The sequence below is a fragment of the Chitinophaga sp. genome, from assembly GCF_036569185.1.
In the GTDB taxonomy this organism is placed as follows: Bacteria; Bacteroidota; Bacteroidia; order Chitinophagales; family Chitinophagaceae; genus Chitinophaga.
The window spans coordinates 1-42,419 of sequence record NZ_DATCRD010000425.1; the positions used below are offsets into that span (position 1 = coordinate 1).

Sequence of the window (42,419 nt, forward strand, 5' to 3'; positions counted from 1 at the left end):
CCGCCAGCAGCGATTGTAAGGATTCCTGCCCGTTGGTATAAAACTTCGCGATGCCTTTCATTTCCAGGGCATCAGTAACAATCAGCCCTTTAAAACCCATTTCTTCCTTCAGTAGTTTTGTGACTGCATTGTAGGAAATGGAAGTAGGCGTATTGGGCTTTTTGTCGATAGAAGGAATGTAAAGATGGCCTATCATCACCGACTGTACCCCGGCAGCAATGGCCTGGCGGAATGGATACAGCTCCAGGGAATCCAGCTGGGCCCTGGTTTTATTGATGGTGGGCAGATCCAGGTGCGAATCCACATTGGTATCGCCATGACCCGGGAAATGTTTGGCGCAGGCCATAATGCCGGCATCCTGCATTCCCCTTATAGTAGCTACGCCCATACGGGCCACCTGGTATTTGTTTTCCCCGAAAGAGCGGTCGTTGATCACAGGATTAGCCGGATTGTTGTTCACATCCATGTCTGGCGCAAAATCAATATGGATACCGAGCCGGCGGCACTGCTCTCCCATGATCTTCCCGGCATCGTATGCGAGGGAGGTATCCTGCATAGCGCCAATCATCATGTTCCGCGGCAGTGATATAACACTGTCGAGCCGCATACCAAGCCCCCATTCGCCATCAATGGCTACGAGGAGCGGCACTTTCGAAATTGACTGGTAATAATTGGTAAGATTGGCCTGCCGTACCGGCCCTCCCTGGAAAAAGATCACTCCTCCTACTTTGTTGTCCTGTATATCTTTAATGACGGCGTTAATATGATCTTGTCCTAAATTGGAATGCGCCCGGATCATAATAAGCTGGGCAATACGTTCATCGGGAGTTAGCGACTGGAACACACTGTCGGCCCACTGTGAAGCCTTGTCCTGCGCCGGCGCCGCTTTTTGTGCAGCCACCTTTTTATGCTTCTTTTTTTCCTTGAACACCAGGGGCGCGGAAATGGCGCTGCCCGTCATCATTAAGCCTGTAAGTCCTGCAACCAATAATTGTTTCCTCATGTCATAAACTTACAAATATTCATGCGGAAATCCAGACTGACGGGCCTGAATATCAAAGAATTACTAATATTGATCATATGATTTTGTCATATCCAAACTATTTCGTTAAATTAGAATACCCTGTTGAAGATATTTTACAGATTCCGGCAAAAAATTGAATGCTGTTTACTATTTTGTCAGAATATTTACATTTAGTTTAATCAATCGTAATTTTAATTACCAATACATTCATCTGTTTCTTATATTTGCAACCTTGCGAGTAAAGTAGATTTTTATAAAACATGGTCAATCTCATTTTATTTGGCCCTCCCGGTAGCGGCAAGGGTACACAAAGTGCTAACATTATCCAGAAGTACGGGCTTATTCATCTTTCCACGGGCGATTTGCTTCGCAGCGAGATCGGAGATAAAACACCCCTGGGGCTGGAAGCCAAGAAATTTATGGATCAGGGCCTGCTGGTGCCGGATGAAGTAGTGATTGGCATGATCAGTTCCAAACTGGACGCCAATCCTGATGCGCGTGGCTTTATTTTCGACGGTTTTCCCCGTACTACTGCACAGGCGGAAGCACTGGACAAACTGCTGGCATTGAAGAAAACATCTATCTCTACTGTGCTTTCACTGGAGGTACCGGAAGACGCACTGATTAAACGCCTGTTGAACCGGGGCTTAACCTCCGGCCGCAGCGATGATGCCTCTGAAGAAGTAGTAAAAGCCCGTATTGTTGAATATCACAATAAAACCGCTCCTGTGGCCGATCACTACGCCAAATTCGGCAAATTTAAAAAAGTGAAAGGCGATGGTACAGAGGAAGAAGTGTTTGAACTGCTCTCCAAAGAACTGGATGAACTGGTAGGAGAAAAGGTACAATAAGCGGAACCCGCTGTCATAAAGACTTTTACATCTTTTTATACAACGCAAAGATTGTAAGTAAAGAGCTCCCGGCACAGGATTGTGCTAATTAGCTCAAACTTCACGATCTTTGCGTTCTGTTTTTCCGGGGTAAGGCCCCCGGAATGTTAAAAAATAAGACTAAGTGGAAAAAGCGAACTTCGTAGATTATATCCGTGTATTTTGTAAGTCCGGGAAAGGCGGCGCAGGCAGTATGCACTTTATGCGTACTAAATTTAATGCGCAGGCCGGCCCTGATGGTGGCGATGGCGGCAGAGGCGGACATGTTATTTTAAGAGGCAATTCACAGCTGTGGACCCTCCTTCACCTCCGCTGGCATAAAAACCTGCTGGCGGAAGACGGGGAAAACGGCAGTGGTGATAACTGCACCGGCCGTTTTGGTAAAGATATTATCATAGAAGTACCACTTGGCACACAAGCCAAAGACGAAGAAACCGGCGAAGTAGAAGCCGAAATCCTCCACGACGGACAGGAAATTATCTGGATTCCCGGCGGACAGGGCGGGAAAGGTAATGCCTATTTCAAATCTGCCACTAACCAAACCCCTGAATACGCGCAACCCGGTATGCCCGGCAAGGAAGGCTGGAAAATTGTGGAATTAAAAGTTTTGGCAGATGTAGGACTTGTTGGTTTCCCCAATGCCGGCAAATCTACCCTGCTGTCTACCATTACCGCGGCGAAGCCTAAGGTGGCCGACTACGCCTTTACTACGCTCACCCCCCAACTCGGAATGGTGGAATACCGCGACAATAAATCGTTTTGCATCGCCGACCTCCCGGGTATCATCGAAGGCGCCCACGAGGGGAAAGGTTTAGGTCACCGTTTTTTACGACATATTGAAAGAAACGCCGTATTATTATTCCTTATTCCGGCCGACAGTGCAGATCACCGCAAAGATTTTGAAGTACTGGTGAACGAGCTGGAACAATATAATCCCGAATTACTGGACAAACAGTTCCTGCTGGCCATCAGTAAAAGCGATATGCTGGACGATGAGTTGAAAGCTGCTATAGCAGCAGAACTGCCGGAAGATGTGCCGCATGTATTTATTTCTTCTGTTACAAACCAGGGGCTCAGTGAGTTAAAAGATATTTTGTGGGAAGCCCTTAACAGGAAAGTAGATACCACCGGTGCTGTAGACGCCGACTAACCGCTTTCCGTGTTCACGGGTATCCGTCCCCGGCGCCAATTCGTTAGAGTATCCCGTATGCCATGAAAATATTTTTACTCCCTGCAATTGCTTTGCTGTTGCTACCCGCCTGCCATCGGCCCGAAAGGCCCGTGAAGGAAAGGCCCGTACAGATAGATACCATGCAGCTTATTGCAATGCCGGCGCCTGCAGTTAAAGTAGCCTCCAATGAAGTATATGTAGCGTGCCGCGACTCTACTACGTATATCCATTTCGGTGATTGCTATTTTTCGCTCGACTGGATCATACCCGATGCCCAACTCAATGATTTTGAACTATGCCCGGATACCCTGTATTTCCGGCTGGCGCATCTCCATACCATTGAAGGGCAGATGCTGGCCATTACTACCAGCGAAATAAACAGGATCAGAATATCACAATGCTATGAAACCAGCGCTATTGTTGAACACGAGCCACTGCGCCATTGGAAACATTACCGCTCCCCCTGGAAAATAATTCCCCCTGAAGCGAGCAACTTCTTCATTTGTAAAAAATACTCCGCTGCTGAAAGATCCCGGTTCCCCGCCACTACCTTACAGGCATTACAACAGCATGTAAAACAACACGGCTCCCCTGCTGCCTATGCACGGGTTGCACAACTGAAAAGCTTCCCCGCACCTCCGGTATACATCGGGATCAGCCGCTACTATATACGGCTGAATGGAGAATACAAAAAAACAACCGATAAGATCAATAAACTGCTCGTTATTGATGTAAACTTCAACGGGTAGGCAATCCAATACGAACGCAGAAAACCGGCAATGCAAAAGCATCGCCGGTTTAAACTCATTGGCTGTATTTTTCACCGTAGCGGTTTTCTTGTTTCAATTCCCCGAAGGCTGAAACAACATGGCAGTGCACAAACAATTCCTGTAATTTTTGCCTGCCAGGATAGGATAGTTTACGCAACTTTTACACCCCTCCCAAAAAAGAGGGTCATGTGTGATCTCATTATAGGTAACCGGCTCAAAGCCCAGGCGGGTATTGAGCTTCATCACAGGTAACCCCGTGGTGATACTGAATATTTTTGCCTGCGGATAAAGCAGCCGGCTCAGCTCAAAGATCTTTTGCTTGATGGCCTGCGCTACCTTCATTCCACGGAAGGCTGGCGCTACAATCAAACCGCTGTTAGATACAAAACTGGCATTTTCCCAGGATTGTATGTAGGAAAATCCTGCCCATATTCCTTCTGCCGTGAAGGCTATAACGGCTTTCCCTTCCAGTATTTTTTCCTTTATAGTATCGGGATTTCTTTTGGCAATCCCCGTGCCCCTCGCCTTTGCGGATGCTTCCATCTCTGCTACAATAGGCAGGGCAAAGTCAACGTCCATGGCTGTTGCCAACCGGACGACTATCTCCTCATCTGTTTCCATTACCAGTAAGTTGATGTTGTATATAAAGTGGATAAATTGAATCCGGGATCAATGAATACACCCGGATCCTGCTTACGGCATCTGCAAGGGGAACCCTGCAGAGCACCGGTAAAAAAATACGGGTAATCGCTTCTTTCACAACCATATTACCCTTTTCATATAACCGGCCGGCCAGTTGTAAACATTTACCTGCTACCGGGAAATTCTGCTCCCGCAGCTGTTTGTCGGTGTATTCTGTTAAACAACCAATGGTGTCGTAAATATGATATATGGCCGGAAACTGGTGTAATGCTTTTCTTAGTGCTGGTATCGTATCTTCAATACAGGCTGGCACTTCATACTGATTAATCATAAGTTATAATTTTACGCTGTTGTGTACTATCTCTGCCAGCACGGCGATGATAATAACGCCGATAGCGATATAATACATGGCTTTGTGATCAGGTGCAGGCGGTTTTGGATAAGCACGCATGGTAATATCATTTTGCAGGTATATGCCAAATGCTATTCCAGATTCTGTAGAGGAATGTTAAAACTTAGCGGGGATAAGGGTTTGCAAAGAAAATGTTAACGGCAGTAAAATTAAAATGAGATTAAAACCTTCCGTTTCTGAAGGGTATTTGCAGAAACGGAATAATGATATCAGGCCACCTGTGTAGCTGCTCCGGCTTCTGGTACCACAGGAGATGCTGTTTTCTTTTTCTTCTTCCTCGTCCTGTTCAGCCACATAATAGTACCGGTAGTGGGAAATGTGGCGCCCAGCAAAGCGAGTATCAAAGCAAATATTTTGGAAGGCGTACCAAAAATAGCCCCGGTATGCAATGGCTTTATAGTGCCACGGATCTGCTGGCCCAGGTTCCTTTGTGCAAAAGTTTGCGAGGCCAGCACCCTGCCATTAAACTGGTCCAGGTAATAAGTAGTAGTAGCTGCCTCATGTAAGGCGCCGGCTGGCAGCAGGCTTACCATGAAAGCCGCCGAGCTGTCTTTCGGAGCGGTAAACGAATAAAACAACGCATCCGGTACCGCATATTTTACCACTGCCAGTGCCGTTTCGTAAGAAATACTTTTACCGGTAACATCCACTGCCGGGGCCGACAACGGCGCGGCTGCCGGTTTCGGGGAAGTGCCCAGGGAAGCATACAACGCCTTGCTGAACCATTCAAACGACCAGGTTAAACCGGTAAAAACAGACACAAAAAGAAAGATGGAAGTATAAAACCCCAGCACAATGTGCAGGTCATTATTTACCCGTTTCCAGTTGCCATCCCACTTTACTTTGATCCGCTGCCGGAAAATGCTGCGTGTTTTCGGCCACCAGAGAATAATGCCGGTAAGCAGGATGAAGAAAAATATAAGCGTGCTGATACCGGTAATAAGCTTCCCCGTTGCTCCCGCCAATAACCAGCGGTGCAGGGAAAATATCTTATAATAAAATGTTTGCTGGTAGCTGTAAAGCGCTATTACTTCCCCGGTATAAGGGTTCACAAACGCTGTACGCCCTTTTTCTTTTTTGGGGCCGGCGCCTTCTTTTTCAGTGCCGCCTTTTCTGCGTTTTCCGGATGCCTGCTCCTTTTTCCCTTCTTCCAGCTGTACCTGTATGGTGCGTGCAGGATCGGCAAATACCTGTATCCGGGAAATACCTGCGCCGGGAACAGCCTGCTTCGCCAATGCCGCCACTTTGTCCAGCGGCAAACGCGTCCCTACCGGTTCCACAAAATAACGCCGGTGGTTAAGACCTTCCGTCAGCTCCTTCTCAAATACCAGTAAAGCACCTGTTAAACAGCTGATAGTAATTACCAGGCCGGCTGTAAGGCCCAGGTATAAGTGAATACGCCGGAAGAAAACTTTCATGTTGGAATTGATCGTACCTGCAAAGAAAATCCATGTACAGGGCACTATCACATCGGAAACGGAATATTATTTACACACTACAGAATTCATTCAGTTTTCACATAAAATACAATTGCCATATATACCAATGGTATATATGGCAATTGCCTGTGTTAAAATATATTACAACAATCCGCCCAGCATTCCGCCGGCAGCGTTCTTCATTTCTGCTTCAAAAGCATTTTCCCCTTCTTTCAGTGCACGGTTCAGCGCTGTAAGCAGCAGGTCTTCCAGCTCTTCTTTATGCTCCGGTGCAAAAAGACGCTCTGCAATATCAATACTTTTCACCTGGCGGTTGCCATCCACGGTTACTTTTACAGCGCCATCGCCGGCCTCGCCGGATAAAGTTACTGTAGCCAGACGCTCTTTGCCTTCCTGCATTTTCTGCTTGATCTGTGTTAGCTTTCCAAATAAATCACCAAACATGTTTCGTGTGTTTTTAAGAACCGCAAATATAGCGGATTTTTAATGGAGCCAATCCCTGGTACTAAATCCTCACTATTCCGTATCTTACCGCCACGTAACAGTATCATCAATAATGGAAACAAAAGTTTGTATCATAGGCGCCGGGCCCGGCGGAGCCACAGCAGCACTGCAACTCGCCCAGCTAGGCATTGAATGTATCGTAGTAGATAAAGCCGTTTTCCCCAGGGATAAAGTTTGTGGAGACGGACTAAGCGGGAAAGTGCTTACCCTCCTGGAACGTATCGACAAAGGCATCGGGCTCCGCCTCCAGCAGGCCATGTTCAAGGCCGACAGCTGGGGCGTTACCTTCGTGGCTCCCAACCGTATCGGGATGGATATCCCCTACCGCATGGGCTACCAGGAAGATATGAGCAACCCGCGCGGGTTCGTTTGCAAACGCATCGACTTCGACAATTTCCTTGTAGATGAAATGAAACGCCGCCCCGAAATCCGTTTATTCGAGGGCGTAAGTATTGATAAATACGACCTGCAACCCGATGGATACCACCTCTCCAGCAAAGACGGCTCCTTCAAGGTGAAGGCCGATGTGGTCATAGTAGCCAACGGCGCCCACTCCGGCTTTACCCGGGATGTGGCCGGGATCAAAATGGAACCCAAACATTATGTGGCCGGCATCCGCGCCTACTATAAAGGCATCACGGGCCTGCATAAAGACAACTTCATTGAACTGCACTTCCTGAAAAATATGCTCCCGGGCTATATCTGGATTTTCCCTCTCCCCAATGGAGAAGCCAATGTAGGCGTAGGAATGCTCAGCAACTCGGCCCGCAACAAAAAGGTGAACCTGAAACAGCTGATGCTGGATACCCTCGCCACCGATCCCGTGATGAAAGAACGCTTCAAAAACGCAGAGCTTATTGGTACCATCGATGGTTATGGCTTACCCCTCGGCAGCAAAAAAAGAAAACTGCACGGAGAGCGCTATATGCTGGTTGGCGACGCCGGCTTCCTGATAGATCCCTTCACCGGTGAAGGGATCGGCAACGCCCTTTACTCCGGCAGGATTGCCGCCCAACAGGCCGCCGCAGCCATCGAAGCCAACGATTATTCGGATACTTTCTTTAACGCATACGATGAAAACGTATACCGCATTCTCGGACCGGAACTGCAGGTGAGCACTAAACTGCAGAAACTCATCAAATACCCCTGGCTGTTCAATATGCTGATGAAAATGGGCTCCCGCAATAAACAGCTGAAAGACCTTATGTCATGCATGTTCCATGAGGTAGACCTCCGGAAAAAACTGGGCAAGCCCATGTTCTACGTAAAATTGTTATTAAACAGATAAAAGCACCGCTCCACCGTGAAATTTCCAGGCCAGTTATTCATCATCCTCTTTTTCTCATTCAATATGAGCGCACAGGTACCTTCTTCCAGCCAGGGACATACACCCGCAGCCTCCCGGTTAACACCAGACATTGCCAATAAACTGGCAGAGCTGCCACTGAAATGCCTGGACCTGGAATTCCCATATAAAACAGGGATCGTATTCTCCGATAGTTCATTGCTCACTGCCCCGAAAAATTATCACCCCGCCTTCTATGGCTGTTTCGACTGGCATAGCAGCGTGCACGGGCACTGGATGCTGGTACGGCTGCTGAAATCATACCCGGACCTGGCAAAAGCTTCGGTGATAAGAACCAAACTGGCCGCACATCTATCTGCCGAAAATATAAAAGTAGAACAACAACTGTTCAGCAACGCAGAAAACAAGAGCTTTGAAAGGATCTATGGCTGGAGCTGGCTCCTGCAGCTGCAAAACGAATTGCTCACCTGGAACGATCCGCTGGGAAAAACCATGAGCCAAAACGTGCAGCCACTGGCCTCCCAGTTCTCCGCCGCGTACATCCAGTTCCTCGATAAAATCATGTATCCTATCCGGGTGGGAGAACATACCAATCTCGCCTTCGGATTATGCCTGGCCTGGGACTATGCAGTAACTGCCAAAGATGAGCCCCTGAAAAAAGCCATACACGATGCCGCTATGCGCTTCTATGCCGCAGATAAAAATGCACCGGTACAATGGGAGCCCGGTGGTTACGACTTCCTCTCTCCCTCCCTGGAAGAGGCAGACCTTATGCGCAGGATAATGCCGGAAACAGACTACCGTAAATGGCTATACGCATTTTTACCCGGCCTCTTTGAAAACAAGATAAGTATCCTGCAGGTGGCGCAGGTAAAAGACAGGACCGACGGGAAACTGGTTCATCTCGACGGGCTAAACCTGAGCCGTACCTGGTGCCTCGAAGCCATTGCCGAACATGGTGGCAAAAACCGACAGGCGATCCGCCAACTGGCCCATGCGCACATGGAAGCCGGGCTGAAACAGGTTTTCAGCGGCAGCTACGCCGGCGAGCACTGGCTGGCCTCTTTCGCAGTTTATATGTTAACTATCGGAAAACAACCGTAAATTCATCTGCAAAATTTTTACTGCCCTATACCCAGTTAACGGGTATCAACCAACATAGCTATGCACGTTACCAGTTCCCGTGCACGGAAGTTAGTATTATCCCTGTTGCTGATACTAATCCACACCATTGCACCCGCCCAAAAAGTAAATACCAGCCCCGCACCTGCGTGGCTCGTCCCCTTTACACCCGACCTCACCCAAAAACCCAATGCCAAAAACATCAGCGATGGCTACTACCTCCTGCTGCTGGAAGAACAAAGGCAGATGGAACTGAAAAGCACTTACCAGCACTTCATCCGGCAAATTGTGTCGGAAGCCGGTATTCAGAACGGGTCTGAAATTTCAGTCGATTATGACCCCCAATACGAAAAACTCATCTTCCATAAAATAGTGATCCACCGCGATGGACAGGAAATCAACCGGCTTCCCGGCGCCGCCTTCAAACTGCTACAGAAAGAACAGGACCTTTCGCGCTTCATATACAGCGGCACCTACACCGCTTACCTGATCCTGGAAGATGTAAGGAAAGGCGACCAGATCGAATATGCCTATTCCATCAACGGCGATAACCCCATCTTCAACGGGAAAGTGGATAGCCGCCTGTATTTCGTGGCTTATGAACCTATTGTGAACTACTACAAAAACCTTATCGTAAGCCCGGAAAGACAGCTCCGGTTCAAACAGTATAATAACGCCGCCGCTCCTGTTCAGAAATCATGGAACGGCCTTACCGTATATGAGTGGAATAAAGTAGACGTAAGGGAAACAGATAACACCAGCTTTGTGCCCTCATGGTATAACCCCTTTACCTATGTACAGGTAAGCGAATATCCCTCCTGGAAAGAAGTGGCGCAATGGGGCATGAAAGTGAACCAGGCATCTCCACCCGGCCCACTGCTGGCCCGTAAGATCGCCGCCTTTAAAAAGCTGGCCAATGGCGATCAGGCCAGTTACCTGCTCCAGGCGTTACGGTTTGTACAGGACGATATCCGTTATATGGGCATCGAAATGGGAGAATATTCCCATCGCCCCAATAACCCGGATAAGGTACTGGCACAGCGTTTCGGGGATTGTAAAGACAAGGCCCTGCTGCTTTGCACCATGCTTCGTGCCAACAATATCATGGCCAGCATGGCCTATGTAAATACCGATATGAAAGGAACTGTAAGCGACATGCTCCCCTCTCCCAACGCCTTCAACCACGCCATTGTACATGCGGTGCTCAATAATAAAGTGTACTGGCTGGATGGCACCATGTCGTACCAGCGTGGCAGCCTGGCAGATATATGCGAACCGGATTACCGGCAGGCACTGGTAGTAACCGATACCACCACGCAGCTCACACCTATTACACCGGTTACCCGTGGCAAAATCATCGTCCGCGAAACCTTTACCCTGCCCGATGATGAAAACAAAGACGGCAAACTGGAAGTGGTAACCACCTACCACCGGGATGATGCAGATGCCCAGCGTGCTGAGCTGGCTGTCACCAGCATGAAGGATAAAGAAAAATCATACCTTGCCTACTACAAGAAACTATACGGAGACGTAGCTATCAACGATGCTATCACTACCCGCGATAGTACCGCCATCAACACAGTTTATGTAAACGAAAGCTACTTCATACACGATCTCTGGAAAAAAGACAGCAGCACAGGCAAACTGGTATTCACCACCAACGCACAACCTTTCTACGATATCCTTTCCTATATATCAGACGATAAACGTAAAATACCGGTTAGCATCCGCTATCCCTACGACCAGGACTACCAGATTATCCTGCACACGCCTGTTAAATGGTCGCTGAACCAAACACCACTGCACCTGCAAAACGAGTATTACTCATTCGACTACACGGCCGAAACCAAAGGACAGCAGGTCGTCTTATCCTATCATTTCAAAACCTTCAGCGATCATATCCCCGTAAAGTTTATTCCGCAGTATGTAAGGGATCTGAAGAAGATGAATGAAATAACTTCTATGGATCTCAGCTGGAATCCCGCTTTTGCTGTAACACGGCATCCGGAAGGGAAGGGAAACTGGCTTGCCATTATACTGGCATTACTGTTCGCCGCGGGATTTGCCTGCCTGGGGTTTGTTTTTTATAAATACTCCGTTACGCCCAATGAAGAGGTGCCCGAACCACTGCCCATCGGCGGCGGGCTGGTATTACTGGCCATCGGGTTACTGTTTACGCCCATGGGTGAAATTGCCGGTATCTGCAAAATGGCGGTATTCGATTATACTTACTGGATCAGCATTTCCGACCGGCAGGACCTGGGAAATATTACATTGGTACAACTCTTCCTCATCATGGAAATGATGGTCAACGTATTTTTCCTGGCATACAGCATCCTGCTGGCTGTATTGTTTTTCCACCGGCGGGATACCTTCCCTTTCGCGCTGGCCACTTTTTATTTTATGGCTACCGTTTTTATTTATGCAGATAATTCACTGAATTATTATTACTTCAAGGCAGAAAAGCCCCACGATATCTTCAGCGTAAACTCCGTCCTGTGGCCGCTGCTGCGCATGGCCATCTGGGTGCCTTACCTGCTTATTTCACAAAGGGGAAAATCTACCTTTACTGTGCCATACCGGCCACCGCAGGGTTAAATATTATTTACGTACTTCCTCACTGTAAGGAGGTTTACAATATACACCAGGGCCAATACCAGCGCAATGCCCGCAAATACCGGAATGCCCGGCCAGGTGCTTACCTGCATCTGGTGCCGGGCCAGCTCACCAGCGGCCCAGTATTGCAATCCGGCTACCAGCAGCAACGATAAAATGCCGATCACAATATACAGGGGCACAAACTGCTTCAGCAGGTACCGCTGCAGTTGCTTTGGCGCCGTGCCCAGTATTACCAGTAATTGAATTTCCCGCTTGCAGGAAGCAATTACCAGCTGTATAAACATGCTGAAAACCAGCAGGGCAAAGAACAGCAGGATCAATCCGAAAAACCCCACCACCGATACAATGGTTTGTACAATCAGCCTGGTTTTGCTGAACTTCAGTTTATCCTGGTTGGTAGTATAGCCATTATCTTCCAGGAACTTCACCAACGCCGGGTTAGAGGGATCCGGCGTTTTAATGATCACGCGGGAAGTACCGGTGGCGGTAGTCATTCCATACTTTTCATTGGCCCAGGCCATAAAAGAAGCCGGCACCAGGAAAGAAGAGATGCGGTCCGAAAAGCCCACAATATGCCCCATATACTGATCTGATAACTGATTGTTGGAGATGTTTACCTGCAGGGGTAATGCCTTCACTGTTTCCTGTGAGATCTGTGGAAGGTCCTGGCTCAGGGAAAACCCGAAGTTGTAAAGGTTCAGGAAATCGTTCGGTAAAATAATAGGAATGGTACGGTCGCCCTCTGCCCATTTCCAGTCCTGCCCTTTCACATCCAGGAAGCTATCCGGTACTGCTTCAAAAAACATGTCAGTGGCAAAGTGGAGGTCGCCGGGCGCCTGCACTACTACTTTATACTGGCTGGAGGTTACTAACCCGAACGACTGAACGAATGGTTGTTTTTTTATAGTGGCAATTTCTTCAGGGGTAAAAATACTTTTAGACGACTGCCCCATCATGGCATTGGTGATGGTTTTATTGATCACGAGGAAATCGGCGGTTTCATTCTGATTTTTACTGCTGTACAGCAGTTGGCTGAAATTGGAGTGCGCCTGGATAGCAATGAGTATCAGCAGCATGGCAATGCCTAAACCCACTGCTGCCATCAGGAACCGGGTTTTTCCCACCCCGGTTTGAATAATTTTCTTCAGTAATTCAAAAAATGGACGCATGAAATAACATTAAAGATGATAATGCACATCGTAAGGGAAGTGCTGGTCATTATCCAGGTCTGTTAAAATAAACCCGGCATTGCGGGCTTTACATTCATCGGCAATCAGTGCGGCTGCGCGTTGTGTGTTATCTTCATCCAGGTGGCTGAAGGGCTCATCCATCAGGAGCCAGCTGAAGGGCTGCATCAGCGCCCGGATGATGGCAATGCGCTGCCTTTCGCCATACGACAGGGTTTTGCCGCTTTGTTCCAGCACATGCGACACATTGAGCCGGGCTGCCATTTCATCTATCTTTTCAGCAGGATAATAAGGCTTAGGCTCCATTACCCGCTTCAGGGATATATTTTCCCGGGCGCTCAGCTGTTCAAAAAGCCGGAGATCCTGGAATACAATGCTGATATCCCGCTGCCGCATAGCGGCTATTTCGTTTTTATTATATGCCTGCCAGGGTTGTCCGTTCACCTGCACTTTCCCCGTATAGTCGTAACGGATATGATACAGGTAATGGATCAGGGTGGTTTTGCCCGTTCCGGACGGCGCTTTGATCTTCACAAAATTGCCTGGCTGGAAAGTTACCTCCTGGTTCCAGATGTCCGACGACCTTTGCCGGAGTTTATCCTGCAAGGGTATGGGCATAAGCTGACTGAGCTGAATCTGCATAATGGCATTTGCTGTTAACAGTAGCGAATATAAATGATATATTTTACGCAAAAGAAAAGGGCGCAACGGATATAATACCGGCGCCCTTTTCCTGGTAAGGTTATAATTTACTGCGGTGCAACGGCAGTATCTACCGGCGCTGCAAACACGCTGTCTTCATACGCTTTCTCCTTGGCTTTCTTCGCCTGCATCACCTTTACGGTTTCTGTGCCCAGGTTGATCAGCTGTACCAGGCTGTTCTGATCTTTATTTTTGAAGGTCAGTATGGCTTCTCCATGCTGCACATCGCCGCCATCGGCTTTACTTACAAAGGTTACATCCTTCAGCAGGTCTTTTGCTTTTTTCACTACTACTTTTTCATCTTCATCCACTTTATCTTCAGGGATCACGCTGGTCACTTTTTCCAGGTCTACATAACCGCCAATCATGCTTCCTTTCACTTTGCTTTCAATGCCATCAGGTAATTTGATGTGCCCTTTGCCTCCCAGGTATTCCTGCAACAAAGCGCTATCGGAGCCAAGGGTCACATACTTTTCAGTGATAGACATTGCCGGCATGGTAGCAGCCGCCATTGGATTTGCCACGGTATAATGGTCGCCTTCCCTGGTGAATACTTCTTTCAGCATAGGAGATGTCATTACTTTATTGAATGCATCCTTATTACCTACTTTCAGGCTGAAGATCCATTTGGCATCCGGTTTTTCCGTGAATTCACCGGGGAAATAAGGAGATTCTTTTTTGGTGATGGCGAAATCGGAGGCCACATAAGTTAACTGGCCTTCAAATGCGTTCAGCACATCATCCATCGACAAGCCGGATTTTCCCATCAGCAGGTTTACCATACCGTCCATACCGGTGGCTTTTACGATATCGCCGATCATACGGAAATCAAAAGCATAAGAAACAAAACCGGTGACATTCTGGGAAGGATACTTCTTCAGCATATCCATATCGATTTCTTTCTTACCATATTTTTTATAGATGGCCGCCAGCTCTTTACCCATGTAGGAATGACCGTTGAAAACGATTTTACCGTTTTCGAAGTTAACAGTACCGGTGTAGAAGGAACCTTCCATCAGCTTCTTAACATTGGCGGGGATCATGGTGAACTGGCCGCCGTTATAAATAGCTTCAGGATTTACAAAGATGCCGGCGTCAGCATTTTCTTTCAGCAACTTGGCAAAAGGCTCAATAGTCCCTGCTGATTCATCTTTTTTCAGGTGGAAGAGATGGTCTACCTCAGCTACCCAGTTTTTTATTACCGCATCGTCTTCCGCAGTTACCAGGGCGGCAGGCACAGCTACTGCGCTGTCCACTATTGCTGCTGCGCTGTCTGCTGCAGGTTCATCTTCTGCAGGATAATCAGGAGCAGCAGAACCGCCCGGGGCATACTTCTCCAGGTCGTTCGGGTTCACTGCGCTGATATAGATAACGGCAGATTTATTCCATCCGATTACGGCATGCTGCTTTTCTTCCCAGATATATTTAAAATCATTTTGTGTTTTCAGGGAGTAGTTGGCGATGTTCTTTTTGAGATAGGCCTCAAATTTGTCGGCATCTTTCAGGCTGGCGGTAAGACTGATGTAAGATTTGTTTTCTGCCGGCTGGCCCTGGAATACAAAAGAAGCAAAGAAATGGCTCTGCAGATCAATACCGGAGTTTTCGGCGTCTTTCCAGGCCTTCATCATTTCGTTGGCAGTGTCTTTGGTTTGCGCGGCATCAAACAGTTTATCCATAGTGATACCGTTTGTCACCAGCTTGGTGGTTAGCTGTTTAGCGTTCAGATCTACTATCACACCGGCTGTTTTCGGGATATACCGGCTCTCTTCAGGGGTCTTGGAGCAGGAAGACAGCATAACCGCTGTCGTTACAGCGGCTAACAAAACTTTGGAAATTGATTTTTTCATAAAAACATTAAAAATTAAGAAATTATTCGGAGCAACACTTGTTCAAGCAATACATTCCCACTATCGTGGTATTTCATTCGTGCAAAAGTACGTATATTTTTGTAGCGCATATGTCTCATTTTTCCCTGGTACATACAATATTTCAATACTGATTAAGTTTATACCTTTGCTACTAACTATGAAACTATTACTAAATACCATAGAAAAACCGTTATGTTCCTGATTATGCTACAATACATACGGCCCGTTGCGGCTGTAGAACACTACATGGAGGCGCATACTGCCTTCCTGCAAAAGCACTACGATAGTGGCCGGTTTATCTTATCAGGTAGGCGAAAGCCCAGGTCGGGAGCTGTTATTCTCTGCAATGCAGCCAGCCGTAAGGAGGTAGAAGAGATCATGAGCGAAGATCCGTTGGAAAAATACCAGCTGGCCCTTTATGAGATCATAGAATTTGAGCCAACCAAATATGCCAGCACACTGGGAAAATAGCGCTTTCCCCTCTTGTAATGCCATGCCAATCGTTTTTGCTTCTTTACTTCCGGATGATTACTTCATAAAGTAGATGACCTTCGTGAGCCATTTGCTACTGTCCTTTTCTTTGCCCGGATCAGTCAGATACATCTCTATAGTGGGCGGAACAATGGTTCTTCCTTTATCGGTAATAAAATTTCTGATGGCCACATGCGCGTTGGCTATTTTACTGTAAGGCCCTATATAATCGGCATAGGCTGCCTGCGCAGCCGGCAGGGTAATAATTTCATACCCCGATGCGGGCCTGCTTCCTTCAGGTACGGGGATAGCTGCGGCCATATCTGTGGTTTGCTGTTTCCTGTCCCAGCTGAAAAAAATACCGCATGGCACGCCTGGCTGTAAATTGGCCGCATTGGCTGCATTATAAATGGTGCTCAGGTTAGCGCGGTAGTAATCGGTGATCCTGCTCATTGGGATGGTTTTTCGTACAGCCGCATACGTTGTTGCGGGGAAATTCATCTCTTTTACCGTAACGTCAATGCCATTAGGTGCATTGGGACCTCTTACCTCCGCTTCCGCCATGCTTTTCAGGTTATTGAGCCCCTGGTCGAAATCCTTTTCCAGCGCACCTTTCATAAAAAGGGTCATCACATTCTGCGGCCGGTCGTAATGGGTATCAAATCCCCAGGTGACCTTTGTTTTTCCTGCAGCTTCCGACAAGCGGAAAAATACATCCGACTCAGATGCAAACGGCGTAATGAAAGTAAGCTTCTGGGTAACCGATTTGTAGGGGTCCATCGCCAGGTGCTGCAGCTTTCCTTCCCCCACCTTACTGCCTTTCCAGGAATCAACAGCGCCAATAGAACCGTCTTCGCCGGTAATAGTGAACCTGGCGGTGGAGTCCATCTGTTTCCAGGTATTCCACTCGTTAAATTTTTCGAATTTCACAATGTCGTTCCATACAATTGTGGCAGGGGCGTTAATTTCCACCGAACGCTCCACATGCATCGTAGTGGGCGCAAAAAAGATCAGCACAATTGCAATGAACAGGATGATTCCTATGATCCAGGCGAGTGTTTTAAGTACTTTCATGACCGTCGGGGGTTGATGATAATAAAAATACGGCTTTTTATTGTCAACCGGCAGATCACGTTGGCTATCAGGCAGAAGATATGGTTACTCCAGTTCTTTATCCTTATCGCTGGGGGTATTGTCTTGCTGATAATGTTGGTCTGCTTCCTTTGCTTTCTCAAAATCCAGGATCACGGAATTAATACAGTAGCGAAGTCCCGTGGGCGGAGGGCCATCATCAAACACATGTCCCAGGTGGGATTTACAGCGCCCGCATAACACTTCTGTCCGATGCATTCCATGACTGTTGTCAGGAGAATAAATTACGCTGGACTTGGTAAGCGGCTGAAAAAAACTTGGCCAGCCACAACTGCTCTCAAACTTAGTGTCGGAAACAAATAATGGATTCCCGCAGGCAGCGCAGTAGTAGGTACCGTTTTCCTTGCTGTTCCAGTATTTTCCGGTAAAGGCCCATTCTGTTCCTTTTTCCCTGGCGATATGATACACGTCCGTTGGCAATATTTTCTTCCATTCTTCATCTGGCAGATTTACTTTGTTGGCATCTGTATGGGAGTAAATGTCTCCCTTCTTTTTTCCATCTTCCATTGATTTCTTTTTTTCACCGATTTATGGGTATGTACAGTTGGTGACCCTGATAGAGATATTCAAAATTATTAGATTCCATAGGTACATATGTAAAGTTTTGATTCGTTAACTTCTCATTAACACTATCATTGTGACTGCTGGGTCGTTGGCCGGCTCTTTTTTGTCCTCTACCATAAATTACGTATGAACAAGCATAATGGATTGTTATTTCCTGCAAATCAAGGGGCTAATTAACAAAACAGTTAATTTTTTGTTTAAAACTGTCTGATAATCACCGATGAGCAACTGCATATAAATTGTTAACTTTACGGCAAAAGGCTAGTAAGTGGCGGATATCATCAATTTATTACCAGACAATATAGCGAACCAGATAGCTGCGGGGGAAGTGATCCAAAGACCGGCATCAGCGGTAAAAGAGTTACTGGAAAATGCAGTGGATGCAGGTGCAACCGATATTCAACTGATCATTAAAGATGCAGGCAAAGAGTTAGTACAGGTAATTGATAACGGCGGAGGTATGAGCGAAACAGATGCCCGGATGTGCTTTGAACGCCATGCCACCTCCAAAATACAATCCATAGAAGATCTCTTCCAGATCACCACCATGGGTTTCAGGGGCGAAGCCCTCGCCTCCATTGCAGCAGTTTCGCAAGTGGAGCTCAAAACCCGCAAAAAAGGCGCTGAGGTAGGTACCTATGTGGAAATCGACAACAGCTTTGTAAATAAGCAGGAGCCCTGTCAAACCGCAGAAGGCACCAGCATTGCCATGAAGAACCTCTTCTTCAACGTGCCCGCCCGCAGGAATTTCCTGAAAAGCAACGCGGCGGAAATGAGGCATATCGTTGATGAGTTCATCCGCGTGGCCATGTCGTTCCCACAACTGCAGTTTTCACTGACAAGTAATAATCAACAGCTGTTCCATCTTGATAAAGGATCGCTTAAACAACGCATCGTTGCCATCCTGGGACAACATTATAACGCCCGGCTGGTAAGCGTAAAGGAAACGACCGACTACATGAACGTGTACGGATTTGTAGGAAAACCTGAAACCGCAAAAAAAACCAGGGGCGACCAGTTCTTCTTCGTCAATAACCGGTTCATTAAGAGCTCGTACCTGAACCACGCCGTGATGAACGCTTTTGCGGATATCATCCCGGCCGACAGCTTCCCGCTCTATGTTTTGTTTATTGATGTAAACCCCGAACACGTAGACATCAACGTACATCCTACCAAACAGGAAATCAAGTTCGATGATGAAAAACTCATGTACGCCTTTGTGCAGTCGGCGGTAAAACATTCCCTGGCCCAGTTCAGCATCACTGCTACACTGGATTTCGACCTCGATCCGAATATCCAGGCCCTGGATGCGGTAAGCAAACCTTTCACCGCCCAGCAACAGAATGAGTCGACCCAGAGCCCCCTGTATAAATCCTTTACACAGGCCAACCAGGCGCACATGATCGATAAAAGCAACAACAGCAGCAACCTGAAGCACTGGAAGGATCTGTACGAAACGAACAACGACAATTATACACAAAGCACTTATACCATCGCCCCGGAACCGGAAACACGGCCGGCTGTAACCTACGAAAGCCAGCCGCATGCCACCGCTTCCGTTATCGATGAACGCTGGCAGGACACCGCCAACGATCAGAAAGTGCCGGTACAGGTGCACCAGCAATATATCCTGTCGCAGATAAAATCAGGATTTATATTGATAGATCAGCAGGCCGCCCATGAAAGGATCCTTTATGAACGCTACCAGCGCGCCTTACAGGAAACCCCGATGGCCACCCAGCAAAGCCTTTTCCCGCAAACCCTGCAACTGCCCCCGGCAGATGCAGCCCTGGTCAGCGAAATGCTTGGCGACCTCCAGACACTGGGCTACGACCTGGAGCCCTTTGGCAATAATACCTTCATTGTTCGCGGTACCCCCGCCGACATTCAGAATGGTAACGATCATGCCACCATCCAGCAGCTGCTGGAACAGTTCAAGAACTTCAGCCATGAACTGAAAGTGAATACCCGCGAACAGCTGATCCGTGCAATGGCCCGTAACAATGCCATCCCTGCCGGCAAAATACTGGCCGCCCGCGAAATGCAGAACATCATCGATGAACTGTTTGCCTGCAGCATGCCCAACGTGGCGCCAGGCGGCAAGTTCACCTTTATATCATTCAAACTCACAGATCTCGCGCGCATGTTTGAACGCGGGAACTGATGACGGGAAATTAAAAGTCCGGGGGAACGGTTTCCCCCGGGTCCTATACTGGCTGGTGAATTGTTAGATGGTTTTAACTTTAGGACCCTACGGTGTCAGGCGATCCACAGCGCCTGTTATGTGGTTTTAAGCTTCTGGTTTTCACTGATTCTACCCCCGGTGCGGCAGCCTGCCATGTGGCTTCTACCAGCTTCCCCGGGTCACCAGGTACAACGTTCTTCTTTTTATAGCCCCAAACCCTCTACAGCAGATCATTTCCAGATCAAGTCCACCTCCCCTCCGCATCATGTCCCCGTTCACAGCGCGGTATATGCTACGGTAATGCAGGTCCAACACGGGTGCCGGCTATATGTAAACCGGGCAGCCTGTTTGTTTAATCCTTATTATCCTTTACCAGGAGCATAGCTCCTGCCAGCACACATATGCCGGCGTAAAAAGGGAAATTGGTTGCCGCAAGCCGGTAGGCAAGCGCAAATTGACTTTTCTCTGCAAGAAAGTTGGGTAACGCCTGCTTTTCTGTTAACATAAAAATTCCCAATAGTATCCCGAATACTATTAATGTTATCCCAATTGACCGGTAAACTAATTTCATAGGCTGTTTTATAAATTTTTGAGCATCTTCTTTACAATATAGCAATATAAAATGCCAACGAATGCAACATGTGGATTTTTATAATCATTCCACAATAAGGCACTCTTCTATCTTCCCGTATGGCGCCAGGACATCCATATTTGATGCTGATGGACATGCGGACTTTTAAATCACTCCGCGGCAAGACTTTCCTCTATCTGCCGGTACAGTTTCCGGAAAATCCCATACTTCCGTCTATACTCTTCAAACCTGGAAGCGTCAGGGGTAAAAACCGTTTGGGCCTGTTGCTTCTCCTGTTCCGGCCAGCCCAGCTGCCTCGCCGCCAGCAGGATGGCGCCCAGTGCTGAGGCATCGCTTTCCTGCTGCAGGTGCATTTCCTGGCCAAAGATGTCGGCCAGCAGCTGGATCCAGCCCGGCGAATTGGTAAAACCTCCACTCACGGAGATCTTTTGCACCGGCCCCGCAGTTTCTGCAAGCGCTTCTTTGATGCTCAGAAGCGCAAAACAAACCCCTTCCAGTACTGCCCGGGTAAAATGCGCCGGCGTATGCTGGGGCTGGATACCTATAAAGGCCGCACTCGCATGGCTATTCCATACCGGCGCCCTTTCCCCCAGCAGGTAAGGTAAACAAAGCAATTTGCCAGGATCTGTTACCAGTGCCGCTTCCACAAGCTCATTAAGCGCGCTCAGCGGCTGCTGCAGGAAATCCCTTACCAGCCATTGCAATACCACGCCTCCGTTATTGGAGGCGCCGCCGGTAATATAAATATCATCCGTAAGCAGGTAGGTGAAAAGCCGGCCGGCGGTATCCGTAAGCGGTCTGGCTCCTGCCATTCTTACGGCGCCGCTCGTGCCAATGGTAAGCGTGGCATGCCCGGGGTCCAGCGCTCCGCTGCCCAGCTGGGCAAGGCATCCATCGCTGCCGCCTATCATAAAGGGTGTATCTGCCGGGATGCCCAATGTATCGGCTACGGCCGGCAATAATCCCTTAACCATGTGGTTGGCCGGCACCGGCCGGGGTAGCTGCGCCGCCGTGATACCAGCCACTTTTAAAGCCGTGCTGTTCCAGCCAAGTGTATGAATATCAAACAATCCGGTGGCAGAGGCGATAGAATGATCCGTTATCCAGCTACCAAAGAAATGATGGAAGATGTATTCTTTAATACCCGGGAATATAGCTGTGGCTTTAAAAACAGCCGGCTGCTGCTCCCTTAGCCACATAATTTTGCACAGGGGCGACATGGCATGCACCGGGGTGCCGGTTTGCCGGTAAATCAGCTGACCTTCAGGCGTATCCCGCAATGCCAGCGCATTCGGCTCACTGCGGTTATCAGCCCAGATAATCAACGGCGTTAGCTCCTCTCCGTCCGCTCCTATGGCCATAATGCTATGCATGGCGCTGCTAAAGGAAACCGCCGCCGGCGCTGTTCCCATCCTGGCTATGGCCTCCCGGATACCGGCCATCACCGCCTCCAGGATGACCCGGGGCGTTTGCTCACTGTAACCCGGCTGCGGATGACTGGTTACATATGCCTGCTGAAACACCGCCTGTATTTCACCGTTAATTCCTTGCACAATCGATTTTGTACTGCTGGTGCCGATATCTACACCAATAATATAGGCTGTATGATCGCTCATAAAAAAAACCGTTCTTTTTCCGCATTTAATTTATAGATTTAAAACCGGTGTTCTTCTAAAAAGTCTAAAATATCCACGCAAATGGCTTTCGAAATCAAAAAACAAGGGAAGGTTTATGACGTTTGTATCGTTGGTTCCGGCGCCGGAGGAGGTATGGCTGCAAAAATCCTGTCGGATGCAGGCCTCAAAGTTGCCCTTCTGGAAGCAGGCCCAAAGTACGACCCGGCCGACCCGGAGCAGGCTACACAACTGAAATGGCCGTATGAATCACCCAGAAGAGGAGCCAGTACTACCCGTCCTTTCGGTGACTTTGACGCATCTTACGGCGGATGGGAACTTAACGGTGAACCTTACACGAAAAAAAACGGAACTGAATTCGACTGGTTCCGCTCCCGCATGCTGGGAGGACGAACCAACCACTGGGGCCGCATTTCACTGCGCTTTGGCCCCCGCGACTTCAAACACAAGAGTTATGATGGCCTGGGCGACGACTGGCCGCTTACCTACGAGGAGGTAGCGCCTTTTTACGACCGGGTAGACAAAATGATCGGCGTATTCGGTACCAAAGAAAACATACCCAACGAACCGGATGGCTTCTTCCTCCCTCCTCCCAAACCCAGGTTACACGAACTGATGGTGAAAAAGGCAGGGGATCGTTTAGGCATTCCTGTTATACCTGCACGCCTGTCGATATTAACCCGCTCGGTAAATAAAGACCGCAGCCCTTGCTTCTTCTGCAGCCAGTGCAACCGTGGATGTACCGTATATGGCGACTTCTCCGCTTCTTCCGTGCTGGTGAAACCCGCAATGAAAAGTGGTCATGTAGACCTGTATACCAACGCCATGGTACGGGAAGTGCTTACCGACAACAGCGGGAAAGCTACCGGCGTGGCTTATGTAGATAAAACTGACCTCCAGGAATACTCCGTTAACGCCCGTGTGGTAGTACTGGCGGCCAGCGCCTGCGAATCGGCCCGTTTGCTGCTGAACTCAAAATCAGCCAAACACCCGAACGGACTGGCCAACTCCAGCGGGGTGGTAGGTAAATACCTGCACGATTCCACCGGTTCCTCAAGGGGCGGTTTCCTTCCCCAGCTGATGGACCGTAAACGGTATAATGAAGATGGCGTGGGCGGCATGCATATGTATGTTCCCTGGTGGGGCGATAACAAAAAACTGAACTTCGCCCGTGGTTACCATATTGAATTTGGCGGAGGCATGCATATGCCGGGTTATGGTTTCGGCTTTGGCATGGAAAACATGAACGGCAGGGTACCCGGCCGCGATGGCCAAACCAAAGCAGCAGGCGGATACGGCGCATCACTGAAAGATGACTACCGCCGCTTTTATGGCTCCCAGATCGGCTTTGCCGGCAGGGGCGAATGTATTGCACGGGAAGACAACTATTGCGAGATAGATCCGAACGTGGTGGATAAATTCGGGATTCCTGTACTGCGCTTCAATTACACCTGGAGCGATCACGAAATCAACCAGGCCAAACACATGCAGGATACTTTTGAAGAGATCATTCATGAAATGGGCGGCATTGCCTTCGGCACCAAACCCGGCGCTGATACCAAATACGGGCTGGAAAACCCGGGCCGCATCATTCACGAGGTAGGTACCACCCGTATGGGCGACGATCCAGGGAAATCCGTACTGAACAAGTTCAACCAGGCACACGAAGTAAAGAATCTTTTCGTTGTAGATGGAGGAGCCTTTGTATCACAGGCAGATAAAAATCCCACGTGGACCATCCTTGCTCTGTCTATGCGGGCATCTGAATATATCGTGGATCAATTGAAAAAACAGAATCTCTAATCTTTTAATTTTTTTCATGGATAGAAGAGAATCACTCAAAGCACTGGCACTGGGAACGTTATCAGTTGGTACCATTTTATCTGCCACCAGTTGTGGCGATAACAAAACAACGGCTGATAAAAACGATCATCCCAATGTGAAAACGCCCGGCTACGGCCGTACTCCGGAAGAAGTGCTGCGGGATAAAGCGTTAATGGACCAGCAATTCTTTACAGACGCTGAAATGAAAACCATCACCATCCTTGCAGATATCATTATCCCCGCAGATGAACATTCCGGCAGCGCCTCCGATGCCAAAGTACCGGAGTTCATTGAGTTTATTGTAAAGGATATACCGGAGCATCAACTACCTATGCGGGGCGGGTTACGCTGGCTGGATATGCAATGCGCCAAACGGTATAATAAGTCATTTGCAGAATGCAGCGCTGAACAACGCATTGAAGTGGTAGACCTGATTGCCTACCCGGCCAAAGCGGCCCCGGAAAACAGCCAGGGTGTGGCCTTTTTCAACCGGATGCGCAATCTCACTGCTACAGGCTTTTTCACCAGCAAAATAGGCATCAAAGACCTGAACTATGTTGGCAATACACCCAACGAATGGGATGGCGTTCCGGCAGACGTACTGAAACAGTATGGCTATGCGTATGATGAAAAAACACTGGCTACCTGTTTGAAAATTGAAGACAGGGGCAAGCTGATGACCTGGGACTAACGAACTAACTTGCTATTTCATAATTTAAATCCAGAAAACTTCACATCAATGATTCCAGAAAAAAAGAATGAGGGAGAAAACAACGTTTCCCGCAGATCATTCCTGAGAAACGGTGCGCTTGCAGCTGCCGGTTTCATGATAGTTCCACGCCATGTATTAGGCAGAGGCTATGTAGCGCCAAGCGATCGCCTGCGGGTAGCAGGTATCGGCGTAGGCGGTAAAGGCTTCAGCGATATATCTGAATTTGCCAAAGGCCCGGCTGATATTACTTTCCTGTGTGATGTGGATAAACGTCGTGCAGCCGAAGCCGTGAAGAAATTCCCTAAGGCTAAGTTCTACACCGACTTCCGGGAAATGTTTGACAAGGAACACAAAAACTTCGATGCCGTTTCCGTATCCACACCGGATCACACGCATGCCGTAGCCGCTATGGGCGCTATGCAGCTGAAGAAGGATGTGTATGTACAGAAGCCGCTCACCCACGACATCTACGAAGCACGTATGCTCACACAGGGGGCTAAAAAATACAAGGTGGTAAGCCAGATGGGTAACCAGGGCTCCTCCGGCGATGGCGTTCGTCAGCTGATGGAATGGTACAATGCCGGCCTTGTTGGCGATGTGCATACCATCTACTGCTGGACCGACCGTCCCGTATGGCCACAGGGTATTCCCTGGCCCACTACCCGCCAGGATGTTCCGCAGGAACTGGATTGGGACCTGTGGTTAGGTACCGCTCCTAAAAAAGACTATGTAGATAACCTGGTGCCTTTCAACTGGCGCGGCTGGTGGGATTACGGTACCGGCGCTATCGGCGACATGGGCTGTCATATCATTGAACCTCCTTTCCGTGTACTGGGCCTGGGCTACCCTACTTCTGTAGAATGCAGCGTAGGTAGTGTATATGTGGGAGAATTCACCCGCGGATACTTCCCTGAAAGCTGCCCTCCTTCTTCCCATGTGATCATGAAATTCCCTGGTAAGAATGGAAAAGAAGTAACCCTCCACTGGATGGACGGTGGTATACAACCGGAGCGCCCGGAAGAACTGGGCCCCAACGAAACAATGGGCGATGGTGGTAACGGCGCCCTGTTTATTGGTGACAAAGGTAAAATGATGTGCGGTACTTATGGTATGTATCCTAAGCTGCTGCCTACTTCCCGCACCAACGAAGCCAATGTGCCGCAAACAATTGCACGTGTACCGGAAGGCCACTATGTACAGTGGGTAAATGCCGCTATTGCCGGCTACGGCAGCAAACAACAGAAAGCCCTCAGCTCTCCGTTCGATATTGCCGGCCCGCTTACAGAAACCATCCTCATGGCTAACCTGGCTATCCGCAGCTTCGATATCCGTAAGGCGAAAGCAAATGGTAAAGGCTTCGACTACCCCGGCCGTTACATCAAACTGCTGTGGGATGGTAACAATATGAAGATTACCAACTTCGACGAAGCTAACCAGTTTGTAAAACGTACTTACCGCGATGGCTGGTCTCTTGGCGTATAAACAATGAGCTCTTCCTCATAAAAAAGAAATGCCGCGATGATCTCGCGGCATTTCTTTTTTATGAAAAGCTAGTGTATGAATCCCGTTATTTGTAGTCTTCCTGTTGCTTCAGGTTACTGTTCTTCCTGATTTCGTTGGCAGGCAATGGCAGCAGGTAATTCTTCGCCTTATTGAACTTCCGGCTCTGGATGCTGTATACATGGTATACAAAAGGATGCCCGGCAATCTGTGATCCCAATACTTCAATGCCGTAGGCATTTTCATTGAAAACAGTTTCAGCATCTCTCCAGCGGCGGGCATCAAAAAAGCGATGTTCTTCAAAGGCCAGCTCATACCTTCTTTCATATTTCAGCACTGCCCACAAAGCGGCTCCGGAGGCTGTTGTAGCTGGCATTCCTGCACGCTGGCGCACCTGGTTCAACACAGTACGTCCGCTTGCTTCATCGCCGTAACCCATAGCAGCTTCTGCATAGTTGAGCAGTATTTCTGCATAGCGCAGGAAGATCCAGTTCTGGTCGCCACGGAAGAACTGTGCATCCAGGTTCTTATCCATAAACTTACGCAGGTAATAACCGGAGTAGGTGCCATTCCAGTTTTCAATCACACTGTTGCGTGTATCGAGCCCCCATACGCTGTCCTTGCCATTGGGTGCTTCATATTTACCGGTTTGTATCACTCCTACCGGGTCCACTTTTGCGGCATCCGACGGACGGGGCTTCCATTTAGCGCCATCATAAAGGATGGTGGCGTAAAAGCGGGGATCGCGGTTTTCATAGGGCGCCTTTGCCTGTGCGGCATTGCTCCAGGAAAAAGCAGTCCCGTCTTTCATCTGGTAGCCGGTCACAAAATTTTCTATGGGCACATTGCCGCCCCAGTTATGATAACCGTTTGGCCCGTTGTACAGGTCGTGCGAAGTTCCAAGCAACGCTTTATCATATTGCTTAACAAAAATCAGCTCCGGGTTATCCTTATCCAGGAATACACGGGTGTAATTGTCTGTTGGATTGGCAGCGGGCTGATAAAGACTGTAAGTATTCAGGTCCATTACCACCTTTGCCGCGTCCATAGCCAGTTTGTAACGGTCTTTCTGTGAACCGGATTTATAACCCATTAAATCATTGGGTACTTTCGCATCATTAAACAGGTCACTGGCAGCGAAAAGCAGTATCCGTGATTTCAATGCCAGCGCGGCGCCTTTGGTTACCCTTCCTTTGCCTGCAGCGGCTTCATAGGAAGCAGGCAGTTGCTGCGCGGCCAGGTCGCATTCCGCGGTAATGAATTTAACGCATTCGTCAAAAGTGGCTCTCTTTACACTTAATATCTCCTGTTCATCTCCCTTAATATTAAACGTTTTGGTGATCAAAGGAACCCCACCATAATAGCGCACCAGCATATGATAATACCAGGCGCGCATAAAATGTACTTCGCCGGTCATGCGGGTACGCAGGTTTTCATCGGTAATGGGCACATTGGCGATTTTTTCCAGGAACATATTACAGTTGCGGATAGCCTTGTAATGCAGATCCCACCTGGCAAAATCATTGATGGCGCCCACATCGTCGGCAGAGGCATTTCCCTGCACTACCCTGGAGGTGTTGTAATCGTGGATAAAGCGGCTTTCATCGGTCATGGAGGAAAGCATCACTTCAAGGAATCCCGGGCGCATCTGTACATACAGATCATTTACAAATGCCTGCACCAGGCCCACATCTTTCCACACATCTGATTCTTCATATTCCGTCAGCGGTTTCTTTTCAAGAAAGTCCTTATTACAACCGGCAGTCGCCGCGCATAACAAAAAGGCTCCCGCTATATATCTGATGATGGTTAATTTCTTCATGGCACATTAATTAAAAGGTTACGTTTAATCCCACATTGTAAATCTTGGTTTGCGGATAAAACTGTCCGCTTCCACTGGGCGCTTCGGGGTCAAAAATCTTTACTTTGTCGATGGTCACCAGGTTTTGCCCGCTTACGTATACCCGGAGGTTTTGTAACCCCACGCGCTTGCAGAGTTTGGAGGGTATATTGTACCCCAGATCCAGGGTTTTTAAACGGACATAATTGGTGTTCCAGAACCAGAAAGTATTCTGGCGGTTCACCCAGTACTCACGGTCACGGTCATACGCTCTTGGCCATGATCCGTTGATATTGTCTTCTGTCCAGCGGTCTTTTACATATGCCATCGGGAAATTGCCGATCAGTCCTGATTCTGTACGCAGGTACTGGCTGGCGCCGGTGGCGCCCTGCCATAACATGGTGAAGTCGAAGTTTTTGAATTTGGCGGTCATGGTTAAACCAAAGATCCAGGTCGGGTTTTCTGTGCGGTCCATACGAACGCGGTCCAGGTCGTCGATCACGCCATCCCCGTTTTTATCGAGGAAAATAATATCCCCGGCCCTGGCGCCGCCTACGTGGGGGCTTTTATCTACTTCTTCCTGTGTTTTATAAATACCGATTGCCTGGTAATACAGCGGTGCGCCTATCTGTTTTCCGGTTGCCTGCTGGTATGCCGGCAGATTGGGTGTTTCATCAAAGAACAGCACTTTGTTTTCTGCGTGTGTAACAGTACCTATGATCTCATAATGGAATTTTTTGATGTCGTTCTTATGGCTCAGTACCATTTCGAAGCCTTTATTTTCTACCCGGGCGATATTTTCCTGTGGCAGGGTCATACCGGTATAGCCGGGCATCGACTGGCTGCGGCTGGCCAGGATGTTGGATCTTTTGGTGAGGAAGTAATCTCCTTCAAAAGCCAGTTTATCTCCCAGTATTTTTGCCTCGATACCCACGTCGTAGTTATTGGCTACTTCCCAGGTGATCGCGTCATTGGGAGATCTCAGCTGGTAAAGCCCTTTATTCAGATCGCCGCCCAGCATTACGCCGCCGGCGCTGAAGCCATAGGTGCTCAGGTATTGGAACGGATCAATCTGGTCGTTACCCATTTGTCCCCAGGCTGCGCGCACTTTGAAATAATCAAGCGTACGGATGCTTTTCTTCCAGAATCCTTCGTTTGAAAGTACCCATCCTGCAGACGCTCCGGGGAACAGCCCCATGCGGCGGCCCTTTGGAAAATTCTGGGAACCATCGTAACGCATGTTGAAATCAAACAGGTAGGTTTCCTTGTAGTTGTAGGAAATACGTCCGAAGTAGTTCCGGCGGGCATATTCAAACCCGCTGCCGGCATTGTTCTTTTCTTTATCGCCACCTAAATTCAACTGGTCAAGCTTATCACTGATAAAGTACCTGCGATTGGCAGAGAAGCCATCGTTTCTCAGAGTAGCCTGTTCAAAAGCGATGAAGCTGCTGAGATTATGCTTGCCGAAAGAACGTACATAGTTCAATTTGAAGTTGACGGTAATTTGTCTTAATGTACTGAACTGCTCCGTTAGCTCGGGAGCGCTTACTCCCCGGGAGCCTGCATTCAGCTTATGTGTCGGATCATTTGCATCTGCCAGGGTGTATAACGTCCAGGGTTTGATATAAGATTTGTAGAAATCAAAATTCTGATCGTAGGCAAAACTACCATCTACGAATAATCCTTCCACTCCCGGGATATTTACTACGGCCGACATATTGGTATTGATCACATAGTTCTTATCGTTGGTGTAACCGATTGCATTTGTTCCTGTAACAACGGGATTATCGCCGTATTCAATATCAGGCCCGGGCAACCCGTTGGGCCAGATGGCATTTTCCGTAGGCCGGCCACGCATCAGGGATCTGAAGATGGAGCCGGCGCTGCGGGGCGGGAAGTTCCTGTTCTCCAGGCGCCCTGCCAGGTCGAACCGCAAACGGATGTAATCGCTTACTACCGCATCCAGGTTGGCCCTTACGTTTTGTTGCTTGTAATTGGTAGCGCTGTTCTTATAAATACCATCCTGGAATAAAGAACCCAGCGAAACGAAGTACGACATTTTCTCTGTTCCCCCGCTCAGCGAGAGGTCGTGCCGGTTTTGCAGGGAATACTTTTTAATCGCGGCATCATACCAGTTGGTGTTAGGATACAGCCATGGATCGGAGCCGTCTCCGAATTTCTTGATTTGTTCATCTGTGTACTTTGGCGCATCCCCCCCATACTTTAAAATTTCGTTCACCACTTTGGCATACGTAGGCGCATCCGCCATTTCAGGCAGCCTGGTGGGTGTTACAAACGACTGGTTAAAGCCGTAGCTCAGTGTTGGCTTTCCACCTTTACCGCGCTTGGTGGTAACAAGGATAACGCCGTTGGCTGCACGGGAACCATAAATGGCGGCAGCTGCGTCTTTCAGGATGGAAACGCTTTCAATGTCGTTGGGATTCATGCGCTCAAAGCCATCGCGCGGAAAACCATCGATCACTACCAGTGGGTTACTGTTACCTAATGTACTGCGGCCACGGATAAAAATACGGGAGCCATCGTAACCGGGCTCACCACTGTTATTAACTGCAATAATGCCGGGAATACGTCCAACAAGTGAATTAGAGATATTAACGTTGGGCGACTGCTGTAACTCGGCGCCTTTTACAGATGATACTGCGCCGGTTTTGGTAACTTTCTTCTGGGTACCGTAACCCACTACTACATACTCATCCAGTGTTTTCTGGTTTTCTTTTAATACAACATTCAGGGAAGTTTTACCCTCCACTTTCAGCTCCTGTGCATCAAAGCCGATGTATTGGAATACGAGCACCGCATCTTTTTTAACATCGGTTAGTACATAGTTGCCTTTTTCATCGGTGGTAGCACCTTTCTTTGAGTCTTTCACCAACACTGTAACCCCGGGCAGCGGGTTACCGTTGATGTCTTTTACTTTTCCTTTAACTGTTAGATTTACTTGTTGCCATACGCTGGGTAATGGCGCGCGCGCGGCAATGGCGCTGCTGTGGGTTGCAAATAGGCATAGCAATAGCATAGCCTTTGCATAACGTGGGTTCATGCTACAAGTGATTTTGGAAGATGATAAAATTTGTCTGTTAACTAGCTTTTCATATCGACGAAACGGGTATTCATGTCTATGTAAGATAGACATGATTAGTTTAATTATTTTCTAAAAATAAATGTCGCCAATACAATTATGTTAAAAATTCCCCTTAAAAAAAGAGAATAAATGCAACTCCTACTTGTATAAGTATGCGTGCCTAACTTTTCTTGTTTCAAAAGATGGCCACATTGAAGATATCATGCCCGGCGACCTGCGCAGGATCAGCAGCAACGCCGCAAAAACCGGCAATAGCTAAGCGGCACGGTTAAGCCTGTATTATTAAAAAACCATTAGCGAAATACTTATGGCGTTTTTTTGCATAATTTTATATCTCTGAGCGTTATAGATGTATCACCATATGTTTTATGAAGAAACATTACTTTCTCATAGCTATCCTTTCAATGGTAACATTGCTGTTTTCCTGCAGTAAGGAAATGAGCAATGAGGGAGAAGGTACATTGCCCTCCGGCAGTAATTGCGAGTATGCCCCCTACACTAACGGCTCCTCTTTTTCCTACATTAATGTAAACCGCTCTAAAGACACGGTCGCCTATACCCTCACAGTTTCAGAAGACACGACCATTAACGGTATAGTATATAAAAAGGTAGGAAACGACAGCGTATTCACCTGCTCTAACTGTAAAGACGGTATTTACACACAGATAGCCAGCATTCTTACTTTCCAGGGTTACAGCGCCGACAGCCTGGAGCTTACCTACCTGAAAGATAATGTGCCTGCAGGCACTTCCTGGAAAGACACCATCACTGTAAACAACGGCGGTGTAAACACTTCCGGGATCCTGGAATTTACCATTACGGAAAAGAATATCACCAAAACGGTGAACGGAAAGAATTATGCCTCCGTGATCGCAGTAAAAATGGATGCTTATGCCATTGTATTTGGTAATCCGGTATCCGTAGGCACCATCTCCACCAGCTATTACGGCAAAGGGGTTGGGCTCATAGAAGCTGATCAGCTGCAAGACACTACCCTGCTGCTTTCTTATACCATCAAGCCTTAGTAGGCAGTGCTCACCATGGTAAGCAACCGCTCTACCGCCCTTCTCACACTGCTGGCAGATTCGTGATGATTATTCACCATTACACTGAACACCAGTGTTCTCTTTTTCTTTGTTTCAAGATAACCGCTCAAAGCTACCACCCCGGTTAATGTGCCTGTTTTGGCATGTACTTTCAACTGTTTATAATAGTTCTTCAGGGTGCCCTTTCCTCCGGTGGGAAAGATCTGCCAGAGCCGTTCCTGTGGAAATTGCTGCCGCATCAGGGTGAGCACTGTTACAAAATCGCGGGGCGTAAACAGGTCGTACCGGGAAAGCCCTGACCCATCTTCCCATTGCGGCGGGTCCGGCAGGCTTTTGAGCTCTCCGGCAAGCAGGTAATCAATAGTGCGGGTACTGCTGATGGTATCCCATAAAACGGATGATGCCATCATCAGTGTTTGTTCCGCAAAAAAATTGTCGCTGCGTTCCATCATCGGGATCAACAATGAATCTACCGGGAGGCTTTTCAGCATCCTGTAGTTTCCTGCAGGCGGTACAACGGCCAGCCCTATACGTTTATGCAAAGTATCTTCCAGCCGTTGCTGCAAATCCTGCACAGATCCTGTAATAAAAGGCACTTCGGCTTTTTTTTCTTCCCTGTTTTCCGGATTGTATTTCAGGTAGAAGATATTGTTACGTTCATCCCTCGATATAATTGTCTCGCTCAGGGTATCATCTTCCATTACATCCAGGTCATAGAAGGCAGGCACAATGCTGTTGTTCCTCCCCTGGCGCCGGATGCGGACCACATTGCCATACATGGGCCACTCGTTCAGTTCCGGCTGATAGTCATCTGCGTAATCCCCCCAGGCCCAACCGGGACCAAAGCGTTTGTTGGCATTCACACCAGGAACGAGATAAATCTTTTTAGTGGTTTGCTGCAATAGCTGCAGCAGGGGTTGATAGTTATAATCAGGGTGCAGGAAAGACGGATCTCCTGTTCCTTTTACAAAGAGAGCGGTATCATTTTCGTAGTAACGCGCTGCTGGAAGTGAATCGCCAAGCAGCTTCAGACCGGCATACAATGAAAATATCTTCATATTGGATGCCGGTGTAAAAAACTTATTGTCCTGGTACTGGTACCAATATTTCCCGGTAGCCGGTTCATAAATACAGATCCCCACATGCGCCTGTTCCATTGGTGTTTTATGCAGCAGTTCTGCCTCCGCCCATTTCTTTATCGCCGCCACCTGGGCAGTTGTGCCGCCCCCGGTTAACATGGCCGTCAATACTACCAGTAATTTTTTCATAGATGGAAATTACGAATTGTGCATCACGAAACAGGGATTTGTGAAAAGACCGTTTTACTGATCTTTCCACAAATCCCTGGTCCACGTTTATGCCGGGTAATTTTTATCAGGTAAAATATTTGGTAATACCTGGTTTTGCATAAGCATAATTACCGGATGCATCCGGCATTACCGGTGGTTGCGCATCAAATGAATATGTTTTAGGATGCAGGTCCAGGCCTGAGTTCAGCGCCACATTCCAGTCGATCACCTGGCCGGAATAGGTAGCCAAACGGCCTATGATAGCAGAGAGGGTTGCCTGGGCGCCTCTTTCTGCGTCTGCAAATTTGTATTCGCCTTTGGCAATGGCCGCAAACAGTTCATCGTGCTCTGTCTGGTAAGGGTTGTTTTCTTTTTTCTTGTCGAACTGGTACAGCACTTTACCTTTATGATCCACTATCTGTGCTTTATCGCAGAAGATACGGCCCTTGGTACCTACAATTTCCTCATCAACCTTGCTGGGAGCGTCTTTCCAGTGGCGGCACTGGCTGTTCATTACCACGCCATTTGCATAGCGGTATTCCACAAAGTGGTGGTCAAATATTTCGCCGTACTCTTTACCGGTACGAACGGCCCGGCCGCCCATACCGCCTGCAGTAACAGGGGTAGCGCCCATAAACCAGTTGCCTACGTCGATATTGTGGATATGTTGCTCCACGATATGATCGCCACACAGCCAGTTGAAGTAGTACCAGTTCCGCATCTGGTATTCCATTTCTGTATACTCGGGCTTGCGGGGTTTTACCCACAGCGCTCCCTGGTTCCACCACACCTGTGCTGAGAGCATATCGCCGATAATGCCGTCCTGGAAGCGTTTATACAGTTCGCGGTAAGAGTTCTGGTAGCGGCGTTGTAAGCCCACTACTACGTTTAATTTCTTTGTTTTGGCCACTGCAGCAGCTTCCAGTACTTTTTTAATACCGGCGGGATCTGTTGCTACAGGTTTTTCCATGAAGATGTGTTTCCCCTGTTTCACCGCTTCTTCAAAGTGAATGGGCCTGAAGCCCGGAGGGGTGGCGAGGATCACCACATCGGCCAGTGCAATGGCTTGTTTGTATGCGTCGAAGCCAATGAACTTATTGCCTTCCGGAACGTTTACCCGGCTGGCTTTATCGCCCAGGGCTTCCTTAATATCATTGTAGCTGTTGCTCAGCCTGTCGGGGAAAGCGTCGGCCATTGCCACCAGCTCCACATTTTCTTTTGTGCTGAGCGCCTGGGTAGCGGCGCCGGTACCACGGCCACCACAGCCTATCAGCGCTATTTTTATAACACCGGTAGATCCTGAAAAATAATTAGCTTTTGATAAAATAGGCATAGCCAGTAAACCGCCCGCAAGCAAGGTAGTTTGCTTTACGAATTCGCGGCGGCCTTCACCGTGGAATTTCTTTTCGTTGTCCATAACTGAATAAGATTTTTTAGATTTTTGGATGTTGAATCTTTCTAGCGTGCACCTTTATATTTAGCGATCATCTCTTCAAAGAATGTATTGGCTTCCGCTTCTGTTGGTTGTTTTACGGGTCTTACTATCCTGAAACCTACAAAAGGAGCGTCTGCATTCCACCAGGAGCTTTTGGGGATCTGCGGATCCCGGCGGTTCCATATGGGGTCTGATTTCAAACGGGCCGCACTGCGGAGCAGTGGAGCTTCATCCTGGAAGCTGCCACCTTTGAGCAGTCGCGGGGTTTTAGCCGTTGGCTGTGTCCAGGGGTCGGTGGCGGAAGCGTTGGCTACGCCGTTTTCATCATATTGATCCAGGGTCCACTCTTCCACATTTCCCAGCATATCGTATAATCCCCAGGCGTTAGGTTTCAGTTGCGCTACCTTATGATATTTATTATCACTGTTGTCTTTAAACCATGCATATTCTTTCAGCTGGCCGGCATCGGCGCCAAAAGGATAGGCGGTGGCGGCGCCGGCCCTGCAGGCATATTCCCATTCTGCAGCAGTGGGCAGGCGGTAAAAAACACCTGTTTTTATATAAAGCCACTGGCAATACATCAAAGCACCATACTGGCTCATACTGTTGGCAGGAAACCCACCGGCTTTCCCCATTCCCAGGGTAAGGTCAATATACGGCGGACTGGGGCGTGTCATCCCATCCGGCGTAGGTGTTTTATCTTTTTCCACATCCGCGTATATATCATATTCATCGAAAGTAACTTCAGTAGCGCCCATCCAGAAATCGGAGATCTCCACCTTTTTTGCCGGGCCTTCATCTTTATTACGTCCTTTTTCATTGTCCGGGCTTCCCAGTTGAAAGCTTCCACCTTTTATGGGTACCATTTTGAAACTTACATCCGTTCCGGGGATCTGCTGGCTGTAAACTTCGAATGCCTGTTTTGATTGCGCTACAACAACCTGGCTGAGCAATCCGCCCAGCAATAAGGTCATATACTGTTTGGTCATCTAACGTGATTGAAAAATATAAAGTGGGTGAATCTAAAAAAAACTAATCTGGAAAGCAATATTTTTTGATGAATGCGAAAATGGGCTGATGAATTGAAAATTTTTCATCAATATTAGCATTTCCTTAGAAAAGCGATTAAATTTAGGACCCGTCAATTATACCATCAATCTAAAAACGTTATGGAAAGAAGAAAATTCCTGCAAAACGGCACCCTGGCCGGTATTTCAGCGCTGGCGCTGGGAGGGATCAGCAATGCTGCGCACGCCGGAGGCAATAATACCACCGGTATGGCCGGAAAGCCGTTTAATATGAACTATGCCCCTCACGATGGCATGTTTAAAAACAGCGCCAATGGCGGTAACTTCCTGGACCAGATCAAATATATGTACGACCAGGGGTTCCGGTCTATTGAAGACAATGGCATGCTGGGTCGCTCCCCTGAAGAACAAAGCAAAATAGGCGATCTCCTGGCTAAGCTGGGCATGACGATGGGCGTATTTGTAGTAGACACCGGCAACAACTGGAAGCCATCGCTGGCCACCGGGAAACAGGAATTTAAAGACGCATTTATCAAAACCTGTAAAGCCAGCGTGGAAACCGCTAAACGCTGCAACGCCAAATGGGCCACGGTTGTACCAGGTTACTTTGAGCGCGCCCTTCCCATAGGCGTTCAAACTGCGCACGTAATAGATGCCTTACGTAGCGGGGCGGAAATTTTTGAGCCACATGGCCTGATCATGGTACTGGAACCTCTCAGCGATACCCCCGACCTGTTCCTCCGTACTGCCGAACAAAGCTTTGAAATCTGCAAGGCCGTTAAAAGCCCTTCCTGCAAAATTTTGTACGACATCTACCACATGCAGCGCAATACCGGTAACCTCATTCCGGTAATGGACTGGTGCTGGGACGAAATTGCCTATATCCAGATCGGCGACAACCCGGGCCGTAAGGAACCGGGCACGGGTGAAATTAATTATAAAAACATCTTTAAACATCTCCATAACAAAGGATACAAAGGAGTATTGGGCATGGAGCACGGAATAGCAGGCAAAGGAAAAGAAGGCGAAGACGCACTGATCAAAGCTTACCGGGAGGCAGACAGTTTCCTGTAAATAATTCCTGGCTAAATGGTTGTTGGGAGCGGGTTAGAAGCCCACTCCCAACAGCTAAACTTTGCCATTCCCTTTTTTTCGTTACCTTAACTGGTAAAATAATGTACAATGGGTTTCCTGATTCGTATACTGGTTAGTGCCTTAGCTGCCATGGCAACCGCTTACCTGCTGAAGCCGGCAGTTGAAGTAAATAGCTTTGTAACTGCGCTGGTACTCGCATTGGTATTGGCACTCCTGAACGCCCTGGTTAAACCCATACTTCTTTTTCTCACATTCCCGGTAACTGTTGTTACCCTCGGGCTTTTCCTCTTTGTTATCAATGCCCTGATCATCCTGCTGGCCGCCAAACTGGTACCTGGCTTTAAGGTTGATGGTTTCTGGTGGGCGATGCTTTTCAGTATCGTTATGACCATCATCAACAGTGTGATGATCAGTCTTGCCGGCGCTAACAACGATTAGCCCTTACCTTTACTGCCTGTTAAAAAGCCAATTCATGTATTTTGACCGGTCAGATTTAAGCGATGCGCAATTACAATCTTTCTATAAAGCACTGGTATATCCACGGCTTATAGAAGAAAAAATGCTGTTGTTACTCCGGCAGGGCAAAATAAGTAAATGGTTTTCGGGTATAGGTCAGGAAGCTATTGCAGTAGGCGCCGCCCTGGCCCTGGAAGCAAATGAATGGATCCTGCCGCTTCACCGTAACCTGGGTGTATTCACCACCCGCGGAATGCCGCTCGATAAACTGCTGCAGCAATGGCAGGGCAGCGGGAATGGCTATAGTAAAGGCCGTGAGCGCTCCTTTCATTTCGGTAGCAGGCCGCATCATATTTGCGGCATGATATCCCACCTGGGGCCACAGCTCTCTATTGCCGATGGCATTGCCCTGGCCCACCAGCTAAAAAAAGAAGAAAAAATATCGCTTGCCTTTACCGGAGAAGGAGGTACCAGTGAAGGGGAATTCCATGAAGCACTCAATTTGGCTGCGGTGTGGGGCCTGCCGGTAATTTTCCTGATAGAAAATAACGGCTATGGACTAAGCACACCTGTCAGTGAGCAATATCATTGTGCCAACCTGGTAGATAAAGCCATAGGTTACGGCATGGAAGGCGTACAAATAGATGGCAATAATCTCCTGGAAGTATATCAAACCATACGTACCGCCCGGGCTTATGCCATCAAAGAGCAAAAGCCGGTACTGATAGAGGCCATGACATTCCGTATGCGCGGGCATGAGGAAGCCAGTGGCGTAAAATACGTGCCCCCGGCCCTTTTCGAGGAATGGGGCAAAAAAGACCCCATTGCTCAATATGAATCCTTCCTCCAGCAGGCCAAGCTACTTTCTGCCGAAAACATTGCCGCTATCCGGGAAGAATTAAAGCATGAAATAGAGATCCAGGTGGCAAAGGGACTTACCGACTCCCCGTTCATAGTTAATACGGAAAAAGAACTCAACGACCTTTATGCCGCCGCGCCCGCTCCGGTGGCCGCTTCTGGCCCCTCTTCAGAAAAACGCTTTATCAACGCTTTGTCCGACGGGCTTAGACAAGCCATGGAACAACATCCTGAGCTGATCCTCATGGGACAGGATATTGCAGCCTACGGCGGCGCATTTAAAATTACAGAAGGCTTTCTTGAACAGTTTGGCGCCGGCAGGGTAAGGAATACTCCATTATGTGAAAGCGCTGTGATCGGCGCAGCGCTGGGTTTATCTATCGGTGGATTTAAGAGTATGGTGGAAATGCAATTTGCCGATTTTGTCACCTGTGGATTCAACCAGATCGTGAACAACCTGGCCAAAATACATTACCGCTGGGGGCAGAACGCCGATGTGGTGATCAGGATGCCCGCGGGTGGAGGTGTTGGTGCAGGCCCCTTCCATTCACAAACCAATGAAGCCTGGTTTACCCATGTACCCGGCCTGAAAGTGGTATATCCCTCCAACCCGGCAGACGCCAAGGGCTTGCTGACAGCAGCCTTTGCTGATCCCAACCCTGTCATGTATTTTGAACATAAAGCCTTGTACCGCAGCATCAGTGGGCTGGTACCCGACAACTACTATACCACAGAAATAGGAAAAGCCGCATTGGTACAGCCAGGGGAAGATATCAGCATCATTACCTGGGGTAGCGGTGTGCACTGGGCATTGGACTATGCGGGGCAGCATCCGGAGTTGTCTATCGGCATCCTTGACCTGCGCACCCTGCTCCCACTGGATTACCCTGCGATCAGGGAAATAGTGGCGGCTACCGGCAAAGTGCTGATCCTGCATGAAGACACGCTGACTGGCGGGTTTGGCGCCGAAATCAGCGCGTGGATCGCCGAACACTGCTTTTCCCTGCTGGACGCGCCGGTAATGCGCTGCGCCAGCCTGGACACCCCTGTGCCTTTTGCCGATTCCCTGGAAAAAAATTTTCTCGCCAAAGCAAGGCTGGACAAGTATATCCGGCAATTAACCAGCTGGTAACCCAGCCTTTGATTGGGAATATGCATTGAATGTTTTAATTTGCACCCGGAATAATAATAAATCATTATACAATGTTGATGAATCTTTTAACAATAGTACACACTACCAACTTTTATAAAGTTGGCGATAGCATCGGAGGATTCCTGGCGCCTGCAGCCATTATCGTTTTTGCTGCCATGTTTATTTACGCATGGGTTAAATACGCAAAACTCTAATTGTAATAGTTTTTACATCGCATTATAGGAAAGGGCTATCTCAATGAGATAGCCCTTTCTGTGCATATCCGGATTTCAAACTTACACTTCCGGTGGTATGTGCTGATTATAATAATGTTCTGTATAACGCAGGTTCTCCTCATCATAGCATACCAGGATCACTTCTTCTATACCAGTGTTTCCTTCCAGATACTTCATGATAGTATCCATGGCAATTTTCGCAGCAAGATCTTTGGGAAAGTGATAAATACCTGTACTGATATTCGGGAATGCGATGCTTTTCAAATGATGACGATCCGCCAGTTCCAGGGAATGGCGATAGCAATTTGCCAGTAGCATATCTTCTTCACGGGCACCATTGTTCCAAACCGGCCCAACTGTATGAATAACATGTTTTGCCGGTAAACGACCAGCGGTAGTAATCACTGCTTCCCCTGTTTTACATCCTCCCTGCCGGGCTACAATTGCCCTGCAATCGTTGAGGATAGCTGGTCCGCCAGCACGGTGAATAGCGCCATCCACCCCGCCTCCGCCCAAAAGGGAAGAATTGGCCGCATTCACAATAGCGTCGGCGTTTACTTTTGTAATATCGCCCCGGATGATCCTGATCTTTCTATGTGTCATAGGATTATACTGTTCTTACATACACCAGTTTCCCGGTTTTCTTTCCGCTTTCCCTGATATCCAGTTCAAAATCAGGAAAGCTTTTCAGCAGTTGCACCAGTTTATTAAATCCAAAATTGCGGGAGTCAAAATCCGGTTGTTTCTTCAGCAACAGGTTGCCGAGTTCTCCCAGGTATGCCCATCCGTCTTCATCTGCAATATCATTGATACTGGTGGAAATTAATGATACCAGTTGTTTATCCGCCTTACTGATGCTGTTCCGTTTATCTTTGGTGGTTCTTGTTTTTTCCGTATCCGTTTTCTTTTCCCTGACCTGCAGAATTTCGAGATAAATAAATTTGTCGCAGGCAGCCCTGAAGGCACTGGGCGTTTTTTGCTCTCCCATCCCATATACTATCATTCCTGCCTCGCGCAAACGGGTAGCTAACCGGGTAAAATCGCTGTCGCTGGATACCAGGCAAAACCCATCTACCCTGCCGGTGTAGAGTATATCCATTGCATCAATGATCATGGCAGAATCAGTGGCGTTTTTACCGGAGGTATAGCTATACTGCTGAATGGGCGTGATGGCATAATCCAGTAATACTCCTTTCCATCCTGCCACTGTAGGCTTAGTCCAGTCGCCGTAGATCCTTTTAAAAGTAGGGCTACCATACTTCGCCACTTCTTCCAGCATACCTTTAATATTATGATAAGGAATGTTATCAGCATCTATCAAAACTGCCAGGCGGAGGTCTTTCGAGGTATTATCCATTGTTATTGTTTTTGGGTTGAAGGGGGCACACTAACAAATGTAGCCAATTACTGAAAACTAAAAACGTGCCGGCTGCAGTTATTTACTGCCACCGGCACGTCAGTTATTTCAGGTAATTTAATTAGCTTAAATATGCGCGGATCATCCAGGCCAGCTTGATATGCTTTTGCAGCAGTTGCGTAGCAAAATCCGCAGCTCCTTTGTCTTTGTACTTTTCATCAAATTCGTCGATGAGCCTGCGCAGGTTACGGATTATTGTTTCATGGTCATCCAGTAATTCCTTCAATTGCTTTTTCTGGTCGTTGGAATACTCAGATTCCAGCAGGTTGGTCAGTTTCAAAACATCTGCATAACGGCCTTCTGCATAATGACCTATAGACCGGATATACTCTGCCACATCGTCACCAAAATCCTGCAGCTCTTCATATTGTGCTTCATAGAACTTATGCATTTCCATGAAATTACTTCCTTCGATATTCCAGTGGCAATTGCGTGTTTTAGCATAAATCAACAATTCATCTGCCAATACCTTATTTAATTCTAATGCTATTTTTTTTGTGTTTTCTGCTGAAACACCAATGTTTGCTTTCATATCATTGACTTTTTTTGGTTACTATAAATTTAATATTTCCCCGGTTATTGAACCATGATATTGATCATAATTTAACAGCTGGTTAATATAAACAGGTCACTGCTGATTTTTGTTCATAAGATTGCTGCGGGTGGCAATTACTTTGCTAAAATTGTACCATAGTTCCTAATTTTGCTGGCATGTATCAGTCGAAGGAAAGGATTTACACCCTGCATTTCATATTACTTTGCCTTAGTAACGCGCTCTTTTCTGCCAGCTTCAATATGATGATCCCCGAGCTGCCGGCTTATCTTACCCGGATGGGCGGAGCGGATTATAAAGGATATATTATCGGCTTATTCACTTTAATGGCAGGGTTGTCAAGGCCTTTCAGCGGCAAACTGACAGATACGATAGGACGTGTGCCTGTCATGATCTTCGGGTCGCTGGTGTGTGTGGTGTGCAGCCTGATTTATCCGCTGATCAGTTCTGTTGGCGCCTTTCTTCTTTTACGGTTCTTCCATGGGTTTTCTACCGGGTTTAAACCCACAGGCACTTCTGCCTATGTATCTGATATGGTGCCGGTTACACGGCGAGGCGAGGCAATGGGTATGGTAGGATTATTCAGTACCATTGGTATGGCCATGGGGCCTGCTATTGGCGGGTATGTAGCTGTACGGTGG

37 protein-coding genes are annotated in these 42,419 nt (G+C 48.1%); 17 read left to right on the plus strand and 20 right to left on the minus strand.

The window, feature by feature from the left end:
- The coding region (locus VIM72_RS32040) for a glycoside hydrolase family 3 protein (RefSeq protein WP_332006866.1) at positions 1–1,003 on the minus strand (1,003 nt) is incomplete at its 3' end.
- A 281-nt stretch (positions 1,004–1,284) separates the two neighbouring features.
- On the opposite strand from VIM72_RS32040, the gene VIM72_RS32045 reads away from it, so the two are divergent.
- The 3 genes from VIM72_RS32045 to VIM72_RS32055 all read left to right on the plus strand — a co-directional run bounded on the left by VIM72_RS32045 (position 1,285) and on the right by VIM72_RS32055 (position 3,834).
- The gene (locus VIM72_RS32045) at positions 1,285–1,875 is read left to right on the plus strand and encodes an adenylate kinase (RefSeq protein ID WP_332006867.1); all 591 of its coding nucleotides are present in this window, start codon (positions 1,285–1,287) and stop codon (positions 1,873–1,875) included.
- Positions 1,876–2,038: 163 nt separating this feature from the next.
- Positions 2,039–3,064, plus strand: coding sequence for a GTPase ObgE (obgE, locus tag VIM72_RS32050; RefSeq protein WP_332006868.1), 1,026 nt, complete (start codon positions 2,039–2,041; stop codon positions 3,062–3,064).
- A 62-nt stretch (positions 3,065–3,126) separates the two neighbouring features.
- Positions 3,127–3,834: a hypothetical protein gene (locus tag VIM72_RS32055; protein WP_332006869.1), complete on the plus strand. Its 708-nt coding sequence runs from the start codon at positions 3,127–3,129 to the stop codon at positions 3,832–3,834.
- A 93-nt stretch (positions 3,835–3,927) separates the two neighbouring features.
- On the opposite strand, the gene VIM72_RS32060 is transcribed toward VIM72_RS32055, so the two are convergent.
- The 4 genes from VIM72_RS32060 to VIM72_RS32075 all read right to left on the minus strand — a co-directional run bounded on the left by VIM72_RS32060 (position 3,928) and on the right by VIM72_RS32075 (position 6,792).
- The gene (locus VIM72_RS32060; RefSeq protein WP_332006870.1) at positions 3,928–4,476 is read right to left on the minus strand and encodes an N-acetyltransferase; all 549 of its coding nucleotides are present in this window, start codon (positions 4,474–4,476) and stop codon (positions 3,928–3,930) included.
- The gene (locus VIM72_RS32065) at positions 4,463–4,828 is read right to left on the minus strand and encodes a DUF7674 family protein (protein WP_332006871.1); all 366 of its coding nucleotides are present in this window, start codon (positions 4,826–4,828) and stop codon (positions 4,463–4,465) included. Before VIM72_RS32065 ends, VIM72_RS32060 begins: the two co-directional genes overlap by 14 nt.
- Before the next feature lie 290 nt (positions 4,829–5,118).
- Entirely contained in the window at positions 5,119–6,327 is a 1,209-nt protein-coding gene (locus tag VIM72_RS32070; protein WP_332006872.1) for a PepSY-associated TM helix domain-containing protein, read from the minus strand.
- 162 nt (positions 6,328–6,489) lie between these two features.
- Positions 6,490–6,792 carry a YbaB/EbfC family nucleoid-associated protein gene (locus VIM72_RS32075; RefSeq protein ID WP_332006873.1) on the minus strand — a complete coding sequence of 101 codons (303 nt, stop codon included), beginning with the start codon at positions 6,790–6,792 and terminating at the stop codon, positions 6,490–6,492.
- 112 nt (positions 6,793–6,904) lie between these two features.
- Between VIM72_RS32075 and VIM72_RS32080 the strand changes: the two genes are divergently transcribed.
- Genes VIM72_RS32080 through VIM72_RS32090 form a run of 3 tightly spaced genes read left to right on the plus strand, consistent with a single transcriptional unit; the run spans position 6,905 to position 11,878 of the window.
- A complete protein-coding gene (locus tag VIM72_RS32080) occupies positions 6,905–8,140 on the plus strand; it encodes a geranylgeranyl reductase family protein (RefSeq protein ID WP_332006874.1) in 1,236 nt (411 codons plus the stop codon).
- 15 nt (positions 8,141–8,155) lie between these two features.
- Positions 8,156–9,262: a DUF2891 domain-containing protein gene (locus tag VIM72_RS32085; protein WP_332006875.1), complete on the plus strand. Its 1,107-nt coding sequence runs from the start codon at positions 8,156–8,158 to the stop codon at positions 9,260–9,262.
- A gap of 60 nt (positions 9,263–9,322) precedes the next feature.
- Positions 9,323–11,878: a DUF3857 domain-containing protein gene (locus VIM72_RS32090; RefSeq protein ID WP_332006876.1), complete on the plus strand. Its 2,556-nt coding sequence runs from the start codon at positions 9,323–9,325 to the stop codon at positions 11,876–11,878.
- Here VIM72_RS32090 and VIM72_RS32095 read toward each other — a convergent pair.
- The 3 genes from VIM72_RS32095 to VIM72_RS32105 all read right to left on the minus strand — a co-directional run bounded on the left by VIM72_RS32095 (position 11,875) and on the right by VIM72_RS32105 (position 15,635).
- Positions 11,875–13,068: an FtsX-like permease family protein gene (locus VIM72_RS32095; RefSeq protein WP_332006877.1), complete on the minus strand. Its 1,194-nt coding sequence runs from the start codon at positions 13,066–13,068 to the stop codon at positions 11,875–11,877. The genes VIM72_RS32090 and VIM72_RS32095 overlap by 4 nt on opposite strands.
- Positions 13,069–13,077: 9 nt before the next feature.
- Positions 13,078–13,728, minus strand: coding sequence for an ATP-binding cassette domain-containing protein (locus VIM72_RS32100; RefSeq protein WP_332006878.1), 651 nt, complete (start codon positions 13,726–13,728; stop codon positions 13,078–13,080).
- A gap of 107 nt (positions 13,729–13,835) precedes the next feature.
- Positions 13,836–15,635 carry a DUF4836 family protein gene (locus tag VIM72_RS32105; protein ID WP_332006879.1) on the minus strand — a complete coding sequence of 600 codons (1,800 nt, stop codon included), beginning with the start codon at positions 15,633–15,635 and terminating at the stop codon, positions 13,836–13,838.
- A gap of 225 nt (positions 15,636–15,860) precedes the next feature.
- Here VIM72_RS32105 and VIM72_RS32110 point away from each other — a divergent pair, with 225 nt between their 5' ends.
- Positions 15,861–16,127: a YciI family protein gene (locus VIM72_RS32110; protein ID WP_332006880.1), complete on the plus strand. Its 267-nt coding sequence runs from the start codon at positions 15,861–15,863 to the stop codon at positions 16,125–16,127.
- A 57-nt stretch (positions 16,128–16,184) separates the two neighbouring features.
- Here the strand turns inward: VIM72_RS32110 and VIM72_RS32115 are convergent, their stop codons facing one another.
- Together VIM72_RS32115 and msrB are read right to left on the minus strand one after the other, a co-directional pair.
- Positions 16,185–17,201, minus strand: a complete 1,017-nt coding sequence (locus VIM72_RS32115) for an SRPBCC family protein (protein ID WP_332006881.1) — start codon at positions 17,199–17,201, stop codon at positions 16,185–16,187.
- An 84-nt stretch (positions 17,202–17,285) separates the two neighbouring features.
- Complete coding sequence (msrB, locus tag VIM72_RS32120; RefSeq protein WP_332006882.1) at positions 17,286–17,786, minus strand: peptide-methionine (R)-S-oxide reductase MsrB; 501 nt, start codon at positions 17,784–17,786, stop codon at positions 17,286–17,288.
- A 325-nt stretch (positions 17,787–18,111) separates the two neighbouring features.
- On the opposite strand from msrB, the gene mutL reads away from it, so the two are divergent.
- Complete coding sequence (gene mutL, locus VIM72_RS32125; RefSeq protein ID WP_332006883.1) at positions 18,112–20,007, plus strand: DNA mismatch repair endonuclease MutL; 1,896 nt, start codon at positions 18,112–18,114, stop codon at positions 20,005–20,007.
- Between the two features lie 373 nt (positions 20,008–20,380).
- Here mutL and VIM72_RS32130 read toward each other — a convergent pair whose 3' ends face one another.
- Together VIM72_RS32130 and VIM72_RS32135 are read right to left on the minus strand one after the other, a co-directional pair.
- Positions 20,381–20,533, minus strand: a complete 153-nt coding sequence (locus VIM72_RS32130) for a hypothetical protein (protein WP_332006884.1) — start codon at positions 20,531–20,533, stop codon at positions 20,381–20,383.
- Between the two features lie 236 nt (positions 20,534–20,769).
- Complete coding sequence (locus VIM72_RS32135) at positions 20,770–22,236, minus strand: gluconokinase (protein WP_332006885.1); 1,467 nt, start codon at positions 22,234–22,236, stop codon at positions 20,770–20,772.
- Positions 22,237–22,317: 81 nt separating this feature from the next.
- Between VIM72_RS32135 and VIM72_RS32140 the strand changes: the two genes are divergently transcribed.
- The 3 genes from VIM72_RS32140 to VIM72_RS32150 are packed head-to-tail and all read left to right on the plus strand — an operon-like array spanning position 22,318 to position 26,272.
- The gene (locus VIM72_RS32140; protein ID WP_332006886.1) at positions 22,318–24,057 is read left to right on the plus strand and encodes a GMC family oxidoreductase; all 1,740 of its coding nucleotides are present in this window, start codon (positions 22,318–22,320) and stop codon (positions 24,055–24,057) included.
- Between the two features lie 16 nt (positions 24,058–24,073).
- On the plus strand, positions 24,074–24,769 hold the full coding sequence (locus VIM72_RS32145; RefSeq protein WP_332006887.1) for a gluconate 2-dehydrogenase subunit 3 family protein: 696 nt from the start codon (positions 24,074–24,076) through the stop codon (positions 24,767–24,769).
- 48 nt (positions 24,770–24,817) lie between these two features.
- Positions 24,818–26,272, plus strand: coding sequence for a Gfo/Idh/MocA family oxidoreductase (locus tag VIM72_RS32150; RefSeq protein ID WP_332006888.1), 1,455 nt, complete (start codon positions 24,818–24,820; stop codon positions 26,270–26,272).
- 85 nt (positions 26,273–26,357) lie between these two features.
- On the opposite strand, the gene VIM72_RS32155 is transcribed toward VIM72_RS32150, so the two are convergent.
- A complete protein-coding gene (locus VIM72_RS32155) occupies positions 26,358–28,112 on the minus strand; it encodes a RagB/SusD family nutrient uptake outer membrane protein (RefSeq protein ID WP_332006889.1) in 1,755 nt (584 codons plus the stop codon).
- A gap of 10 nt (positions 28,113–28,122) precedes the next feature.
- Positions 28,123–31,191 (minus strand): TonB-dependent receptor, encoded by a 3,069-nt coding sequence (locus tag VIM72_RS32160; RefSeq protein WP_332006890.1) that lies wholly within the window; start codon positions 31,189–31,191, stop codon positions 28,123–28,125.
- 410 nt (positions 31,192–31,601) lie between these two features.
- Between VIM72_RS32160 and VIM72_RS32165 the strand changes: the two genes are divergently transcribed.
- Positions 31,602–32,258: a hypothetical protein gene (locus VIM72_RS32165; protein ID WP_332006891.1), complete on the plus strand. Its 657-nt coding sequence runs from the start codon at positions 31,602–31,604 to the stop codon at positions 32,256–32,258.
- Here the strand turns inward: VIM72_RS32165 and VIM72_RS32170 are convergent.
- The 3 genes from VIM72_RS32170 to VIM72_RS32180 form a co-directional block, all read right to left on the minus strand.
- Positions 32,255–33,547, minus strand: a complete 1,293-nt coding sequence (locus VIM72_RS32170) for a D-alanyl-D-alanine carboxypeptidase/D-alanyl-D-alanine-endopeptidase (protein WP_332006892.1) — start codon at positions 33,545–33,547, stop codon at positions 32,255–32,257. The genes VIM72_RS32165 and VIM72_RS32170 overlap by 4 nt on opposite strands.
- A 106-nt stretch (positions 33,548–33,653) precedes the next feature.
- Entirely contained in the window at positions 33,654–34,985 is a 1,332-nt protein-coding gene (locus VIM72_RS32175) for a Gfo/Idh/MocA family protein (protein ID WP_142684592.1), read from the minus strand.
- Between the two features lie 41 nt (positions 34,986–35,026).
- Positions 35,027–35,992 carry a formylglycine-generating enzyme family protein gene (locus VIM72_RS32180; protein WP_332006893.1) on the minus strand — a complete coding sequence of 322 codons (966 nt, stop codon included), beginning with the start codon at positions 35,990–35,992 and terminating at the stop codon, positions 35,027–35,029.
- Positions 35,993–36,172: 180 nt separating this feature from the next.
- Here VIM72_RS32180 and VIM72_RS32185 point away from each other — a divergent pair, with 180 nt between their 5' ends.
- The 4 genes from VIM72_RS32185 (at position 36,173) to VIM72_RS32200 (ending at position 39,787) form a co-directional block, all read left to right on the plus strand.
- The gene (locus tag VIM72_RS32185; protein ID WP_332006894.1) at positions 36,173–37,105 is read left to right on the plus strand and encodes a hydroxypyruvate isomerase family protein; all 933 of its coding nucleotides are present in this window, start codon (positions 36,173–36,175) and stop codon (positions 37,103–37,105) included.
- Positions 37,106–37,213: 108 nt separating this feature from the next.
- On the plus strand, positions 37,214–37,564 hold the full coding sequence (locus VIM72_RS32190) for a phage holin family protein (protein WP_332006895.1): 351 nt from the start codon (positions 37,214–37,216) through the stop codon (positions 37,562–37,564).
- 34 nt (positions 37,565–37,598) lie between these two features.
- Positions 37,599–39,572, plus strand: coding sequence for an alpha-ketoacid dehydrogenase subunit alpha/beta (locus tag VIM72_RS32195; protein WP_332006896.1), 1,974 nt, complete (start codon positions 37,599–37,601; stop codon positions 39,570–39,572).
- A 71-nt stretch (positions 39,573–39,643) separates the two neighbouring features.
- Entirely contained in the window at positions 39,644–39,787 is a 144-nt protein-coding gene (locus VIM72_RS32200; protein WP_332006897.1) for a hypothetical protein, read from the plus strand.
- A gap of 81 nt (positions 39,788–39,868) precedes the next feature.
- On the opposite strand, the gene VIM72_RS32205 is transcribed toward VIM72_RS32200, so the two are convergent.
- The 3 genes from VIM72_RS32205 to VIM72_RS32215 all read right to left on the minus strand — a co-directional run bounded on the left by VIM72_RS32205 (position 39,869) and on the right by VIM72_RS32215 (position 41,757).
- Entirely contained in the window at positions 39,869–40,411 is a 543-nt protein-coding gene (locus VIM72_RS32205; RefSeq protein ID WP_332006898.1) for an O-acetyl-ADP-ribose deacetylase, read from the minus strand.
- A gap of 4 nt (positions 40,412–40,415) precedes the next feature.
- The gene (locus tag VIM72_RS32210; protein WP_332006899.1) at positions 40,416–41,165 is read right to left on the minus strand and encodes an NYN domain-containing protein; all 750 of its coding nucleotides are present in this window, start codon (positions 41,163–41,165) and stop codon (positions 40,416–40,418) included.
- Positions 41,166–41,286: 121 nt separating this feature from the next.
- Positions 41,287–41,757, minus strand: a complete 471-nt coding sequence (locus VIM72_RS32215; protein WP_332006900.1) for a DNA starvation/stationary phase protection protein — start codon at positions 41,755–41,757, stop codon at positions 41,287–41,289.
- Between the two features lie 179 nt (positions 41,758–41,936).
- Here VIM72_RS32215 and VIM72_RS32220 point away from each other — a divergent pair.
- A partial coding sequence (locus VIM72_RS32220) for an MFS transporter (RefSeq protein WP_332006901.1) occupies positions 41,937–42,419 on the plus strand: 483 nt, incomplete at its 3' end.

Coding starts and splice junctions, on each gene's coding strand:
- VIM72_RS32045 (WP_332006867.1), top strand. CDS start 1,285: ATGGTCAATCTCATTTTATTTGGCCCTCCCGGTAGCGGCAAGGGTACA.
- VIM72_RS32055 (WP_332006869.1), top strand. CDS start 3,127: ATGAAAATATTTTTACTCCCTGCAATTGCTTTGCTGTTGCTACCCGCC.
- VIM72_RS32060 (WP_332006870.1), bottom strand. CDS start 4,476: ATGGAAACAGATGAGGAGATAGTCGTCCGGTTGGCAACAGCCATGGAC.
- VIM72_RS32065 (WP_332006871.1), bottom strand. CDS start 4,828: ATGATTAATCAGTATGAAGTGCCAGCCTGTATTGAAGATACGATACCA.
- VIM72_RS32070 (WP_332006872.1), bottom strand. CDS start 6,327: ATGAAAGTTTTCTTCCGGCGTATTCACTTATACCTGGGCCTTACAGCC.
- VIM72_RS32075 (WP_332006873.1), bottom strand. CDS start 6,792: ATGTTTGGTGATTTATTTGGAAAGCTAACACAGATCAAGCAGAAAATG.
- VIM72_RS32080 (WP_332006874.1), top strand. CDS start 6,905: ATGGAAACAAAAGTTTGTATCATAGGCGCCGGGCCCGGCGGAGCCACA.
- VIM72_RS32090 (WP_332006876.1), top strand. CDS start 9,323: ATGCACGTTACCAGTTCCCGTGCACGGAAGTTAGTATTATCCCTGTTG.
- VIM72_RS32095 (WP_332006877.1), bottom strand. CDS start 13,068: ATGCGTCCATTTTTTGAATTACTGAAGAAAATTATTCAAACCGGGGTG.
- VIM72_RS32100 (WP_332006878.1), bottom strand. CDS start 13,728: ATGCAGATTCAGCTCAGTCAGCTTATGCCCATACCCTTGCAGGATAAA.
- VIM72_RS32105 (WP_332006879.1), bottom strand. CDS start 15,635: ATGAAAAAATCAATTTCCAAAGTTTTGTTAGCCGCTGTAACGACAGCG.
- VIM72_RS32110 (WP_332006880.1), top strand. CDS start 15,861: ATGCTACAATACATACGGCCCGTTGCGGCTGTAGAACACTACATGGAG.
- VIM72_RS32115 (WP_332006881.1), bottom strand. CDS start 17,201: ATGAAAGTACTTAAAACACTCGCCTGGATCATAGGAATCATCCTGTTC.
- msrB (WP_332006882.1), bottom strand. CDS start 17,786: ATGGAAGATGGAAAAAAGAAGGGAGACATTTACTCCCATACAGATGCC.
- VIM72_RS32130 (WP_332006884.1), bottom strand. CDS start 20,533: ATGTTAACAGAAAAGCAGGCGTTACCCAACTTTCTTGCAGAGAAAAGT.
- VIM72_RS32135 (WP_332006885.1), bottom strand. CDS start 22,236: ATGAGCGATCATACAGCCTATATTATTGGTGTAGATATCGGCACCAGC.
- VIM72_RS32140 (WP_332006886.1), top strand. CDS start 22,318: ATGGCTTTCGAAATCAAAAAACAAGGGAAGGTTTATGACGTTTGTATC.
- VIM72_RS32145 (WP_332006887.1), top strand. CDS start 24,074: ATGGATAGAAGAGAATCACTCAAAGCACTGGCACTGGGAACGTTATCA.
- VIM72_RS32150 (WP_332006888.1), top strand. CDS start 24,818: ATGATTCCAGAAAAAAAGAATGAGGGAGAAAACAACGTTTCCCGCAGA.
- VIM72_RS32155 (WP_332006889.1), bottom strand. CDS start 28,112: ATGAAGAAATTAACCATCATCAGATATATAGCGGGAGCCTTTTTGTTA.
- VIM72_RS32160 (WP_332006890.1), bottom strand. CDS start 31,191: ATGAACCCACGTTATGCAAAGGCTATGCTATTGCTATGCCTATTTGCA.
- VIM72_RS32165 (WP_332006891.1), top strand. CDS start 31,602: ATGAAGAAACATTACTTTCTCATAGCTATCCTTTCAATGGTAACATTG.
- VIM72_RS32170 (WP_332006892.1), bottom strand. CDS start 33,547: ATGAAAAAATTACTGGTAGTATTGACGGCCATGTTAACCGGGGGCGGC.
- VIM72_RS32175 (WP_142684592.1), bottom strand. CDS start 34,985: ATGGACAACGAAAAGAAATTCCACGGTGAAGGCCGCCGCGAATTCGTA.
- VIM72_RS32180 (WP_332006893.1), bottom strand. CDS start 35,992: ATGACCAAACAGTATATGACCTTATTGCTGGGCGGATTGCTCAGCCAG.
- VIM72_RS32185 (WP_332006894.1), top strand. CDS start 36,173: ATGGAAAGAAGAAAATTCCTGCAAAACGGCACCCTGGCCGGTATTTCA.
- VIM72_RS32190 (WP_332006895.1), top strand. CDS start 37,214: ATGGGTTTCCTGATTCGTATACTGGTTAGTGCCTTAGCTGCCATGGCA.
- VIM72_RS32195 (WP_332006896.1), top strand. CDS start 37,599: ATGTATTTTGACCGGTCAGATTTAAGCGATGCGCAATTACAATCTTTC.
- VIM72_RS32200 (WP_332006897.1), top strand. CDS start 39,644: ATGTTGATGAATCTTTTAACAATAGTACACACTACCAACTTTTATAAA.
- VIM72_RS32205 (WP_332006898.1), bottom strand. CDS start 40,411: ATGACACATAGAAAGATCAGGATCATCCGGGGCGATATTACAAAAGTA.
- VIM72_RS32210 (WP_332006899.1), bottom strand. CDS start 41,165: ATGGATAATACCTCGAAAGACCTCCGCCTGGCAGTTTTGATAGATGCT.
- VIM72_RS32215 (WP_332006900.1), bottom strand. CDS start 41,757: ATGAAAGCAAACATTGGTGTTTCAGCAGAAAACACAAAAAAAATAGCA.